Annotated in this window: 51 protein-coding genes (1 of these 51 cut by a window edge); 35 read left to right on the plus strand and 16 right to left on the minus strand. The window is 61.5% G+C overall.

Going from position 1 to position 56,272, the window contains the following annotated elements; genetic code table 11:
* The first annotated feature begins 280 nt into the window (after positions 1-280).
* Complete coding sequence (locus ACVW0R_RS06720) at positions 281-538, plus strand: hypothetical protein (protein WP_049749773.1); 258 nt, start codon at positions 281-283, stop codon at positions 536-538.
* 210 nt (positions 539-748) lie between these two features.
* Here ACVW0R_RS06720 and ACVW0R_RS06725 read toward each other — a convergent pair whose 3' ends face one another.
* Positions 749-2,917 (minus strand): tetratricopeptide repeat protein, encoded by a 2,169-nt coding sequence (locus ACVW0R_RS06725; RefSeq protein WP_457501839.1) that lies wholly within the window; start codon positions 2,915-2,917, stop codon positions 749-751.
* Between the two features lie 196 nt (positions 2,918-3,113).
* Here ACVW0R_RS06725 and ACVW0R_RS06730 point away from each other — a divergent pair, with 196 nt between their 5' ends.
* The 3 genes from ACVW0R_RS06730 to ACVW0R_RS06740 are packed head-to-tail and all read left to right on the plus strand — an operon-like array spanning position 3,114 to position 5,580.
* A complete protein-coding gene (locus ACVW0R_RS06730) occupies positions 3,114-4,622 on the plus strand; it encodes a hypothetical protein (protein WP_457501840.1) in 1,509 nt (502 codons plus the stop codon).
* A 33-nt stretch (positions 4,623-4,655) separates the two neighbouring features.
* Positions 4,656-5,042, plus strand: coding sequence for a thioesterase family protein (locus tag ACVW0R_RS06735; protein WP_099813344.1), 387 nt, complete (start codon positions 4,656-4,658; stop codon positions 5,040-5,042).
* The gene (locus tag ACVW0R_RS06740) at positions 5,029-5,580 is read left to right on the plus strand and encodes a hypothetical protein (RefSeq protein WP_011430890.1); all 552 of its coding nucleotides are present in this window, start codon (positions 5,029-5,031) and stop codon (positions 5,578-5,580) included. The genes ACVW0R_RS06735 and ACVW0R_RS06740 overlap by 14 nt, the downstream gene beginning before the upstream one ends.
* A 39-nt stretch (positions 5,581-5,619) precedes the next feature.
* Here ACVW0R_RS06740 and ACVW0R_RS06745 read toward each other — a convergent pair whose 3' ends face one another.
* On the minus strand, positions 5,620-5,775 hold the full coding sequence (locus ACVW0R_RS06745) for a PepSY domain-containing protein (RefSeq protein ID WP_346426067.1): 156 nt from the start codon (positions 5,773-5,775) through the stop codon (positions 5,620-5,622).
* A 532-nt stretch (positions 5,776-6,307) separates the two neighbouring features.
* Here ACVW0R_RS06745 and ilvB point away from each other — a divergent pair.
* Complete coding sequence (ilvB, locus tag ACVW0R_RS06750) at positions 6,308-8,104, plus strand: biosynthetic-type acetolactate synthase large subunit (RefSeq protein ID WP_457501841.1); 1,797 nt, start codon at positions 6,308-6,310, stop codon at positions 8,102-8,104.
* Between the two features lie 282 nt (positions 8,105-8,386).
* Here the strand turns inward: ilvB and ACVW0R_RS06755 are convergent, their stop codons facing one another.
* From ACVW0R_RS06755 to tatA, 7 genes are all read right to left on the minus strand, one after another.
* Positions 8,387-9,994: a glycoside hydrolase family 57 protein gene (locus ACVW0R_RS06755; protein ID WP_011430886.1), complete on the minus strand. Its 1,608-nt coding sequence runs from the start codon at positions 9,992-9,994 to the stop codon at positions 8,387-8,389.
* Between the two features lie 152 nt (positions 9,995-10,146).
* Positions 10,147-11,622 carry a glycogen synthase GlgA gene (gene glgA / locus ACVW0R_RS06760; protein WP_011430885.1) on the minus strand — a complete coding sequence of 492 codons (1,476 nt, stop codon included), beginning with the start codon at positions 11,620-11,622 and terminating at the stop codon, positions 10,147-10,149.
* Between the two features lie 197 nt (positions 11,623-11,819).
* Entirely contained in the window at positions 11,820-12,272 is a 453-nt protein-coding gene (locus ACVW0R_RS06765) for a DUF2996 domain-containing protein (RefSeq protein ID WP_099813003.1), read from the minus strand.
* A 74-nt stretch (positions 12,273-12,346) separates the two neighbouring features.
* Positions 12,347-12,712, minus strand: coding sequence for an NAD(P)H-quinone oxidoreductase subunit M (locus ACVW0R_RS06770; RefSeq protein ID WP_011430883.1), 366 nt, complete (start codon positions 12,710-12,712; stop codon positions 12,347-12,349).
* A gap of 270 nt (positions 12,713-12,982) precedes the next feature.
* Positions 12,983-13,843, minus strand: coding sequence for a bestrophin family protein (locus ACVW0R_RS06775; RefSeq protein WP_457501842.1), 861 nt, complete (start codon positions 13,841-13,843; stop codon positions 12,983-12,985).
* A 193-nt stretch (positions 13,844-14,036) separates the two neighbouring features.
* Positions 14,037-14,870 (minus strand): anti-sigma factor domain-containing protein, encoded by an 834-nt coding sequence (locus ACVW0R_RS06780; protein WP_011430880.1) that lies wholly within the window; start codon positions 14,868-14,870, stop codon positions 14,037-14,039.
* A 238-nt stretch (positions 14,871-15,108) separates the two neighbouring features.
* Positions 15,109-15,387, minus strand: coding sequence for a twin-arginine translocase TatA/TatE family subunit (gene tatA / locus ACVW0R_RS06785; RefSeq protein WP_011430879.1), 279 nt, complete (start codon positions 15,385-15,387; stop codon positions 15,109-15,111).
* A 200-nt stretch (positions 15,388-15,587) separates the two neighbouring features.
* Here tatA and glgB point away from each other — a divergent pair, with 200 nt between their 5' ends.
* Positions 15,588-17,900: a 1,4-alpha-glucan branching protein GlgB gene (gene glgB, locus ACVW0R_RS06790; RefSeq protein ID WP_099813004.1), complete on the plus strand. Its 2,313-nt coding sequence runs from the start codon at positions 15,588-15,590 to the stop codon at positions 17,898-17,900.
* A 24-nt stretch (positions 17,901-17,924) separates the two neighbouring features.
* Positions 17,925-19,316 carry a TldD/PmbA family protein gene (locus ACVW0R_RS06795; protein WP_457391510.1) on the plus strand — a complete coding sequence of 464 codons (1,392 nt, stop codon included), beginning with the start codon at positions 17,925-17,927 and terminating at the stop codon, positions 19,314-19,316.
* Between the two features lie 38 nt (positions 19,317-19,354).
* Here the strand turns inward: ACVW0R_RS06795 and ACVW0R_RS06800 are convergent, their stop codons facing one another.
* Both ACVW0R_RS06800 and lpdA read right to left on the minus strand, forming a co-directional pair.
* Positions 19,355-20,662 carry a class I SAM-dependent methyltransferase gene (locus ACVW0R_RS06800; protein WP_240527345.1) on the minus strand — a complete coding sequence of 436 codons (1,308 nt, stop codon included), beginning with the start codon at positions 20,660-20,662 and terminating at the stop codon, positions 19,355-19,357.
* A gap of 99 nt (positions 20,663-20,761) precedes the next feature.
* Positions 20,762-22,144, minus strand: a complete 1,383-nt coding sequence (lpdA, locus tag ACVW0R_RS06805; RefSeq protein ID WP_457501843.1) for a dihydrolipoyl dehydrogenase — start codon at positions 22,142-22,144, stop codon at positions 20,762-20,764.
* Between the two features lie 144 nt (positions 22,145-22,288).
* On the opposite strand from lpdA, the gene ACVW0R_RS06810 reads away from it, so the two are divergent.
* The 13 genes from ACVW0R_RS06810 to ACVW0R_RS06870 all read left to right on the plus strand — a co-directional run bounded on the left by ACVW0R_RS06810 (position 22,289) and on the right by ACVW0R_RS06870 (position 33,557).
* A complete protein-coding gene (locus tag ACVW0R_RS06810) occupies positions 22,289-23,065 on the plus strand; it encodes an HAD family hydrolase (protein ID WP_011430872.1) in 777 nt (258 codons plus the stop codon).
* The gene (locus tag ACVW0R_RS06815) at positions 23,062-23,910 is read left to right on the plus strand and encodes a M28 family peptidase (protein ID WP_457501844.1); all 849 of its coding nucleotides are present in this window, start codon (positions 23,062-23,064) and stop codon (positions 23,908-23,910) included. The genes ACVW0R_RS06810 and ACVW0R_RS06815 overlap by 4 nt, the downstream gene beginning before the upstream one ends.
* A gap of 246 nt (positions 23,911-24,156) precedes the next feature.
* Positions 24,157-24,918, plus strand: coding sequence for a ChaB family protein (locus ACVW0R_RS06820; protein WP_457501845.1), 762 nt, complete (start codon positions 24,157-24,159; stop codon positions 24,916-24,918).
* A gap of 121 nt (positions 24,919-25,039) precedes the next feature.
* Positions 25,040-25,972: a DnaJ C-terminal domain-containing protein gene (locus tag ACVW0R_RS06825; RefSeq protein WP_011430869.1), complete on the plus strand. Its 933-nt coding sequence runs from the start codon at positions 25,040-25,042 to the stop codon at positions 25,970-25,972.
* On the plus strand, positions 25,969-26,250 hold the full coding sequence (locus ACVW0R_RS06830) for a chaperone modulator CbpM (protein WP_011430868.1): 282 nt from the start codon (positions 25,969-25,971) through the stop codon (positions 26,248-26,250). The genes ACVW0R_RS06825 and ACVW0R_RS06830 overlap by 4 nt, the downstream gene beginning before the upstream one ends.
* Positions 26,251-26,302: 52 nt before the next feature.
* Positions 26,303-27,052 carry a PRC-barrel domain-containing protein gene (locus ACVW0R_RS06835; protein ID WP_011430867.1) on the plus strand — a complete coding sequence of 250 codons (750 nt, stop codon included), beginning with the start codon at positions 26,303-26,305 and terminating at the stop codon, positions 27,050-27,052.
* 157 nt (positions 27,053-27,209) lie between these two features.
* Complete coding sequence (rplU, locus tag ACVW0R_RS06840; RefSeq protein WP_011430866.1) at positions 27,210-27,617, plus strand: 50S ribosomal protein L21; 408 nt, start codon at positions 27,210-27,212, stop codon at positions 27,615-27,617.
* Between the two features lie 59 nt (positions 27,618-27,676).
* Positions 27,677-27,946 (plus strand): 50S ribosomal protein L27, encoded by a 270-nt coding sequence (gene rpmA, locus ACVW0R_RS06845; protein WP_011430865.1) that lies wholly within the window; start codon positions 27,677-27,679, stop codon positions 27,944-27,946.
* A 126-nt stretch (positions 27,947-28,072) separates the two neighbouring features.
* Positions 28,073-29,566: a cellulose synthase gene (locus ACVW0R_RS06850; RefSeq protein WP_099813010.1), complete on the plus strand. Its 1,494-nt coding sequence runs from the start codon at positions 28,073-28,075 to the stop codon at positions 29,564-29,566.
* A gap of 258 nt (positions 29,567-29,824) precedes the next feature.
* Complete coding sequence (locus tag ACVW0R_RS06855) at positions 29,825-31,591, plus strand: MBL fold metallo-hydrolase (protein WP_099834821.1); 1,767 nt, start codon at positions 29,825-29,827, stop codon at positions 31,589-31,591.
* A 59-nt stretch (positions 31,592-31,650) separates the two neighbouring features.
* Positions 31,651-32,394, plus strand: coding sequence for an ABC transporter ATP-binding protein (locus ACVW0R_RS06860; RefSeq protein WP_011430862.1), 744 nt, complete (start codon positions 31,651-31,653; stop codon positions 32,392-32,394).
* Positions 32,395-32,481: 87 nt separating this feature from the next.
* A complete protein-coding gene (locus ACVW0R_RS06865; protein WP_011430861.1) occupies positions 32,482-33,066 on the plus strand; it encodes a TIGR04376 family protein in 585 nt (194 codons plus the stop codon).
* A 197-nt stretch (positions 33,067-33,263) separates the two neighbouring features.
* Positions 33,264-33,557 carry a PipX family protein gene (locus ACVW0R_RS06870; protein WP_457501847.1) on the plus strand — a complete coding sequence of 98 codons (294 nt, stop codon included), beginning with the start codon at positions 33,264-33,266 and terminating at the stop codon, positions 33,555-33,557.
* Position 33,558: 1 nt separating this feature from the next.
* Here ACVW0R_RS06870 and pheS read toward each other — a convergent pair whose 3' ends face one another.
* Together pheS and ACVW0R_RS06880 are read right to left on the minus strand one after the other, a co-directional pair.
* Positions 33,559-34,560: a phenylalanine--tRNA ligase subunit alpha gene (gene pheS, locus ACVW0R_RS06875; RefSeq protein ID WP_011430859.1), complete on the minus strand. Its 1,002-nt coding sequence runs from the start codon at positions 34,558-34,560 to the stop codon at positions 33,559-33,561.
* A gap of 151 nt (positions 34,561-34,711) precedes the next feature.
* Entirely contained in the window at positions 34,712-35,323 is a 612-nt protein-coding gene (locus tag ACVW0R_RS06880; protein ID WP_041438454.1) for a chromophore lyase CpcT/CpeT, read from the minus strand.
* Between the two features lie 719 nt (positions 35,324-36,042).
* On the opposite strand from ACVW0R_RS06880, the gene ACVW0R_RS06885 reads away from it, so the two are divergent.
* The 6 genes from ACVW0R_RS06885 (at position 36,043) to murJ (ending at position 41,602) form a co-directional block, all read left to right on the plus strand.
* Complete coding sequence (locus ACVW0R_RS06885; protein WP_011430857.1) at positions 36,043-36,561, plus strand: globin family protein; 519 nt, start codon at positions 36,043-36,045, stop codon at positions 36,559-36,561.
* Between the two features lie 187 nt (positions 36,562-36,748).
* A complete protein-coding gene (locus ACVW0R_RS06890) occupies positions 36,749-37,231 on the plus strand; it encodes a globin family protein (RefSeq protein ID WP_011430856.1) in 483 nt (160 codons plus the stop codon).
* A 274-nt stretch (positions 37,232-37,505) separates the two neighbouring features.
* Positions 37,506-38,363, plus strand: a complete 858-nt coding sequence (locus ACVW0R_RS06895) for a phycobilisome rod-core linker polypeptide (protein ID WP_011430855.1) — start codon at positions 37,506-37,508, stop codon at positions 38,361-38,363.
* A 32-nt stretch (positions 38,364-38,395) separates the two neighbouring features.
* Positions 38,396-39,223 carry a HEAT repeat domain-containing protein gene (locus tag ACVW0R_RS06900; RefSeq protein WP_011430854.1) on the plus strand — a complete coding sequence of 276 codons (828 nt, stop codon included), beginning with the start codon at positions 38,396-38,398 and terminating at the stop codon, positions 39,221-39,223.
* Positions 39,224-39,436: 213 nt separating this feature from the next.
* A complete protein-coding gene (locus tag ACVW0R_RS06905) occupies positions 39,437-39,802 on the plus strand; it encodes a DUF4278 domain-containing protein (RefSeq protein ID WP_011430853.1) in 366 nt (121 codons plus the stop codon).
* Positions 39,803-39,967: 165 nt separating this feature from the next.
* On the plus strand, positions 39,968-41,602 hold the full coding sequence (gene murJ / locus ACVW0R_RS06910; protein WP_011430852.1) for a murein biosynthesis integral membrane protein MurJ: 1,635 nt from the start codon (positions 39,968-39,970) through the stop codon (positions 41,600-41,602).
* A gap of 10 nt (positions 41,603-41,612) precedes the next feature.
* On the opposite strand, the gene sigC is transcribed toward murJ, so the two are convergent.
* On the minus strand, positions 41,613-42,707 hold the full coding sequence (sigC, locus tag ACVW0R_RS06915) for an RNA polymerase sigma factor SigC (RefSeq protein ID WP_011430851.1): 1,095 nt from the start codon (positions 42,705-42,707) through the stop codon (positions 41,613-41,615).
* A 465-nt stretch (positions 42,708-43,172) separates the two neighbouring features.
* On the opposite strand from sigC, the gene ACVW0R_RS06920 reads away from it, so the two are divergent.
* The gene (locus tag ACVW0R_RS06920; RefSeq protein WP_099813015.1) at positions 43,173-43,829 is read left to right on the plus strand and encodes a cofactor assembly of complex C subunit B; all 657 of its coding nucleotides are present in this window, start codon (positions 43,173-43,175) and stop codon (positions 43,827-43,829) included.
* A gap of 2 nt (positions 43,830-43,831) precedes the next feature.
* On the opposite strand, the gene mutS is transcribed toward ACVW0R_RS06920, so the two are convergent.
* A complete protein-coding gene (gene mutS, locus ACVW0R_RS06925) occupies positions 43,832-46,519 on the minus strand; it encodes a DNA mismatch repair protein MutS (protein ID WP_457501848.1) in 2,688 nt (895 codons plus the stop codon).
* Positions 46,520-46,727: 208 nt separating this feature from the next.
* On the opposite strand from mutS, the gene ACVW0R_RS06930 reads away from it, so the two are divergent.
* The 6 genes from ACVW0R_RS06930 (at position 46,728) to ACVW0R_RS06955 (ending at position 55,005) form a co-directional block, all read left to right on the plus strand.
* Entirely contained in the window at positions 46,728-48,008 is a 1,281-nt protein-coding gene (locus tag ACVW0R_RS06930) for an RNA-guided endonuclease InsQ/TnpB family protein (protein ID WP_457501849.1), read from the plus strand.
* A 391-nt stretch (positions 48,009-48,399) separates the two neighbouring features.
* Positions 48,400-49,443 (plus strand): FecCD family ABC transporter permease, encoded by a 1,044-nt coding sequence (locus ACVW0R_RS06935; protein ID WP_457501850.1) that lies wholly within the window; start codon positions 48,400-48,402, stop codon positions 49,441-49,443.
* On the plus strand, positions 49,440-50,285 hold the full coding sequence (locus tag ACVW0R_RS06940; protein ID WP_011430846.1) for an ABC transporter ATP-binding protein: 846 nt from the start codon (positions 49,440-49,442) through the stop codon (positions 50,283-50,285). Before ACVW0R_RS06935 ends, ACVW0R_RS06940 begins: the two co-directional genes overlap by 4 nt.
* A 37-nt stretch (positions 50,286-50,322) precedes the next feature.
* Positions 50,323-52,743 (plus strand): TonB-dependent hemoglobin/transferrin/lactoferrin family receptor, encoded by a 2,421-nt coding sequence (locus ACVW0R_RS06945; protein ID WP_099813016.1) that lies wholly within the window; start codon positions 50,323-50,325, stop codon positions 52,741-52,743.
* Between the two features lie 40 nt (positions 52,744-52,783).
* Positions 52,784-54,103, plus strand: coding sequence for an energy transducer TonB (locus ACVW0R_RS06950; protein ID WP_011430844.1), 1,320 nt, complete (start codon positions 52,784-52,786; stop codon positions 54,101-54,103).
* Between the two features lie 29 nt (positions 54,104-54,132).
* Entirely contained in the window at positions 54,133-55,005 is an 873-nt protein-coding gene (locus tag ACVW0R_RS06955) for an ABC transporter substrate-binding protein (protein ID WP_099813017.1), read from the plus strand.
* Positions 55,006-55,059: 54 nt separating this feature from the next.
* Here ACVW0R_RS06955 and ACVW0R_RS06960 read toward each other — a convergent pair whose 3' ends face one another.
* Positions 55,060-55,443, minus strand: coding sequence for a hypothetical protein (locus tag ACVW0R_RS06960; protein ID WP_457501851.1), 384 nt, complete (start codon positions 55,441-55,443; stop codon positions 55,060-55,062).
* A 92-nt stretch (positions 55,444-55,535) separates the two neighbouring features.
* Between ACVW0R_RS06960 and rppA the strand changes: the two genes are divergently transcribed.
* Positions 55,536-56,225: a two-component system response regulator RppA gene (rppA, locus tag ACVW0R_RS06965; RefSeq protein WP_457501852.1), complete on the plus strand. Its 690-nt coding sequence runs from the start codon at positions 55,536-55,538 to the stop codon at positions 56,223-56,225.
* A gap of 21 nt (positions 56,226-56,246) precedes the next feature.
* Positions 56,247-56,272, plus strand: partial view of a sensor histidine kinase gene (locus ACVW0R_RS06970; protein WP_457501853.1) — the beginning only. It continues 1,429 nt past the right edge of the window; the window shows 26 of its 1,455 coding nt (coding positions 1-26); its start codon is at positions 56,247-56,249; its stop codon lies off the right edge, out of view.

Consider the following 56,272-nt stretch of genomic DNA (forward strand, 5'->3'; position numbering starts at 1 on the left):
GTGAAGACTTCTTTACTACTGATCAATCCATCCTCCTTCCGAAGTTGGTTTGCTAAGTGCTGCTATTGTACCCCTTGAGTCCTTAACAGGCTGTAAGCTCAACCACTTTACGGTCATTTCGGCTGATGGAGTTTCTCTTTCCTGACAGAAGCCAAAACCAGTGGTACACTACCGCTACGGTGAGTTGGTCAGATTGATGGCAGGGATCCCTCATTTCTATTGGCGTTGGGCTAGGTGGGCTACACCGGCTCTGTGGGCGTTGCTGCTGTCGCCTGCTCCTATGGCTTGGGCTTCTGCTCTGGAGGTGCCTCAATTTGATCTGAGTGTTGTCCGCTCTCGTTCTTTGCCGTGGCGGCACCCGCTCCCTTGGCCAGAGATAGGGGATCCCAACCCATCTGAAGCTGAGGTCGAGGCGGCGGAGCATCTTTTCTTGGAGTTCACCCTCGAAGAGAGCAACGCCGCCATTGCCCTGTTCGGGTGTGATTGCCCAGCCCATATCAACCAACTGCGACGACTGCGCGGCCTGCCCTTGCTGTGAACGGGGGAGAGCTGACGGCCCCTCTGAACAGCACAGTTTGTATATTGCTAAGGCTGAGGTTCTCCCCCTGCTCAGTAGCCTGCTTCCGCGCTTCAGTTCGCGGATGGTCTACATAGCCCTGAGCCGGTGGAGTTTTGTCAGGCAGGGAGGCAAGCTGTCCCTGGGCATAAATCCAGTCAGGGCGTTGTGGGGATTGGCACAAGACAAGGGCTAAGCGGAGGGATCCGGTAGGGGCCTACGGTCTACCGGTTGCGGCTCCTCTTGAGGGGTGAGGGTTTTCAGTTCTGGCAGCGCCGTTCCTGCCGGCGCGTCAGCAGCAGGGCTCTCGGCAAAGTTGCCCGGCAACGGTGTCGGCGAGCTGGAGCCGGCGCGGTTCAGCTCCTGCAGAGCAGCTTGGGCCGGCTGAAACTGGGGATCCAGTTCCAGGCAGCGCTGCAAACTGGCCTGGGCCGCCTCCCGCTGGCCGGCCTGTAGTTGGATTAGCGCCAAGGTATGCCAGAAGGCGGGCCGCTGCGGCTCCAGTTCTGTGGCCCGTCGGGCGTCGGCTAGAGCCAGCTCCAATTTCCCCAGCTTCAGGGCCTCCCAGGCGCGGTTGTTGAGGGCCACCGCGTCTTCTGGGGTGAGCTGCAAAACCCGCGAGTAGGCCTCCACCGCTTTTTCTGCCTCTTTCAGGTCGCCATACACTAGCCCTAAGGCAAACCAGCCCCAGGGATCCCGTTCGTTGAGGCGGGTCATCTGTTGGGCGGCAGCAAGGGCTTCTTCCAACCGGCCCAAGCGCCGCAGGCTGGTGATCTGGCCAAACCAGCAGGCAAAGCTGCCGGGACGCTGTTGCACCAGGCGCCGGAACTGCTCCAGGCTGGCTTCGTATTGCCCCAGCTCCTGCTGGGCCACCGCCAGGGCGTAGCGAGCTGGGAAGTCCTCTGGCCGGATTTTCAGGGCTTCCTCGAAGTGAATGCAAGCCTCCCTCAGGTAGCCCAATTTCTGGAAGGCCACGCCGCGGGCATACCAGCTTTTGGGGTTGTCGGCGTCGTAGCGCAGAGCACGTTCCAGGGCCTTGCTGGCCAGCCGATACTGCCCCAGGCGCAGCAGAGCCACCCCTAGGTTGTGGAGCGTAATGGGATCCCGGCGGCGCAGCCGCAGCGAGCGCTTGTAACACTCGATGGCCGAGCGCAGCCGCTGGCAGTGGAACAGGGCATTGCCTTGGTAGCGCCAGACCCGGCCACTTCTGGGGTTGAGCTTCAGGACGCGGGCAAAGCTGGCCGCCGCCGAGCTGGGCCGCCGCAGCCGCCGCAGCACGATCCCACGCGCCAGCCAGGTGCGGGGCTGTTGGGGGTTGTAGCGCAGCGCCTTGTTCAGGCTGTTGAGGGCCAGCTTGGGCCGCTTCAGTTGCATGAGGCGAATGCCGCGATTGTGCCAGGCCAAGGCATCTTCGGGGTTGCTCTCCAGCACCTTGTCGTAGTTGACCACCGCCGCTTTGTACTGGCCCAGGCGCCCCAAAATCAGGGCCAGGCGCAGCCGCGTCTCCTCGTCGTAGGGGTTGATGCTCAGGGATCCGTTGTAGCTGTCCACCGCCTCGCGGTAGCGGGCCAACTGCACCAGCACATCGCCGCGCCGGCTCCAGGCCAGGGCAAAGTTGGGATCCATGTTCAAGGCACGGTCGTAGGCGGCCAGCGCCTCGCTCAGGTTGCCCCGCTTGCGCCACTCCTCGGCCCGCTCAAATTGAATGTCGGCGCTGTTCCACTGAAACAGCCGCTGAATAAATTGCAAAATGGCAATCTTGCGTGCTCCTTCCTCCGGCGTGGCAGAGGGCATTTCGCCGGTGGCAATGCGCAGGATGGCCATTTGAATGGCCCGCAAAAAGGCCTGGAACCCCCGCACCTCCTCATCTTCAGGGAGTTCCTCGCGGCGACGGTATTGCAGCCGAAATCGCTGCAGATCCCCGGGGGCGGGAAAGCTGGGATCCAAAAAGTGCATCAGCTCCCGGGCCCGGTACTCGAACAGCACCGGATCCTCATCGGAGCCGCTAAAGTCCAGCAGCGGCGCTTCTGCCAGGGGGCGGGGCAGCTCGGCGGGCGTGTGCAGCAGCGTCAGCAGGCGCTGGTTCTGCCGGGGCGGGGCGTGGGAGAAGCCGCTGTAGAGCTCATCTCTGGGCCAGGGATTGGCGACAAACTCCGGCGAGGCCACCACCCCGACCCAGCGGCACTGTTCGATGGCCAGTTGCAGCTCCAGCCGGCGGTCGTCTCCTGGCTGTAGCATCCAGCGGTCAAACCAGACCTTGAAGCCCTCCCGATCCAGCCGCTCCGCCAACTGCCGCGCCCAACGGGCCTGGGCCCGGTGGTAACGCAAGAAGAGGTCGAACTTGTAATGCTCGGAAGACATGAACGCCCGCTCGCTGCTCTTTTCCAGCTTATCTTTGCCACCGCCTCGGCGGCTTGGGGCATTGCCCTTCCCCGGCTGGGGGATAAGGCACCAAGTTTCTGTCAACCCTTTTGCCGTTTGCGCCAGCGGGACGGAGTCCTTCGATGGCCAGACCAAGATCGGCGATAGTTGAGGAAGGGTTGGTCAGGAGGGGGAGATGGTAAGCGGAGCGCTGGCGATTGGGGCTGCAATTGGCTTGGTGGTTTTGCTGTTGGAAGCGATTCGCTATCGCCGCTGGGGATCCCTTCGCCGTTGGCAGCCGGCAGTGGGGCTGGGCTTGGCAGCCTTGGCGGCGCTGGGGGCAGGGCTGGGACAGTTGTCGGAGCCGATCCCGCTAGCGGTGTTGCTGGGGGGACTGGTGGGGTTGGGTCTGCTGGGCTTGAGCGGCTGCGGGCGGGCCGGGCAGGGGCTGGCGGTGCTGCTGTTCAGCTTGGCCAGCGTGTGGGGCCTAGCCCGCGGTGCTTTCGAGGAATCTGAGGCGGGAGCTGCTTTTTCTCTGCTGCTGTGGGGCTGCGGCCTGGGGATGGGCTTGGTGGGGATCCCGTTGCTGGGCTGCTTGGCCGAGGCGGAGATGCTGTCTGTGCTGATGGGTCTGGGCCAGGGCTGGAGCGGCATCGCCGCCTTGACCTGGGGATCCCGCCTGCTGGAGATGGGCTCCCCCCAAGATCTCCCTTGGTCGGTGCTGCTGCCGGTGGGGCTGGCTGCCCTCAGCCTGCTGGCGGGCACGCTGCCCCTGCTGATCCTCCCCGTTCCCGCCAGCGGGACGGAGTCCTCGCGCGACAGCGAGGTGGGCTCCAACCGGCTGCTGTCGGCCCTGGGGCACGGTGTGGGATGGCTGGTGGCGACGGCGCTGGCTTTGGCCCTGGTGCGCAACGGGCTGTACCAGGATCCCTTTTGGGCGCTGCTGTACGGGGCGGGGGTGCTGCTCTCGTGGGCTCTGCTGGCTTTGGAGGGCGGGATCCCGGCACCCGAGGGGAAAGAGGCCTTGCTCTGGCGGGCCTGTGTGAGCCTGACGCTGGTAGGCGGTGGGGCGCTGCTGGCGCTGCGGCTGGGGGGATCCTACGGGGCGGCGCTGCTGGGGCTGGGGTGTCTGGCTTTTCCCAGCCGCTGGGGGGCAATGGCCGCCCTGTTTTTGTCGGCCCAACCCCTGCTGCAAAACCTGCTGCACCAGTTCAACCTGCAGGTGGCCGGGATCGACCTCACCCAGCCCTATGTGGCGGCGGCGCTGTACCTGGGCATGGCGAGCATGGGGCTGGCAGCGCTTGTCCACTGGGTGTACGGGCAAGACAGGCCGCTGCCGACGGGGATCGGCCTGACGCTGGCCAGCCTGCTCCTGCCGCTGGGGGTGGGCTATTTCGTCCACGCCCAGCCGCAGGCGGCCTTCTTGCTGGCAGCCTTGATCACCGCCTTGATCTTGGCAGCGCTGCAGCCCATAGCCCTAAACCAAGAAAGGGGAAGGGCACCTTGGACAGGGACCCAAGCTTTGGGCCTGGCTATGCTTGCCATTTTGGGCTCCAACCTCAGCCGCAACTGGACGGTGACGGGGTTCTATGCCACCCGCCTGGAGCGGGCCCTGGTGCTGGTGGTTCTCGTCGGGATCCTGGTTCTCTGCCTCTTGCTTGGGCAGGGCTGGCGCCTGTGGCAGTCCAGGACTGCATCCCGCTAAATGCCCACCCTCGCCTGTTGGGGCTCCCAGACCGTGAAACCTGTTCCTCTCGGCACCCGCGGCACCTGGCAAGGGATCCCCGGCCCCGAGCAAACGGCAGAGGCCCTGGGCAACCCCGGCGTGAGGGTGATCGGATCCCCGGCGCTGTTGGCGCTGATCGAGCGGTGCGGCCACAACACCTTGCAGCCCTTCTACGAGGGGGAAGAAGCCGTCGTCGGGATCCGCTTTGCCCTGGAACACTGCTCGGCAGCCGTGGTCGGGGATCCTCTACACGTTCAGGTTGAGGTTGTGCAAGCGGTGGGAAGGCGCATTGAATTTCAGGTGAAGATCACGCAGCAGGGGCGCTTGGTCATGCAGGGATCCTATACCTGTCAGGTGGTCGATTTGCCCCGTTTTCTGGCTCGCTATGGGCTGGCCTGAGGTCATCCAGCGCCTGGCAGGGCTGTTGCTGGTCACGGGGTTGGGGCTGTTTTTGTTCTGGCCACAACAGCTCCTGCTGCGCTACCGCAAGCCTTGGCAGGGCCCCCTCGCCTGGGTTGGGGAATGGCGCGGGTGGAGGGGCTTGGCTCTGCGGGGCAGCCGTCGGGGTTGGGAATGGCGCTGCGGGTCCCTATACGTTCGCGGGCATTGGCCAGCCTGGGTGGGCTGCCGTCTCTCCTTTGCCGACTGGCCTCGCTTCTGGCCCCTTCTGAGGCGGTTGGCCGAGGGGATCCAGATCCAGTCCTGGCGAGGCGGCCTGGAAATCGGCTTTGCCGACCCGGCCTTGACGGGGCAGTGCCTAGGGCTTTTGGCAACCCTCCCCCCCTCGCTGGCTTGCCACCTGCGCTTGACCTTCGCCCACACCGGCTGGCACGGACAGGGATCCCTGCTGCTTTGCTTTCGCGCCTGGCGAGTGCTGGGGCCGGCCTTGGAATTGGCATGGCTCATCCTGCGCAGCAGCCGCTCGAGGATCCGATAGAACTCGTCAGCCCTCTCTTGGGCTCTTGCAGCAGCCCAACTACCAGTCATCATCGATGTCTAGAATTTTCCCGGCTCTGCCATCGATTTTGACCTCAATGTCGTTGGCAAACCCCACCTTCCAAACCCAGCGCCCATTCTCCCGCTCCAGTTCGACTTCTTCAACGGAAGCAGCGGGAACAACTAAGCGAGCAATCCAATAGTTTCTTCATCGATTGCTGAGACAGAAGACTGGGCAAAAACCGGCTCTGGGCCGGTCTTGAGGCCAGCCAGCGGGTTGCCGACCAGCATCGCAATCATCAAACCTAGATAGATAACAGCAGGTTTTAGAGAAGTAGGGGAGCTCGAGGGGCAATAATCCCCTCAATAAATATTGAGGGGAGGATGCCATCAATTTCAGGTTCAACCCTCTGAGAACCGGATGGTCTCACGTCGGCCTGGGCAGGTTTTGCAGCGCAGGATCCCCAGGGCAGCGGATCCCTTCTCATCTAGAGCCACCTCTGCTGGGGATGCGACAGCTCAGCCTTAAAGGGCTCTCCAAGGCAAAAGCAGGGTGAAGGAAAAAACCGGTTGCCACCCCCCAGGCAAATCTCAACCCTGCGGAGCAAACCCCTGCTAGACTGTTGAATTAAATACACAACCTAAAAAGCCGGCCAATAGCTGGCTGGTCTTCTAGCTCAAACCCTTCAGGTTGAGCGCTCGGTCGTCTTCAGTGGGGAGAAGATATCGTGGCAACAGGGGCCTATGCACTGGTGGATAGCCTGCATCGACATGGGGTGCAGCACATTTTCGGCTATCCAGGAGGAGCGATCTTGCCCATCTACGACGAGCTGTACAAGGCCGAATCCCAAGGGCTACTCAAACATTTCCTAGTCCGCCACGAACAGGCCGCCGCCCATGCTGCCGATGGCTACGCCCGCGCCACCGGCAAGGTGGGGGTGTGCTTCGCCACCTCGGGGCCAGGAGCAACCAACCTGGTGACGGGCATTGCCAATGCCATGATGGACTCTGTGCCCATGGTGGTGATCACCGGCCAGGTGCCCCGCCATTTGATCGGCACCGACGGCTTTCAGGAGACCGACATCTTTGGCATCACCCTGCCCATCGTCAAGCACTCCTACGTGGTGCGGGATCCGCGCCAAATGGCTCGGATCGTGGCCGAGGCTTTTCACATTGCTGGCACCGGGCGACCGGGGCCGGTGCTGATCGACATTCCCAAAGATGTGGGGCTGGAAGAGTTCGACTACCAGCCGGTTAGCGAAGTCAACATCCCCGGCTACCGGCCCACGGTGCGGGGGAACCCGCGCCAGATCCACGCGGCGGCCAAGCTGATCCTGCAGGCCAAGCGGCCCCTGCTCTACGTGGGGGGCGGGGCCATCATCTCGGGTGCCCATGCCGAGATTGCCGAGCTGGCCCACACCTATCAGATCCCGGTGACCACCACCCTCATGGGCAAAGGGGCCTTCGATGAGAACGATCCCCTCTCGGTGGGGATGCTGGGCATGCACGGCACCGCCTACGCCAACTTCGCCGTTACCGAGTGCGACCTGCTGATTGCCGTGGGGGCCCGCTTTGACGACCGCGTAACCGGCAAGCTGGACGAATTTGCCAAGCACGCCAAGGTTATCCACATTGATATCGACCCGGCAGAAGTGGGCAAAAACCGCACTCCGGACGTGCCGATTGTGGGAGATGTGCGCACCGTCCTGGTGGAGCTGTTGGCGCAACTGAGCAAAATGCCCCACACCCCTGGCCAGACGCAGGCTTGGCTGGAGCGGATCGAGCGCTGGAAACGGGACTACCCCCTGCAGGTGCCCCGCTATGAGGGCGTGATCGCCCCGCAGCAGGTGATCGATGCCTTTCGTCGCCATGCTCCCCACGCCTACTACACCACCGATGTCGGTCAGCACCAAATGTGGGCGGCGCAGTTTCTGCGTAACGGGCCGCGCCAGTGGATCTCCAGTTCTGGCCTGGGCACCATGGGCTACGGTTTCCCGGCGGCCATGGGGGTCAAAGTGGCCCTGCCCCACGCCGAGGTGATCTGCATCAGCGGCGACGCCAGCTTCCAGATGAACATGCAGGAGCTGGGCACGGTGGCCCAGTACGGCATTGCCACCAAGGTGGCCATCATCAACAACGGCTGGCAGGGCATGGTGCGGCAGTGGCAACAGGCTTTCCACGGCGAGCGCTATTCTCACTCCGATATGGCGGCGGGCATGCCAGATTTTGTCAAGCTGGCCGAAGCCTTTGGTATCAAGGGCATGCGCGTCGATCACCCCGATCAAGTGGACGACGCTATCCAGGAGATGCTGCGCCATGAGGGGCCAGTAGTGGCTGATTTTGTGGTCAAGCGGGACGAGAACTGCTACCCGATGGTGCCCGCCGGCAAAGCCAACTACCAGATGATCGGCCTGCCGGAAAAGCGGCAACTGGAGCAAGCCGCCGAGCTGATTTACTGCCCCAATTGCGGCACCAAAAACCCCAGCCTGCACAAGTTCTGCGCCGAGTGCGGCACCAAGCTCTAGAACCGGCAGGGCTGGCCATCAGGGCAGGGAAGTTGGGATCCCTTCGCAACAAGGCCCGCCCTCGGCAGCGGAAAGTCCGCAGGGATGCCGATGATGGCTATTTCAAACTGCAGTCGTTTCAAACCCGATTGAAGAAAACACTTCCCGAGCGCGCCTCTGCTGCGACCAACCCCAGCCCATCGTCCAAGAGGAAGGGGGGGAGTGAGGCTCAAGTAGTCGGAAATTCTTTTTTCCACGCGGTGCGGGTGGAAGTTGCCAAAAGGTTCCGGCCTTACCCAATGGTCAGAGGGGCCGGTAGACACGGTAGTTGAGGTTGGGGAAGATGTTGTCCATGTATTCCACCTTGGCCAGCCACTGCTCGTCTTCAGGGGTGGCTTTTTCTCGCCGAAACTGGCCGGCTTGGATCTTCTCGTAGAGGTGATTGAAGCGCAGCAGGTGGGATTTGGTGCGGCGTACCGCATAGGGAACCATCGTCCCCGTGCGCATGATGAAGGCCCAGTCGGAAGATTGGGCCAGGAGCAATTCCCGCGCCGCCTGGTTCAGGGCCCGCCACTCCAGGTCATCGGCAGGCTCGCGGCGGCTCAGCTCGATCATCCGCTCGGTAGCCTTGTGCAGGTGGGGGTAGATCCAGGCGTTGGTGGGGTTGAGCCAGTACTCGTGGAAGCCGCGCGCCCCCCAACTGGACTGGGCAGGTTTGCACACCTGGTGGGTGGGGTTCTCCCGCAAGTACTCCGCCAGGTGAGTCATGCGATAGGTATTTTGGTCGAAGTAGCTCTTGCGAATGAGGAAATCCAAAAACCAGGGGCCCTCATACCACCAATGGCCGAACAGCTCGGCATCATAAGGGGCCACCACCAGCGGCGGACGCCCCATGACGCTGTACAAATACTCGATCTGCCGCTGGCGGTTGAACATGAAGTTGCCCGCATGTTCTGCCGCCTTCTCCCTGGCCCAGTAGGGATCGTAAAGTTGCTTCTGTCCCAGATCGAGGTTGCGCCCCGTGATGCGGTGGTACTTGATGCCGGTGTTTTTCCGCTGGCCGTTGGGCATGATGTAGGGCTTGATGTACTCGTAGTCGGCCTCGTACCCCAGGTCTTTGTAGAACTCGCGATAGACGGGATCCCCAGGGTAGCCCACCTCCGCTGACCACACCTGCTGCGAAGACTCGTGATCCCGACCGAAGACGGCAACGCCAGTCTCGGTGAAGATGGGGGCGTACATGCCGTAGCGGGGCCGCGGCTTGGCATAGAGCAAACCGTGGGCGTCGGTGATCATGTAGCGCAGGCCGGCATCGGCGATCATCCGCTCCAGCCCCTGGTAGTAGGCGCACTCCGGCAGCCAGATCCCTCTTGGCCATTGGCCAAAGTGTTCGTTGTAGTGCTCGCAGGCCACGATAAGTTGGGCCCATACCGCCTGCGGGTACATCTGCATCAAGGGCAGGTAGCCGTGGGTAGCCGCGCAGGTAATGATCTCCAGGTTGCCGCTGTCTTGAAACTGTTTGAAGGCCCGCACCAGATCCCGGTCGTAGCGCTCCCAGAGATCGCGCACCATGGCAAATTGCTTGATGTAGTGCTCGGCCAGGTAGCGAATGTGGCCGTTGGTGGCGTTCTTGTCGTATTCCAGTTGGGCCAGCTCTTCCAACTTGGTTAGGTAGTGGTCGTAGCGCTCCTGCAGCAAGGGATCCCGCAGCATCGACACCAAGGGTGGCGTCAGGGACATGGTGAAGCGAAAGTCGATGCCATCTCGCCGCAGCCCCTCGAACATGTGCAGCAGCGGGACATAGGTCTCGGTGATGGCTTCGTAGAGCCATTCTTCTTCCAGCACGAAGTCCTGCTCAGGGTGGCGCACAAAGGGCAGGTGTGCGTGGAGTACCAAGGCGAGATAGCCCATCATAGCGGCCAGGGATCCTCAGGTAGGAGAAGATAACCGAGCAAGCTCCCCTTCCCCGGCAATAAATCTGTAGGGAAGGTTAAGAGCGGCATTGCTACCTATCGTCCAGCATTTCCCCCTTGTGGTCAAGGGCTGGGATCGCTGGGGATCGCTCAGCGGTGGCGAATGAACTCGTAGATCTCCAGGTATTCTTTGCCGGGGTAGTTCCAGGAGTAGTCGTAGCTCATGCCCTGGACTTGCAGTTGGCGAAACTGGTCGGGAGCGGTGTACCACAGGTCGATGGCCCGATCCAGCGCCGACTCCAGAGCCGCGCGATCCGTGTGGTAGAACACGTAGCCATTGCGCTGCTCCGGCAATTTGCGAGTGTCGTAATCGCGGTCGAAAACGGTATCCACCAGGCCGCCCACGCCCCTCACCACCGGAACCGTGCCGTACTTGAGGCCGATCATCTGGGTAAGGCCGCAGGGCTCGTAGTGGCTGGGCACCACAAGGATGTCTGCCCCCGCATAGATGAGGTGGGAAAGTTCTTCGTTGAAGCCCAGCTCGATGTGAACATCGGGGTTGTCGTTGAGGTAGCGTTTCTCATGGGCAAACCAGGCGCCGATCCCCGGCTCCGTGGCGGATCCCAGCAGCACGAATTGGGCATTTTTAAACAGGGAGCGGTAGATGGCATGATGCACCAGATGCACGCCTTTTTGCTCGTCCAGCCGCCCAATATAGGCCACAATGGGCTTATCAACATCTTGTAGCCATAGCTGATCCCGCAGTGCTTTTTTGTTTTTGGCCTTGTTTTCCAAAGTTTGCGCCGTGTAGTGAAAAGGAATAAAGCGATCGATCTCAGGGTTCCAAATATCGTAGTCGATGCCATTCAAGACGCCGCGAAACTTGTGCTGGTGCAAGTAAAGAGTGTGTCCCAGTCCATAGTTGTAATTACCAAATCGCGCTTCCAGGGCATGGGTGGGGGAAACGGTGGTCACGAAGTTGGAAAAGACGATCCCGCCCTTCATAAAGTTGAGGGCAAAGGGGTTAAAGTTATCTCGCAGGCGGTCGTAATGAAAGTAATAGGGCTCCCGGTTGAGGCCGGTGGCCCAGAGGATTTCCGGGCCGCCAAAGCCTTGGTGTTTAAAGTTGTGGATGGTGTAGCATACCCGCTGGTTTTCCATGCCGTGGTACTTGTAAATCTCAAAGAGCAGCACCGGCACCAATCCTGTCTGCCAATCGTGACAATGAATGATATCGGGGCGCTTATTGCTTTTGAGAAGAAACTCCAGAGCCGCCTTGCTGAAAAAAGCAAAGCGCATGTTGTCGTCCGGGCAGCCGTAGTAGCAGCCACGATTAAAAAAGTTGTCGCCGGAGTGGGGCTCAATAAAAAAGCAAAGGCGGCCATGTACCCAGCCGCAGTACACCGAGCAGTGAATAGCTCCCCCATACCAGGGCACCCAGAGGTCGCGATAGGCGTCGTGCAAGCCCCAGATCTGGTCGTAGCGCATCGTGTCGTACTTGGGCAAAACCAGCTCGACACAGTGGCCCCGCACCTCCAGCTCGCGGCTGAGGCCGTACACCACATCCCCCAGCCCCCCCGCCTTGATAACCGGGGCGCATTCAGACGCAATCTGCACGATGTACATTTCGCGCTCTCCCGTAGCACCGCCTTACTTTTCTTCACAAAAGATAATCTCTTTTGGCTTCTACAGCCCATCCCCCGCCTCAGCGAAAAGGGATCCCTGTCCGGGGATCCCTTCCTTGCCTAACAGGTGGCTAGCTCAATCTCTGGCTGCGCTGCCTACGGGTTTGGCTGGCGGCTCAGGCATCTGCCTGGGATCGCTCAATACCACTGCTGGGCATAGAGGCGCTGCACCAGATAGAACACGAACAGGGGCACATCGACGCGACGCTCGTCGATCATAAAAGACTCAATGGTGCTGGCCGGGGATCCTTCAATAGCGCAGCGGAAGAACTTGGGCCCATTGAGGGATCCCTCGGCAAAGAGGACGCTAAACTGCTTTTTGCCGCCGGCAAACGAACCAATCAGCGTCTTGCCCTCCAGCCGCAGTTGCAGATCGGTGACGCCGCGTTTCTGAAAAGCGGCGATGGTTGCCGGGATCACATCTTCTGCAATGAGTTGCTCGAAAGGCTTCTCTTCCTTGGCTGGTTTTTTTGCTGCGGCTTTGGGCGAGGCTTGGGCAGTGTCAGTCTCCTTGGGAGCAGGGTTGGCGGCCTCAACCCGGGCCGGCTTTTCGACAGCGGTTTCCTGGGCGGGGGTAGGTTCTCCAGACATGGGCTGATACTCCGATAACAGGTCAACGATTGGCGTGCGGGCTGGCAGGCCCAGAGTCAGGGATGGAAGAGAGGCTAACCTTTGGGGATGTACTGGCCGACAATTTCTTCAGCAGGGATCTGGGGGAAGCCCATGCTGTAGTTGGGGGTACGCCCCTGCAGGTTGTAGGCAATTTCCCCTTGCTTGAGGAGAGAGCGAATGAAGTGTTCCAGGTCAGAGCCGATGCGCCGCAGGTTGTACTCAGTCAGATCCCGGCCCCTGTACTCTTCTACCAATTCCTCAAAACGAGCATAGACCTTCTGCAAGGCGGCATCGTTCCAGACCAGCTCGTTGTCGGGATCCACATCGAGGGTGAGCAGATCGTCGCGAGGCACAAAGTGGTTATCGGCGGTCACCTCGCCAGCAAAGATGTGAACGTGGCGGGTGGTGCATTTCAGCATGGCTGTCTCTCCGGTCGAGATCCTACGCCTTTCTTCAAGGTATCATTCCTGGCGCCGAGGTGGGATCCCTTGTCGTCCAGATCCCAGAAAGTTGCCCAGGCCAATCTCCCCACCCAACAATTCTGGGGAGAAGCGGGATCCCTCTGGCACAGAAGAAGCCTAAAAGTACGGCTGTCGGCTGCGTAGCCGGTGTTACTGGAAAAATTTAAAAAGCCGGACTACCTTCCCCAGGGAAACCTAAGCTTGTTTATGAGATAACCCATGGTTGTTCTAGGCAGACTGGATCAAATCAGCGATATTCTGCTTCATCCTACTGCAAATCACATCAAGGGGCAGGTCGTTCGGATCCCGTCCAAAGGGGTTCTCAATTTCAATGCCGATCTCCTCGACGCCAAACAGCATAAAGGCCAGCAGCCCGACAATGGGGCCGGTCATCCAGCCCAATCCCTCCACCATCTGAAAAGGCAAAGACAAACAATACAGCAGCAACAACTGCTTCAAATGTAAGGCGTAGGCCATGGGCGTTGGGGTCATGAGAATGCGCTCGCAGGCGCCCAGGACATCGACCATGTTATTGAGCCGCTCCACCATGATCGTTAGCTGATAGACTTCAACGCGGCCTTTTTGGTATTGGCGCTGTAGGTAGTCTCCAATCCAAAAGGCAATTTGCAAGGAGGGATGGTTGAGGTTTTTAAGACGTTGCAACTGCTCTGGGCTGAGGAGGGTCTGAAGCTCATCTGGCAAAAATTCTTGGCGCAGATGTTGCTTCATGGCGATGGCAAAAGCAGGCAGGAGATAGAGGATTTTGATTTTTTCTTCCCGATCGTCTGGCTGCTTCTCTTCAATGGCTACCCAAATCAAGCGGGCTAAGTTGCGCACGTTGCTCACCACGCATCCCCAAGCTTTTCGCTCCTCCCAAAACCGCTCGTAGGCAGTGTTTGTCCGAAACACCAGCATCAAGCCAAAAACGATGTTGGGCACGAACGCCACCAACGAGGACAGCGCTATGGGCAACCCCAGCTTGTAGAGAACGGAAACCAGCACTCCCAGGAGACCACAGATGAGGGTGCGAGGCAGCACTGCCGGCACAACCGATCCGTGCAACTGCAGGGCCAAGCGAAACCAACGCAACCCATTTCCCGATAGATACTGGCGAATCCTGGTGTGGCGTCGGCAAGCCTGCCCCCTGATCCTACTACCGTCATGGCAACGGTTGTTGACCGAAACCTTGGCGGCGCAGGCCCCCCTCTTCCCCGCCGTATACGGGGGGATGAATCCCTTGACCTGACGGGGCAACTTCCAGGGTCTCAGGAGTCATTTCAAGCTAGTTTAAGAGGTTCTCTTTGCTCTCCTCAGGTTGAGAGGCAGGGATCCAGAAGTTGCTCTGCAGCAGAGGGGCGCCAGTGGGGGATTCGCTCCCGCCTGCCGGTTCGAGGGTAATCCAAAGGCGGGTCGGCTGCTGTGAATGGGTGGGCTGGCTGAGCCATTGCAGGGATCCCTCGGCGTTGACGGTGAAGGTGCCGGCGCTTTCCAGGCGCTGCCCAGCCGACTCCAGCCACAGTTGGTAGGTGGTTCCCGGGGGGGCAGGGGGCATTTCTGAAGCCAAGAGCAACACCTGCTTGGCGCGGGGCGACCAGAGAGCTTGTACCAACAGGGGGTTGCGGAAGCTGGGGTCGCGCAGAAGGGTTCGCCGTACCTGCGGTTGTCGTTGCCACTCCTGATAGAGCCGTTGAATGGCTACCGACTCCCCCTGCCAGCGCAGCCGCCAGTAGGCCGCTGTTATGGCCACTGCGTAGATCCCTAACCCTACTAAGCTGCCCCAGAGAAGGCGCCGCGGCCACCAAGGAGGTGCGACCCGGATGGAGGCAGGGGCGGGCAACCAGCTCCAGCGCCGCAAGCGTTCTTGGGCTTGAAAGGCCGTCAACTCGTAAAGCCACAGGGCCACCGAGCGATCCCGCTGCAGGTCAAAGGCCTCCGCATGTTTCCAGCAGAACTCAAACACCTGGCGCACCACCTCTTCGGCCTGGTGAGGCTGCTTGAGAGTGGACAGCGCGATCTCCAGCAGGCGCTTTTGGTAGCGATCCTTAAGTAAAAAGTGGCTGCGGCGATCCCGCAGTTGGATCTGGCGCATCAGCTCGAAATCGGTCGGCTCCGCCATAGCCCCCCATCTGCTGCGCCTGTCCAGCCCGGCTTTGGGTCAAGCGGTAGCGCCAGGCCGGTAGCTTTTTCAAAAATATACATCAGCCCTGGATCCAGCTCACCGGCAAGCCGACTTCATTTTGTTGCGGCTGGTGCAGATGCCGGCCGTGCAACTTGCGGTATCCGCTTTTACTCGCACCTATCTCCTACAAAACGAGGAGCCGACCCAAGACACCATTTTTTCAGTGCAGATGCCCTCAGGCGGCATCTTTCTCGACCACCTTCTCCGCTTCTACCTTCAGGGACTCCGTCCCGCTGACGCGATCGGCACCGGCGGTGGGCTCGTCATCGCTGCTGGGGTTGTTCATCTCTTGCTTGAAGCTGCGCAACGCTTTGCCGAAGGCGCTGCCCAACTCCGGCAGCTTCTTGGGGCCGAACACGACCACTGCAATTATCCCAATCACGGCCAGCTCTGGCAGGCCCATGCCGAAGATGCTCACGGCCAGGATAGGTTCGCTCGACAGCAGGATAGCCATAAGTCCCCAAAACCCCAAAAATAGAACAAGCCAACCAACCTCGCTGGCAAGGAGGGGAATTATCCCCTCCCAACTCTAGCAGGTTTTCCCGGGGGCAGAAAGGTTTGGCTGCTACTGCCATGGCTCTGGAATCCATGAGCTGCCAAAAGCGGCAGCCGACGACCGCTAGACTGAGATTGTTGCTTTGTTGAAGCTTGCCGATGGGCTTTCTCCTGTCTGCCGAACAAGTGCTTCAGTTCGTCACCAACCAGTGGCAGGATCCCTATGCTGTTTTGGGGCCGCAGCAGATAGAGCAGGGGGAGACGTCCTTCTGGCTGGTGCGGGCCCTGGTGCCCAATGCCAAACAGGTTTGGTTGGTAGAACGCGCCACTGGGCAGGCCTACCCCATGCAGCCGCTGCATCCAGAAACGTTGTTTGAGCTGTGCTTTGCGCCTGGCACGCCGGTTCCAGACTACTTTCTGCGGGCGCAGCGGGTCTGGGATCCGGAGGGCCAGCACTTGGAAGAGTGGGAGGATCCCTATCGCTTTCCCCTGGAGAAGGTCAACCACATCGGTGAGCTGGATCGCTACCTCTTCAACGAGGGCAACCACCACCGCATCTACGAGAAGTTGGGCGCTCATCCCATCAGCGTAGATGGGGTTCAGGGAGTCCACTTTGCCGTCTGGGCTCCCAACGCCCGCAATGTCAGTGTCATTGGCGACTTCAACCACTGGGATGGCCGCCAACACCAGATGAAGCGGCTGGGCGAAAGCGGCATCTGGGCGGTGTTCATCCCTGGTGTTGGGCCAGGAGCCGTCTACAAGTACGAGGTGAAAACTGCCTGGGGGGATATCTACGAAAAGTCAGATCCCTATGGCTTTCAGCAGGAGGTGCGACCCAAAACCGGCTCAATTGTAGCCGACCTCCACACCTATACCTGGCACGACCAGGAGTGGCTGGAAAAGCGGGCTGCCACCGACCCCCTGCGCTCGCCCATCTCGGTGTACGAGGTGCATTTGGGATCCTGGATGCACGCTTCCACGGAAGACCCCCCCGCTGATGGGCACCTGGTGCCGGTGGAGCAAAAGCCCAACACCCGCTTTCTTACCTACCGGGAGCTGGCGGACAAATTGATCCCCTATGTCAAGGAGCTGGGCTTTACCCACATCGAGCTCTTACCCGTGGCCGAGCACCCCTTCGACGGCTCCTGGGGCTACCAGGTTATTGGCTACTACGCGGTAACCTCCCGCTACGGCTCGCCCCAAGACTTCATGTACTTTGTCGATCGCGCCCACCAGGAAGGGATCGGCGTCATTGTCGATTGGGTGCCGGGGCATTTCCCCAAAGATGGGCATGGGCTGGCCTTTTTTGACGGTACCCACCTCTACGAATATGCCGACCCCCGCAAGGGCGAGCACAAGGGCTGGGGCACTTTGGTTTTCAACTACGGCCGCAACGAGGTGCGCAACTATCTAATAGCCAATGCCCTCTTTTGGTTTGACAAATACCACATCGACGGCCTTCGGGTGGATGCGGTGGCCTCAATGCTCTATCTGGACTACGACCGCAAAGAATGGATCCCCAACTGCTACGGCGGGCGAGAACACCTGGAGGCCATCGACTTTTTTCGCCAGCTCAACACCCTTATTTTCAAGTACTACCCTGGCGTTCTTTCCATTGCCGAGGAATCCACTGCCTGGCCAATGGTAACCTGGCCAACCCATGTGGGTGGTCTGGGCTTTAACCTCAAGTGGAACATGGGCTGGATGCACGACATGCTGAATTATTTTCGCATGGATCCCTGGTTCCGCCAGTTCCATCACAACCTAGTGACTTTCAGCCTCATGTATGCCTTCAGTGAAAATTACATGCTGGCTTTTTCCCACGATGAGGTAGTGCACGGCAAAAGCCACATGTTGGGCAAAATGCCAGGGGATATGTGGCACAAGTTTGCCAGTTTGCGGGCCCTCTACGGCTACATGTTCACCCACCCCGGCAAGAAAACTTTGTTCATGAGCATGGAGTTTGGCCAGTGGAACGAGTGGAATGTTTGGGCAGATCTAGACTGGGAGCTGCTGCAGTATGAGCCCCACGCCAAGCTGCGCCACTACGTAGCCACTCTCAACCAGCTGCTGCGCTCGCAACCGGCTCTCTACACCCAAGACACCAAGCCGGAAGGATTCCGCTGGATCGACTGCAGCGACCATCGGGGCATTATCTCTTTCATCCGCTATGGGGAGGATCCCAAGGAGTGGCTGGTGGTGGTCTGCAACTTCACCCCCGTGGTCTGGCCAAACTACCGCATTGGGGTGCCGGAGCGGGGGTTTTACCGGGAACTGCTCAACAGCGACGCGGTAGAGTTCTGGGGCAGCGGGGTTGGCAACCTAGGGGGCAAGTGGACGGATGACTGGCCCTACCACAACCTGCCCTACTCGCTTGAGCTCTGCCTGCCCCCTCTTTCAACCTTGGTGCTGAAGTGGCAGCCGCCCCAGCTGGCGGAGGATTCAGGCGAAAACAAAGCTATGCTGGAGTGAGTACGGCCTTCCCTGCTCATTGCCATGCGAGATCTGCTGCGCGACATCCTTCGAGACTATTCTGGCTTTGTGGAACTGCGCTACCACAGCAAAGTCTTTCGCAGTGTCACGGCGGAAAAGGGCCGCATTGAGCGCACAGCGGTTCGACGGCGCTCAGGTGTGGGGGTGCGGGTGCTAGAAGCCGGCACCTGGGGCTTTGCCGCCACCGGGGATCCCTCGCCAGCAGCCATTCGCAAGGCCATTGCCGAAGCTCAGCAAGCGGCCCGCGCCAGCGCCGACTGCCGCAGGCAGAAGCTGAAGGCTTTGCCCAGCGTATCCCTGGCCCAGGGGGAGTTCTGCGAGCCCGGCGTGGAGGAGGTGGTCAACAAACCCCTGGAGGCCAAGATCCAGTTGGCTCTGGAAACAGAAGCCCAGGCGCGCAAGTCTTCCGCCCGCATCACCTCCGCCAGTTGCACTTACAACGAGATCTACGAGGAAAAAGCCATTGTTACTACGGATGGGGCGGATGTGGCCTTCCGGCTGGTGCGCCCTGAGCTGCGGATCCAGGCGGTGGCCGAGGCGGATGGCCAACTAAGCAGCGGTACTGAGTCCATTGGCGTGACGGGGGGGTGGGATTGCCTTTTTCGGACGGATCCCTTGCAGATGGCGGAGAAGGCCGCTGCCACAGCCGTCGATCTCCTCTCTGCAGGCTATGCTGAGGGGGGATGGGCCACGGTCATCTTGTCCCCTTCCATCGTGGGGCTGCTGGTGCACGAGGCCATTGGCCACACGGTCGAGGCGGATTTTGTCTTGGCCGGCTCGGTGGCAGCCGGCAAGCTGGGGCAGCGGGTGGCCAGCGAGCTGGTTACTCTCAAGGACTCTGGCCGTTCTGAATTGATGCCGGGGGCAGGGGGAACGCTGCCTGTGGACGATGAGGGCGTCCCCACCCAAACCACCACCATCATCCAGAACGGCATCCTGGTGAGCTACCTGCACAACCGCGAAACGGCTGCCCACTTCGGCGTCGAGCCCACCGGCAATGCCCGCGCCTGGGAGTACGCCGATGAGCCGCTCATCCGCATGCGCAACACCTATCTCGAGCCGGGATCCCAGACATTGGAGGAGATCATCGCCAGCACTCCCGACGGCTACTTCCTGGATGGGGCCAGAAACGGGCAAGCCGACTCCACCGGTGAGTTCATGTTTGGCGTGGAGCGGGCCTACCGCATTCGCAACGGCAAGCTGGCGGAGCTGCTGAGGGGAGTTACCATCACGGGCAATGCCTTTGAGGTGTTGCAGTCGGTGGATGCCGTGTCGCGGGATTTCCGGTGGGACTTGGGATCCGGCCACTGCGGCAAGGGTCAGCCGGCCAAGGTAGACGCCGGAGGGCCCTACATTCGCTGCCGTGCCATTGTGGGGGGCCGACAGCCTGCTTAGCCCTCACCCCCAGCCCCTCTCCCAAAGGGAGAGGGGAGTTAGGGAGCAACTCTTAGAACCAGCCGGTCGGCTTCCCACTGCTGGAAGAGGCGGAGGACGTGGCCGGCTCTCTCGCGATGGTCGGCCAAGATCTCGGCGCCGGAACGAGCTTGCTTGGCCAATGGCAGCAGCAGCTCCACCACCTGGTAGCGGCTAGAAGCGATCATCTTGCCCGGGATGCGGGCGATGGGCCAGAAGATGTCCATCTTTTGGGTCACGATCTGGGCCGGATCCACTTTGCCCAGCAGATCCGAAAAGGGGATCTTTTGATCCCAGTAGCGCACCTTGCCGTACTGGAGAAAGAGGGGGTTGAGCTGCCAACGGGAGCTTTGGAAAAACTCGGGAGTAAAGGGATCCCAATGGGCCAACTTTTTGCCCTGGTGGCAGCACCAAAAGAGATTTTGCGTGTGGTAGAGGGGCTCCAGGTACTCGATGACCCGCAGTTGGTCAATGCGGGCAAGGGCCTCGTAGCGGCGGTGGAACTCCGGGTGGGTGGCGGCAATCAAGGGCCTGGCGTTCCAATAGTCCAAGTAGGGGGCGACATCGATAAACTCCAGTCCCGCCTGGGCCACCAGGTCGGGGATCTCGCCAATGTCAAAGGGGATGTCGTTGGCGTGGAAGAAGTTATCGACGATGTTTTCATCTGGTAAGTAGTACTCTTCGTGGGCCTTGGCGTGCCGGGCCAGCAGGGAATTGGGATGGGCTGCCTTTAATAATTGCCGCACAAATTCGATCTTTTCCGGCGTGGCCGGTGGGGTAATCCCCAGCAGCTCCAGAGCGCGGCGAATGCGGTAGAGGTGCCAACGACCAGAACGGTTGTAGAGCATCAGGGCCATTACCCCGTCAGGGGCCAGGCGCGAGGCCAGGTTCTGCAAAGCCTTGACCGGATCGGCGGTGTGGTGAATTACCCCATAGGAGCTGATCATGTCGAAGCTCCCCTCCGGCCAGGTGGAGGGATCCATGAGATCGCCGTAGTGCACCGAGCAGTTGCGCAGGCCGTGGTACTTGATCCGCTTCTGGGCAATCTCTAGGGCCGGGCGACTGAGGTCGATCCCGACCACGGCGCCATAGCCGGGGTTGCTGGCGGCAATGCCGTGCACCTCCCAGCCGGTGCCACACCCGGCCACCAAAAACCTGGCGCCCGTCGGCTCTTGTAAGGTGCGGGTGCGGGCATATTGGGCCAACGTATAGCTGCCCAGGCTGGAGAAGCCCTCAAAGGGTTGGTCGTAAGGCACAGGCGGGTAGGGAAACGCCTCGTACTGGGCCTGCACTGCCTGGGTGATCTCCGCTTCGCTTGCCAAAGGCACGTCCTCCCACCTCTTCCCCCCTATCCTAAGAGTCTTTGTAGATTCTTAGACCGGTTTTGGCCGTCAAGTCGGCCCGTGTCGGTCGGCAGCAGGGCAGGGCTAGGCCGCCGTCAAACTGTGGGCAGCTCGCCGGTAGGCCTCCTCCAGCGTCTCTGCCAAGGTGGGGTGAACATGCACCAGGCGGGCCAGCTCTTGCACCGTGGCGCGGCGGGCGATGGCCTGGGCTGCCTCGTGGATGAGATCGGCGGCATGCGGCCCAAAAATGTGGGATCCCAGCAAGAGGCCCGTCTCTTTATCAAAGACCAGCTTCACCATGCCCTCAGTCTCGCCAGCAGCAATGGCCTTGGAGTTGCCGCCAAAGTAGGTGCGCACCGTGCCTACGCTATAGCCCTCGGCTTTGGCCTGCGGCTCGGTTAGCCCCACAAAGCCCATCTCCGGATGGGTGAACACCGCCGCCGGGATGCTCAGGTAATCCATGTAGGCAGGGCGGCCACAGATGTTTTCCACCGCCACCCGCCCCTGCGCTGCCGCCGCGTGGGCCAGCATCATCTTGCCCGTCACATCCCCAATGGCCCACAGGTGGGGCAATTCGGTGGCCATGCGGCTATCCACCGGCACAAAGCCGCGCTTGTCCGTAACAACCCCCAGCTCCGCCAGGCCCAGCCCTTCTGAGACCGGGATCCGCCCAGCGGCCACCAGGCAGCCATCCACCTGCAGCGTCTCCCCGTTGGAGAGGTGGATCGTCACCGGCTGGCCGGGGATCACCTGCTTGGCCAGCACGCCCACATAGGTCTGGATCTGGCGGGGTTTAATCAGCACCCGCTGGGCCAGGCGGGCAATGTCGGGGTCAAAGGCCGGCATCAGGGTCTCCAGCGCCTCGATGAGAATAACTTGGGATCCCAGCGCCGTGTAGACGTCGGCAAATTCCTGGCCGATGTAGCCGCTGCCGATGATGGCCAGCCGCTCCGGGATCCACTCCAACCGCACCGCCTCGTCGCTGGTAAACACGGTGCGGCCATCCACCTGGATCCCCGGCGGCACAAAGGGTCGAGAACCCGTGGCCAGGATCACATCCCGCGCCGTGTAGGTCTGGGATCCCTTCTCTTCCTGGACTTCGACCGTTTGTGGCCCCGCCAGCCTGCCCCGCCCCCGCAGGATTGTTACCCCCAGCTTCTCTAGGGAGCGGGTCATGTCGGTGCGGATCTTCTCCACCACCTGGGCAGCATGGGCAGCAATGGCTCCTCGGTCGGCCTGGACGGATCCCACTTGGATGCCCAGCTCAGAGCTGTGTTGCAGTTCCCGCAGACGTCCGGAGGCGGCCAGGAGAGCTTTGGAGGGGATGCAGCCGCGGTTGATACAGGTGCCGCCCATTTCCGCACCTTCGACGATGGCGGTTTTGAGGCCGGATTCGACGGCATGCAGCGCCGCGCCATGGCCGCCGACGCCAGCACCGATGATGATCAAGTCAAAATCAAAGCTCATGGCGAGACTTGGATAACCGGTGCCTCATTTTCTCATCTTGTTGGCCTTCCCAGGAACCTGGCTGAGAGCATCCAAACCATGAGGTAGCATAGGGTCGCTTGCCCAGTTGACAAGAGGCTGGCGGGGTGGGAACGGGGGATGCGCATGGAACTGCAGGCGTTCATTTTTGATGTGGATGGCACGCTGGCGGATACGGAGCGGGATGGGCACCGCGTGGCTTTCAACGCCGCCTTTGCCGAGGCAGGGTTGGACTGGCACTGGTCGGTGGAGCTCTACGGCCAGCTCCTGGCCATCACCGGCGGCAAAGAGCGCATTCGCCACTTCGTCCAGACCTGCCAGCCGCCCCTGCCTGCCGGCGAAGACCTGACCAGTCTAATAGCCCGGCTGCACCAGGCCAAGACCCGCCACTACACAGCTCTGTTGGCCCAAGGAGGGATCCCTTTGCGCCCCGGCGTCAAGCGCCTCTTACAGGAAGCCAGAGCCGCCGGGATCCGCCTGGCCATCGCCACCACCACCACGCCCGAAAACGTGACGGCCCTTCTGGAGCACACCCTGCCAGAAAGCCTGAGCTGGTTTGAGGTGATCGCTGCCGGCGATATTGTCCCCGCCAAAAAGCCAGCCCCCGACATCTACTGCTACACGCTGGAACAGATGGGGCTGCGCCCCCAGGAGTGCCTGGCCTTTGAGGACTCGGAGAACGGGCTGCGCTCGGCCCAGCAGGCGGGCGTCCCGGCCGTGGTGACAGTAAACAACTATACGCGGGAGCAAGACTTTTCGGGAGCGGCTTTGGTGTTGGATCACCTAGGGGAGCCTGGGCTGCCGTTTCAGGTGTTGGCGGGAAGGGCGGGATCCCACAGCCACTTTACTCTGGAGCTGGCTCGCCAAGTCCACGCTCAAGCCCTCGCCGGACAAGAAAAGTGACCCGAGAGCCCAATCTGCAACAGCGCCTCCGGGAGCACCTGCAGCAAGTAGCTCAGCCCCGCGATCCCGACTGGTCGCCTTTGGGCCATCGGCAGGTGGAGCAGTATGTCCAAAAACAGCTTTCCGAGTGCGGCCCGGTGGAGCCCTTCCCCTTTGAGGCCAATGGCTGCCAGCACCGCAACTGGATCTTGAAGTTGCCCGGATCCCGCCCGGGTCGGCCGCCTATCCTGGTGGGAGCCCACTTTGACGCTGCCCCGGCCACCCCTGGAGCAGACGACAACGCCAGCGGCGTGGCGGTACTGCTGGAATTGGCCCGCCATTTTGCTGCTGACCCTGCCCCTTCTCCTCTGTGGCTGGTGGCCTTCGACCTAGAAGAGCGGGGCCTGCTAGGGAGCAAAGCCTACGCCCGCTTTCTCAGACAACAGCGCCAACCCCTGCGGCTGATGCTCTCTCTGGAGATGCTGGGCTACCGGGATCCCACGCCCGGATCCCAGCGCTACCCCGCCGGCCTGGAGCGGCTCTACCCCGACCGGGGAGATTACATCGGTCTCATTGGCAACTGGCCCGCCCTGGGGGATCTGCTTAGGCTGCAGCGCGGTTTTCAGCAGGTGGGGATCCCGTGTTGCTGGCTGCCAGCCGGCCAGCGGGGTTTGTTCCTGCCGGTTACCCGCCTCAGCGACCACTCCCCCTTTTGGGATGCGGGCTACCCTGCGGCTATGGTGACCGACACCGCCTTTTTGCGCAACCCCCACTACCACAAGCTGAGCGACACCCTCGAGACCCTAGATCTTGCCTTTTTGAGTGGGGTCTGCCGCGGCTTGAGGCAGGGTCTTGGATCCCTCTAAGCCGTGAGATCCCTCGATTCCCAACTCCCCTCTCCCTCTGGGAGAGGGGCTGGGGGTGAAGGCCAGCGGCGCGGGGCGCTTGGGCAGGCCTCCTCAGTACGGAGATCGCTCCAGGAGTTTCGCGATCCCTCGACTCCCGCTTGGGCGACAGAGGGAGATAATAGGCGGCATAGGCAAAGAGGGGAAAAGTTTGCCAAAAAACCTCCCTTAGCCTTTTGGGTCAAAACTTTCACAGGAGCCTTTTTCATGAATACCTTCGCCCAAGCCCCCAAAAAGTGCGTCTCTGCCGTTTTCAAAGAAGAAGCCAAAGTCCAAGAGTGCATCCAGCGCCTGCTCAACCGCGGTATCCCCAACGACCGCATCTCCATCATTGGCCGCAACTTTCAAACGGAAGCCAAAATTACCGGGTTTATCACCCGCAAAGATGTGGTTCTCGATGGCTTGACCAGCGGCGCCATCTACGGATCCCTGTTTGGATCGCTGCTGGGGCTCCTCACGGGGGTAGGGGTGCTGTTTATTCCCTTTTTGGGGGCGGTGGTGGCCGCCGGGCCACTAGGAGCGGCGCTGCTGGGGGCAACCGGTGGCGCTCTCTACGGGGCGCTGGGAGCGGGGCTGGGATCCGCCCTCATTGCCCTGGGCATGCCACAGGAGAAGGCCGCCATCTACCAGACGCGGGTGCAGGCGGGCGAATTCCTGTTGGTGGTGCAGGTGCCGGAGGAAAAAGCGGGCGAAATCTACTTGCTGCTGCAAAGTGCCGGCGGCGAAGAGGTGGCCACTGCCGACTTGAACTTGCCCAGCGAGCCAGAGGGATCCCTGACTCCCGAAACCATCTCCCCCGAGATCCGCGCCGATCTCTCAGAAGAAGCCCAGCAAACCTTTGTGGAAGCCTATAACCAGGCCAAGGCAGAGGGCAGCCCGGTCACCCAGGCGCTGCTCAAGGCTTGGGAAAAGGTCAAACAAGTTTTCACAAGAGACGACAAGGGGATTTTCTCCAGGCGCAAACCCTAGGGGAGTGCTCTCAGGGGCAAGGACAGAGCTAAGTGTTTCTCCCTCGCTCTGGGTTTTCCGATTGCACCTCTAGCCTGAAGGTATCCTAAAAGCCTTAACCTGATTTCGTAGGGGTGAGCTTATGGCTGCGAGCGATTTCAAGGACTACTACCAGATCCTGGGCGTCAGCCGAGATGCCTCTTTAGAGGAGATCAAGCGCGCCTATCGCAAGCTGGCTCGCCAGTATCACCCCGACGTCAACCCCGGCAACAAGGCGGCCGAGGAGCGCTTCAAGCAGATCAACGAAGCCTACGAGGTGCTCTCGGATCCCGACAAGCGGCGGCGCTACGACCAGTTTGGCCAGTACTGGCAACGGGTGGGCAGCGGCGCGGCGGCGGGGCCGGGCATGGAGGGATTTGCCCAGTACGCCAGCTTCGAGGACTTCATCAACGAGCTGCTGGGCCGCATGGGATCCCGCCGCGGCGGCTTCCAGGGCTTCACCACGGGGTTTGGGCCGTTTGTCTCGGTGGATCTGCCAGGGCAAGACGTAGAAGCCACGCTGGGCCTCACCTGGGCAGAGGCCTTCCACGGCACCCAAAAGCGGCTGAGCGTGGATGGCGAAACCCTCACCATCCGCATTCCTCCCGGCGCCAAACCGGGCAGCCGCATCCGCGTCAAGGGTAAAGGCCAATATAGCCCCTTTGGCGGGCCGAGGGGGGATCTCTACCTCACCCTGGAGCTGCCCCCGCACCCCTTCTTCCGCTTCGACGGCGACAACCTGCTCTGCGAGCTGCCCATCACCCCTGACGAGGCGGTTTTGGGCGGCACAGCGGAAGTCCCCACCCCCACCGGTCGGGTGCAACTGAAGATCCCCGCCGGCGTCGATAGCGGCCAGACCCTGCGGCTGCGCGGCCAGGGCTGGCGGGATCCCCAAGGGCAGCGGGGCGACCTGCTGGTGCGGCTGAAGGTTGTCACGCCCAAATCCCTCTCCCCCACTGAGCGGGATCTCTACGAGAAGCTGCGGCAAAATCGGAGCTGGGATCCCCGCGCCTACTTGCAGGAGGTGAGGCTATGAGCTTGGCCATTGTGCGGGTAGAAGAACGGCTCTACACCTTTGAGCAGGCCAGTGAAGTAGCCGGGATCCCGACCCACCTGCTGGAGTGGCTGCTGTTGCAGGGGCTGGTGGAAGCGCAAAGCAGCTACCTCACCCCCCAACAACTGCGGCGCCTGCTGCAGATGATCCGCCTGCATCGGGACTTGGGCCTCAACTGGGTTGGGGCGGCCATGGTTTTGGATATGGCCCAGGAAATTGCCCGCCTCAGGGCGCAGCTACACTACTACCGCGGAGGCTAAGCAGCCCAAGCCTCCATCTCCCTTAAATCCCGCAAGTCAGGAGAACTTCTCTATGGAACAAGTCGTCCGACGCAGCCAAGTGGTGGGCCTGCTGGCCCTGGATAGCAGCACTGCCACGGCCCTGGGCACTGTCGAAGAAATCTGGGTCGATGGACAAGGGCGGGTCTGCTACTTCACCAGCCAGCAGGGCTACACCCCCCTGGAGCAAATCTCTCTCATCGGGCCGGACGCGCTGCTGACCTACTCCACCGTCTTCGCCACTCCGGCAACGCCGCTTAGCTCCCTCTACCGGCGAACCGTGCGTATTGGGGATCAGCCGGTGGGCTGGATCGAGGATTTTCTCTTCGATTGGGAAACCGGAACGATTGCCGCCTACATCCTGGGGGGCAGCATCGCCGAGCCCTGGGGAGGACGCGCCGTCCTGTTGCCGGAGGATGTAGAGGCCATCGACGTAGATGCCGTGGTGGTCAAGGAAGATGCGCCGCAGCGCCTCAAATCAGAAACTGAGGGCCTAAAGAACTTTTGGAGCGAAAAGTCTCGCCAAGTCAAGCAGCTCATCCAGCGCATGGGGGATCGCCTCAAATCCCTGGTCGGCCCCCAGGATCCGCCGGAGGTGGTGCGCGTCAAGGTCAAGCAAGTGCGGGACGAGCTGGCCAAAGGGGGCAAGTTCGACCTCTCCCTGCTCGATGAGGCGGCAGAGTTTTTGCAGCAAAAATGGACAACCTGGCAGCAGCGCCTTAGCCGCGCCGCCCAGCGCATGCAAGCTGCCCTCCAGGCCGCCTGGGAAAAGCTGACCGAATGATGCTCCAACTCCCCTCTCCCAAAGGGAGAGGGGATGGGGGTGAGGGAATAGCCCTAGCTGACAGAGGGCAGGTTTTTCCGCTAGGATTAAAAATCGCTGTCAATGCTCGGATCAGGTTGCAAGACCCCTAGGGGCACCTGTACGGCAAGGAAAAGGCATGACCTACGCAATTGTGGAAACCAGTGGCAAGCAGCTTTGGGTAGAGCCAGGGCGCTTTTACGACGTCGATCGCCTGCCCGGCACAGAGGAAAACAGCCCCTTGGCCCTGTCCCAGGTGTTGTTAATCAACCACGAGGGACAGGTGACGCTAGGGCATCCGTATGTTCCCGAGGCAGTGGTCAGGGCACGGGTCTTGCAGCACCGCCGCGGCAACAAAATCATCGTCTACAAGATGAGGCCGAAGAAGGGAACCCGCAAAAAGAGAGGACACCGGCAGCCGCTCACCCGCGTGCTGATCGAGTCCATCGAACTCAACGGCACAACCCTGGCCACGGCCCAGTCTGCTCCGCCATCCACTTCTGAGGCGACCACTGACACCACAGGGATCCCAGCGGCGGAGGAATAGATCCTAAACTCAGGATCCCAACTTATCTTTGGCGACGACACAGTTGCAGAGGAGGCGTTATGGCTCACAAGAAAGGAACCGGCAGTACCCGCAACGGTCGCGACTCCAATGCCAAGCGGCTGGGGGTGAAGTGCTTTGGCGGCGAGCTGGTGCACCCTGGCTACATTTTGGTGAGACAGCGGGGCACCAAGTTTCATCCAGGGGTGAACGTGCGCCGCGGCGGCGACGACACCTTGTTTGCGGTGGCCACCGGCATTGTTACCTTTGAGCGCTACGGCAAGTGGCGGAAAAAGGTGAGCGTCTACCCGGTTGAGGCGGCTGCCCAATAGGCAGTGAGCTTCCCGTTCTGGCTGGGCAACTGGGCAAGACAGCTCAACTGGTTCCATTCCTCAGCCTGCAGCTGGGCAAAGGGGGGATCCTGGCTTGGCCCAATCCCAATCCTGTGTGGAGCGCCTGTGAGATCCAGGGCTGTGCGGGTGTACTTGTTTCGGGGAGTGGGGTTGCTCCACCTTATCGCTGGGGTGGCGTACCTCTACTGGCGCATCAGCGAGGGGCTGACCGGTCTGGGATCCCTTCTGTTTTGGGGGGCAGAGCTGTACGTTTGGCTGGCGGCGGTGGGCTTTATCCTCAGCCGCTATCCCCAGGTGCCGCAGGAGGGGGTGCCCGCGCCCGAGGTGCTGCGGCGGGCGTTTTTTCAACTGCCGCGGGTGGACGTGCTGGTGCTGCGCCAGCGGGATTCCGTGGAAGCGACCCGGCAGACGGTGCTCTCGGCCCTGCGCCTGGATTACCCCTGGGAGCGGCTGTTTGTCCATATTGTGGATCGGGTGGAAGATGCGGAGATGGCTAAAGTGGCGCGGGCCATCCCCTGCGAGTACTGGTCTTGCCCAAGCCCCACGACCGATCCCCTAGCCTACATGCTGGGATCCGGCCAGCTCCAGGGAGAATATCTGCTCCTGCTGCATCCCGGCCATTTTGTCGAGCCGGATTTTTTGTGGCAGACGTTGCCCCTGTTTTACGACTTTCCGGAGCGGGCCCCGATTGCCAATGCCACCGGCTTTGTGCAGGCAACGCTGCGCACCCTGGGCCAGCCCAGGGCGGTTCACCCGCTGCAGCAGCTTTTGGCGGTGGGATCCCAGGGCTACCAGGCGGCGCCGCTGCTGGGATCTGGCTGTCTCATTCGGCGGGCAGCTTTGGAGGGGATCCCGCAAATCGACATTCGCCGCCCTGTGCAGTTGGGGTGTCAGATGCACTGCCGCGGCTGGCAGTCCCACCTAGTGCGCCCAGCCCAGGTCACTGGCATTTTGTTGCCGTTGCGCAACCGCCGCGTCGCTCTGCTGGCGGTGTTTTCTGCCCTGCGGGAAAACCCCTTCTGGAGCAAGCCCACCACGCAGCAGCAGCGCTTTCAGTACCTGTGGCTGGCCCTCTGGGCTGCGGGCGGGGTGGCGGAGCTGGCCTATTTGGCGGTGCCCATCCTCTTTCTCTGCACAGGCTGGATGCCGGTGCCGGCCTTTGATAGAGTCTTCTTTGCCTGGTTTCTTCCCTACGCCCTGCTGGGGCGCCTCACCTGGCTGTTGGCTTTTCCCCCGTCGCTGTGGGGAGCGGCGTGGCAGTCGGAGCGGCAGACGGGCAGCCAGTTTTTCCAGTCCATCCAGGCGCTGGTGCAGGCGGTGCGGGGGGTGCCCCCCTACCCCGAACAGCCGTCCCAGCTTTCCCTCGGCCCGCAGGCGCTGGCTATTGTGCTGACGTTGTTGGCCATGGGGGTGGGATCCCTGCGCTTTGCCGGCAACTGGGATCCAACCTGGCCAGAGCTGCTGTTTGGCCTAGTCTGGGCCTTCTACAACCTGATGGTTCTAACGGTGCGCCCGGACGATCACGATTTTGCCGGCTTTGCCTTGCGTAGCCACAACCCGGCAGCGGAAGAAACAACAGATGCGCTCTCCAACTCCTAGGGCTGCCAAGCCAGGCACACGGCAAAGCCAAATCCCCCTATTATTCCGCTGTTGCATGGAGAGCATAGAGAAAATGGCCGGCTGCCCCGGCGGAAGTGGTCAACAGCTATGCTGGAAGAAGGATAGGATAGCTAGATCGGCAGAGGTTGCCCCTGCCTTTCCGGGAGGTGTACGGAGGGGGAGGGGCGATCCCTGGCCGAGCCGCCCTTGTGGTTTGCAGGATTGAGCGTGGTCTTCTAGCTTAAAAACAACACCTCTGTGGAGTCAGAAAGACCCCCCCTTCGACTGTTTCCCCTGGGCACGGATCCCCGCCGGCAGGGCTGTGCCTACTGGCTGGAGATGGGATCCCACCGCTTGCTCCTCGATTGCGGTTTGCCTGCTTCCTCCCTCTTCAAGGCCCTGCCAGGGATCCCGGATGCGGTGATCTGCAGCCATGCTCACTTTGACCACCTGCAGGGGCTGCCCGCCTTTTATCGTCGCTACCCGCAGGTGCCTATCTATGCCACTCCCCTGACCGCCCACTTGGCGGGCGGCCTGTGGGAGCGGGGCGTTTGGCCGGGCTACGACCGGGAAATTCGCTTTCCTCCCTTTCGGGCACTGCCCTTTGGCCAGGCACGAGAGATCCTGCCCCATCTGATGCTCACCTTTTTCACAGCCGGGCACCTGCCGGGAGCAGCGGCAACCCTGCTGCAAAATACCCAGACCACTCCGGCCCAAACCTGCGTCTACACCGGCGACTGTTCCCTGGCCTCAACCCGCTTTGCCCCCGGCTTGGATCTCACCGCTTTGCGCCATTGGCAGCCGGACGTGCTGCTCATCGAAGCCTCGCTGGGATCCACTCGCCATCCGCCCCGTCGCCATCTGGAAAACCGCCTGCTGGAGCGTCTGATCAGCGCCTTGGCAGCAGGGCAGACGGTGCTGTTTCCGCTGCCGGTGTTGGGGCTGGGGCAGGAGCTGCTCTTCCTCCTCAAAGCCCACCACCGCTTTACCCAGGCTTCCCAAGAGCTGACCGTGTGGGTGGCGCCGGGGCTGGCGGCAGGCTGCAACCTCTACGAACGCTTGCTCCCCTACCTGCCGGAGCCGGTGCGCAATTTCGCCACCTATCAGCCCTTGTTCTGGGAAGACCGCCTGCAGCCGCGGGTGCAGCCCCTCACGGAGGCGGATCCCCTGCCCCAGGGCCTGTTGCTGTGCGATGCCGATGCCGGGCCTGAAGCCTGGGATCCCATCTGGTCGCGCTTGCTGGCCCAGCCGCAGCGCTCCTGTCTGCTGGTGCGGCTGCCGGAAGTGGAGCTGGCCACCCCCTTTGACCAATGGCCAGCGCCGCTGCGCTCCCGCATCGGAGTGGAGTGGCTGGCTTGGCACAGCCACAACGACGTTGGGCATCTGACCCAGATCGTCCACACCTTTCGCCCCCAACATGTGGTCTTGGTGCACGCCAGCCCCCAGCAGGCGCAGGATCTGGCGGATCTGCCGGAGCTGTGCAACCGTTACCATGTCCACTGCCCCCAACCCGGCCATTGGTTGGAGCTGCCCGACGGCCGCCTGCAAACCCAAGTCAAGCCGTCAGAATTTCCCAGGGATCCCGCCTTGCGCTACGAGGGGGAGGTGGAAGAGATCTGGCAGGAACAGGGCTCGCCCCGCGCCTTGGCCGGCGTACAGGTACGGCTGCCCCCTCAGATTGCCCAGGATCCCCGCTGGGCCGCCTGGGCTGAGACTGGCTTGGTGGAGGCCCGCTGGCAGGGATCCGAACTGGTGTTGCGCGGCCTTTCGCCGCGGGAGCTGATCCGCCCGGCAGGGGCCGCCCCCGCACCAGCAGGAATCGTGCCGCGTCCAAAACAGCCTTCTGCCTCCACCGATAACGGTGGCAGAAAGTGCCAGAACTGCCGCTTTGCCCGCCAGATCTTAACCTCACAAGCCCAAGCCTTTCGCTGCGACCAAGAGCGCTCCCCCCTCTACCGCCTCCGGGTGGATCCGCAAGGAAGCTGTCCCTACCATCAGCCGCTGGAAATCCGCTCTTCCGGTTAGTCAGCCCCCGAAGCCCCAGCAGCCCAAAGGCTAGAATGGGGCCAGTCGCGGTACCCACCATGCTTGAGCAACAACCCTGGGCAGATCGTCGCCAGGGGCTGGTCGGATCCCTGGAGCGCCCTACCACACCCCACCTGCCCGTGGTGCAAATGGTCGGGGTGAACAAAGTCTACCCACTGCCGGAAGGCAGCTTTCAGGCCCTCTACGATATCGACTTGGCGATCGAGGCAGGGGAGTATTGCGCCATCATGGGGCCCTCTGGCTCCGGCAAGTCCACCCTGATGAACCTCATGGGCTGCCTGGATCGGCCCAGCTCAGGGCGCTACTGGCTGGACGGCGTGGAAGTCTCTACTCTGACGGATCGGGAGCTGGCCCGGATTCGCAACCAAAAGATTGGCTTTGTCTTCCAGCAGTTTCACCTCCTGCCCCTCTTGACGGCTCTGGAGAACGTGATGCTGCCCCTGGCCTACGCCGGGATCCCGGAGCCAGAGCAACGCCGGCGGGCCAAGCAAGCTTTAGAACAAGTGGGCTTGGGGAGCAAGCTGCACCAGCGCCCGGCTCAACTCTCCGGCGGCCAGCAGCAGCGGGTGGCCATCGCCCGTGCCATCGTCAACCGGCCACAACTGTTGTTGGCTGACGAGCCTACAGGAGCCCTGGACAGCCGCACCGGCCAGGAAGTGCTCAACCTCTTTGCCGAGCTGCACCGCCAGGGCATTACCCTTGTCGTGGTTACCCATGACCTGGAAGTGGCCCAGGCCGCCCAGCGCATCATCCGCGTTGCCGATGGGCATTTGCTGGTCTAGGCTGCGATCCAACGGGGGCCTATCGGGAACGAGCCGGCTTGCGCTAGCCTAAACGCAACTGAGCGCTCGGCCAGTGAGGATCGGCCCATGAAATTGATCGAAGATATCATCCGATTTTTGGAGACCCGCCTAGAGGAATTCCTCAAAGCCCACCCAGAGATCGAGTTGCAAGCCCTCGACGAGCAGTTGCGCCAGCAGGAAGAAGAAACTCGACGGCTGCGGCAGGAAAGCTTGGCCCAGAAGCAAGCCCTGAGCGAAGCTCTCGCCAAGCTGGGCGAGGAGATCAAGACCTGGCACTTTCGCATCGAAAAAGCCGAGCGGGCCAACCGCCCCGACCTGGCCGAAGGGGCGCGTCGACGGGAAGCCGAGCTTTTGGAGAAAGGAAGCCGGTTGTTCAACCAAGGGAAGGCTCTGGAGGAGAAAATCCAGCAACTGGAAGCTCTGCTGCCGCAAATTGCCCGGCGCCGCCAAGAGGTGAAAACCAAGCTGCAAGAAGTCAAGGCCGCCCAAGCCAAAACTGCCGCCGAGCCGGCTTGGGGCTTCAGCCCCTGGGGAAAACCGTTTGAGGAAGATAAGTTGGAGGAGGAATTTCGCCGGCTGGAGATGCGGCTAGAGGTAGAGAAGGAATTGCATGACATGAAGAAAAAGGTGGGGGAACAGCAGCGGCGGTAGCAGCCTGGCCTGTGTCTAAAAAAACTCTGTTAACCTCGAATCCAGTTGCAACAGCCGAACCAAAATCAAGCTGGGTGGAACCTACGATTTGCGCTCTCGGTCTCAAGAGCCGGAGCGAAATCGTTTCGGCAACTTTCTCGGCCACCGAACGAGAAGGAAAGCCCCTCTTCTCCACCAAGAGTGGTACGCTATTGGGCATGAATGAGCTCTATCTAAATCACCCTACATTTGGTTTGCTCTACGGCCTGTGTCGGGTTAACGAAGGGGAGGCCATCTTCACCACCCTTTATGCCCAAAGGCTGTTTTTTCGGGTCTACTTCAAGCCCCCCGCTGACGACGACCCCTCTGCTGTGGAAGAATTGGTCTTTGACCCGATTAGCCGCAACGAAGCCCGCCAGGTCATCGAAGAACAAATGCGCCTGTTGCGCCGCGCCAATCGCAAAGACGAGCTGGAGCACCTGCAGTTGGTTTACAAACGCACCTTCTCTTGACCTAAAATTGCGACAAAAAGCGCAGGTCGCTGCTGTAGAACAGGCGGATATCTTGAATGCCATGTAAGAGCATGGCCACCCGCTCAACGCCGATCCCTGCCGCAAAGCCGGTGTAGCGCTCCGGGTCATAGCCGACCGCCTGAAATACATTGGGATCCACCATGCCGCAGCCAAAAATTTCCAGCCACTTGGAGCCAAAACGCACATCCATCTCGGCAGAAGGCTCCGTGAACGGAAAATAGCTGGGCCGGAAGCGGGTTTCTCGCTGGCCCAACAGGCGAGTGACAAACTCCTTGAGGGTGCCCTTCAGGTCGCAAAAGGTGAGGTTCTGGCCCACCGCCAAGATTTCCATTTGGTGAAACACAGCCGAGTGGGTGGCATCGACACTGTCGCGGCGCATCACTCGCCCGGCATGCACAATGCGCAGGGGCGGCTGGTGTTGCTCCATATAACGCACCTGCACCGAAGAGGTTTGGGTGCGCATCAGATAGCCCTTTTCCAAATAGAGGGTATCCTGCATGTCCCGCGCCGGGTGGTCGGCGGGGGTGTTGAGGGCCTCGAAGTTGTAGTACTCTGTCTCGATCTCCGGGCCGTGGACCACCGTGTAGCCCATCCCCACAAAGATATCGAGCATGCGGTCGATGGTGGCCTGCAAAGGGTGAATTCGCCCTAGAGGCCGGCGCGGCCCCGGCATAGTGACGTCCAGCCGCTCCGCCTCCAGGCGAGCCTGGAGCTGAGCTTCGGCCAGGGCCCGTTTGCGCTCATCCAGCCTAGATTGCAGGGCCTCTTTGAAGGTGTTGGCCAAAGCGCCAATGGCAGGCCGTTCTTCCGGGGGCAGCTTCCCCATGCCCCCCAAGATCTTGGAGAGCTTCCCCTTCTTGCCCAGATAGTCGATGCGGATCTGCTCCAAGGCGTCCAGATCGGCGGCCTGCGCCACCTGGGCAAGCGCCTCACCTTGGAGGGTGAGAAGCTGTTGGCGAAGCGTGTCTCGTTCGTCTTGCATGGGGAAAGTTCATTCGCACATTCGCGTCAGCGTTGCCGAGCAGCCGGCAGACAAGGATCCCTATTGGACATGTAGCGGGCCGCAGTTGCTTTCTCCCAAAGTATCATCTTTCACCGACGGCGCCGAGATTGGCAAGGGATTCTCTTCCCACCTACTGCAGCAGCTCCGCCTGCCAATCGACAACCTTGCGAAAGCGAAAAGGGCCGGCCACAGCTCCCCACACCTGGCGGTGGGTAACCGGATCCATGCCGCGATCGTGGCTGCAAAACTCGTTCTCGCTCAGGTGCAAGGTGGTCTGCAAATAGGTGGTTTGACCGTTGCGCACCACGCAACAGCGGCAACCCGGCTCCGTCACGCCGACAAAAAGGGATCCCTGCCTCTTCACCTGCACATCACACCCCGGCAGGTAGGCCAGATCGGCAGCGCTCAGTTGGCTGAGTTGCTCCGCCCTCCCCCGAGCACACCCCCGCCACCGCTGCGGCTGCAGAGGACGGTAGTTGCGGATCACGATCCCGTCCCCCACTTGAGTGAGTTCCACCACTGCCTGACGATAGGGCTCCTCCAAATGGCCGCTGTAAGCCTGCTCCACATAAAAGCCGATTCCCCCCAGCACAGCAGTTGGCAAGGGGCGATAGGCCACCCGGATCGAGGCAAAAAAAGGTGGGTTCTCCCAGGCTTGCTCTTGGTTGCTGAAGTCTCCCGCCAGCCAACGTGCCATCTGCAACAGCTCAGGGGAAGAGGTGGACTCCAACCAGTTCGACATAACCACGCATCCAGAAATACCGTAGGGACTTATACCGAAAATCCCAGGCGGTCGATGAAAACCTGCTCAGATTTTCCCCTAACCTCTGCTCTGCCGAGGAGGCTCCACAAATGTTAAATTATGTATCCTTTATGAGAAGGTTTGCGTGGATACTGAAGCGGGCTTGCCTCTTGGCCGAAAGCCACAATCACGGTTTATATTTTTCTTCATGTCGTAAAGCTGTGTAAAGTAACATTTTTTTCTGTAAAAACTAAGGCCCTGAAGGATGGAGAGAAGAGGGCGGGATTGCCCGTCTGGATGAGGATCCAAGACTTTTTGCGGCAAGTAAAGTCCCTTTACATTTTTTGATTCAATTGCTCCCTGTCCTCGCGATAGAAAAAGACTGGAAACAAGGCGAGCCAGATTTTCCTCATCTGTCCAGTTCAGGTTGTCGGCAGTGGAGGATCTTTAAGAAGCGGGATCCGTTGACATGTGTCGGCAAGCGGCTTCGCCTGCGAGGCCGTTTGACTGGAGGTGGGTCGAGGATTAGCTTGCCCATCTTGTTTCTACGGGCTTTGATCCCGTGGGCAGGTCTGTTGGGACAAGGAGCTGTGCCAACGGTGCCGGTCGGCATCAGGGATCGGGGCATTGCTGCATTCCTGGCTGGCGGGAGCTTCCACTTCCGCGGCAGGGAGTGACGATTCATAACCTCTTTTGCTTTCGCTAGGAGATTTAAAGCCATGAACGATGTATTTGGCAAAGTTGTTGCGCAAGCTGATTCCAAAGGCGCTTTCTTGGGAGAAAACGAGTTTGCGGCTCTGCAGCAGGTGATTGCCGAGGGGAACAAGCGCTTGGACGCCGTGAACCGCCTCACCAGCAACGCTTCTAAAATTGTGACCGATGCCATCCGTCAGTTGTTTGCCGAGGAGCCCAATTTGAACGCTCCCGGCGGCCCTGCTTATCCCAGCCGCAACGTGGCCGCCTGTATGCGGGATATGGATATCATCCTCCGCTACATCACCTATGCGGTGGCAGCCGCTGACCCCAGCGTGCTGGACGAGCGCTGCTTGAACGGCTTGCGGGAAACCTATCAGGCGCTGGGCACCCCTGGCAGCTCTGTGGCCAACGGCATTCAAAAAATGAAAAAAGCTGCGGTGGCGGTGGTGAGCGATCCCAACGGCATCACCCGGGGTGATTGCAGCGCTTTGATCGCCGAAATCGAGTCCTACTTCGATCGCGCCGCTGCTGCCGTGGTCTGATAGGGCCGGAATCTCCATCGCTTTGCCTGGAACAGTCGGATCCTAGGGTGAAGGCCGCCGTGGAGTTCAACTCGGGTTGGCCTGGGATCCCTGAGAAGACAACCTTTTTTGCAGTCATTTTGCAGTTAAGCCGCTTTTGCAGTGTTGGATTTTTGCGTTGAGCTTAAGTAAAGGAGCGTTTTGAATCATGCAAACCCCTATTGTCGATGCCATTGCTACCGCGGATAGCCAGGGGCGCTATCTGAGCAACAGCGAGTTGCAGGCCATCAACGGCCGTTTTCAGCGGGCTGCCGCCAGCATGGAAGCTGCCCGTGTCCTGAGCAGCCGTGCCGAAGAGCTGGTGCGCGGCGCCACCGAGGCCGTCTATGCCAAGTTCCCCTATACCACTCAGCCTGGGGGACAATGCCACACCCAAGCGGGCAAAGACAAGTGCGCCCGCGACGTGCGCCACTACCTGCGCTACATCACCTACTGCTTGGTAGCCGGTGGCACCGGCCCGTTGGACGAGTATCAGTTGGCCGGGATCCGCGAGATCAACGCCGCTTTTGAACTCTCCCCCAGTTGGTTTATCGAAGCGCTACGCTACATCAAAGCCAACCATGGCCTGACGGGGCAAGCGGCCACCGAAGCCAACACCTACATCGACTACGCCATCAACGCGCTCAGCTAGGTTCTGCAGCTTGGGATCCCCCAAAAAGGTGGCCAGCCCGGCGCTTGAGGGGGATAGCGAAGAAAGGTTGTCGAGGGCAACGGTGGCGAGAAAGGGATCCCTTTGGCCGGTTGGGTCTGAGGATCTCTCCCCCAGAGGGAAAAGCGCCGCTGTTGCTCTCGCTTCAACCCCATATTTGTGCTGCTGAGGGTTGTTGAGTTGAGAGGTGAACCCAAGCAGCCTTTTCAAGCTTTTTTCAAAGTTAATCCAGCCAGTTTCATCATGAGGAATTAACATGAGTGGAATCACAGCGGCAAGCCGAATGGGGATCCGGGGCATTACAGAGACGACTCCCTTAGAATTGCGCCCTAATGCCAGCCAGGATCAGCTCAATGCGATCCTGCGGGCCATCTATCGCCAGGTGCTGGGCAACGATCACCTGTTTGGCGCAGACAGGAAGGAGCTGGCCAGTGCGGAATCGCTGCTACGGCGGGGCAGCCTGACGGTGCGGGAGTTTGTGCGCTTAATCGCCAAGTCCGAAGCCTACAAGAGGCGGTTTTTGTACCCTAACTCCCAGACCCGCGCCATCGAGCTCAACTTCAAGCACCTGCTGGGGCGAGCTCCCACCAGCCCTAAGGATATTGCCCGACACCTGGACATCTACCACGCTGGGGGCCACAGCGCGGAGATCGATTCCTACATCGACAGCCCAGAATACCTGGAAGCCTTTGGCGACAACATCGTCCCCTATCCGCGCGGGTTTGAATATCGCAAGGCCCATACCACCCGCGACTTCACCAACCTTTTTGCCCTCTACGGGGGCTACGCCAACAACGACCGTTCCCAGGGGCGCAGGCCGCGCTTGATGGTACCCCTCGCCACCGGCTTTACCCCGGCCATCCGCCGCATCGGGGTGCGGGGGCTGCTGCCCCCCAGCCCCATTACCAAACACTTGGGGCCGCCAACGGGCCAGTCCGATCGCATGTTCTGCATTGAGGTGACGCGGCTGCTTAACCCGCCCTCGGCCCTGGCCACCTCCAGCCGGGTGCGCAAATCCAACCAGCAGATCTTTGTCTCTGCCGATCAGCTCTCGGCGACGATGCAGCGGCTGCTCAAGTCGGGCGCCAAGATCGTCAGCGTCCGCAGCGCTTGAGGCCTCTGCAGGCGCTCTGGCCTGTTGATGCTATGACCACGGCTGTTCCTTCAGATCTCCCTCCGGCCGCCGACCTCACCCCCGCTGGCCAGATCGCCAAGCTGCGCCATGGGGATCCGGGGGAACGTTACTACGCGGCTTGGTGGCTGGGGCGCATGCGCATCCCCGAAGGGATCCCGGCCCTGATCGAAGCCTTGGCCGATGAGACAGATCGCACCACGCAGGGGGGATATCCGCTGCGGCGCAACGCCGCCCGTGCCCTGGGCAAGGTGGCCTCCCCTGCTGGGATCCCGGCTCTGAAAGAGGCTTTACGCTGCTCCGATGGCCAAGTGGTGGCAGCAGCAGCCCAGGCGCTGGTGGAGATCGCCCTAGCCAATAATCTGGATCGGGATCCCAGGCAAGCCGAAGAGCTGGGAGTGGCGTTGCTCGAAGGGCTGCGCTGGGTGGAGCAGGGTCTGCAGACAGAAGCGCCTGCCGCCTTGGAGGCTTTGATCGAGGCGCTTGGACAGTTGCAGGTGGCTGCCGCCCTGGGGCAGATCCGCCCTTACCTAGAGCACCCCTCAATTCGCCTCCAATGCGCGGCAGCGCGGGCCTGTTACCGGCTGACAGGGGATCCCAGTTTTGTCCAACCGCTACTGTCGGTGTTGAGCCACCCCAACATCCATCTGCGGCGGGCTGCCCTGCTGGATCTGGGGGCCAGCGGCTATCTGCCGGCGGCCCAAGCCATGGCAGCGGCAGCGGTGGAGGCCAATATCAAGCTGCTCGCCCTCAAGCAGTTGGTGGAGCTGAACCTCAGACGGGGAAAAGAGGCCGGCACCGACCTGCACCAGGTGCTACGGCTAATCGACGAGCTGCTCTAATTCTCTGGATAGGGAGACGACCTCGACCCAAAGTTGACACCCAACTGCTTATTTTGTTAATTTCGATACAGAATAAAATTGGGTTTTACCCTCTGAGCTGCGCCGAGGAAGCCGAAGCTGTTGTCTAACGGCTCTCAACAAGCTGGCTCAGGGGCGTCGCTTTCTTCCTCAGCTCTTTAAAGATCGCCGCAGTCTATTTGGGGGAGTCTTCCTATGCAACTGACCTACCGGGGCATTGCCCACGACTTTGTCCCTTCTGCCCCCGCAACCTGCCAGCGGCAGGAGGTGCCAACGCGCTACCGGGGCCTGGCGTGGAGCTGGCCAGCCCAATCGGCGGTTGTGTCGCTGCCACAGTTTTCTGCCTTGAGGTATCGAGGCCTTGTCCTCAATCCGGCGGCGAAGGCAGCGAGCAGGGTGCCGGCGGCTATTTCCCCGCGCAAGGACTTTATAACCTTGGTCGAAGAAACCCATCGGCAAAACCTGCTGCGGCGACTACAAGAGCGCATTCGCGCTGCCCAGGCCCGCGGCGACGAGCATCTGTTGCGGCAACTGGAGCAGGAGCGACAACTGCTGGCCTGAGCTCTGCCTTGCCCTCCCTCCAGAGGTCGGGAGAATCCGGGATAATGGTGCTGCCCTATGCCGAAGCGAGGGGGGTAGCGGCTGTGAGCCTGTGGGTGAATCCTGGGAAGATTAGGGCATCCCGACAGTTGCCCATTGCCAAGGCGGCGGTGGGGAGCTAGGGGTATGAAAGAGTCTGCCCCGCGAATCCCATCCGCCGCGTCTTCTCCACCCCGTTCCTTGCTCTCGGTAGCAGGGCTGGTGGCAGGGGCCACGCTGCTCAGCAAGGGCATGGGGTTTATCCGTCAGGCCCTAATCGCGGCAGTCTACGGCTCGGGGACAGAGTACAGCGCCTTTAGCATAGCCTATGTCCTGCCTGGCTTTTTGTTGATCTTGCTGGGCGGGATCAACGGCCCCTTTCACAGCGCCATCGTCAGCGTGCTCAAAAAGCAGCAGCCGGGAAGAGAGGATCCGGCCCGTTGGCTAGAGTCCATTTCTACCTTGGTGGGCTGCCTGCTCTTAGCGGTGACGTTGGGCCTCTGGTGGGGAGCCGACTGGGTGGTGCGCCTGAGCGCACCAGGGGCCAGCCCCGAAGTGCATGCTCTTGCCGCCGAGCAGTTGCGGATCATGGCGCCGCTGGCCTTGCTCTCGGGCTGGATTGGCATTGGCTTTGGGGCGCTGAATGCGGCCGAGCACTACCTCTTGCCCGCCCTTAGCCCGTTGATCTCCAGCTTGTCAGTCATTGGGATCCTGCTCGCGTTGGGATGGACGGGGATCCCGACGTTGCTGGCCTGGGGGGTGCTCATCGGGGCCATCGCCCAGTGGTTGGCGCAGGTGCCGCTGCAGCAGCGGCTGGGGCTGGGGCGGCTGCGGCTGCGCTTTGAGTGGGGATCCCCGCCGGTGCGGGCGGTGGGCCTGCTGCTGTTGCCGGCGGTGATCTCCTCCGGCATGATCCACATCAATGTCTATGTGGATCTCTTTTTTGCCTCCTTCGTGCCCGGGGATCGCACCATCGGCAACTTGGGCTATGCCCAGCTTTTGGTGCAAACCCCCCTGGGGATCCTCTCCAACATGGTGCTGGTGCCCCTGATGCCTCTCTACGCCCAGCTGGCGGGGGATGGATCCCGCTGGCCGGAGCTGCGCCAGCGTATCCGCCAAGGGCTGATGGTGACGGCCATCCTCACCCTGCCCCTGGCGATGGTGCTGGTGGCCCTGGCCGAACCTATCGTTCAAGTAGCCTACCAGCGCGGTCGCTTTACGCCGGAGGTGACCCAGGAGGTGGCGGCCCTGCTGATGGCTTATGGGCTGGGGATGACCTGTTACCTGCTGCGGGATGTGCTGGTGCGTATCTTCTACGCCCTGGAGGATGGGGCTACGCCCCTGCACATCAGCGGCCTGGCCATCGGCCTCAACGCCCTGCTGGACTTCCTGTTTTTGCCAACCTTTGGAGCACCGGGCATTGCCTTGGCCACGGCAGGCGTTAACCTGATGGCTCTGATTGGGCTGGGGATCCGCCTCCACCAGCGCTTGCCGGAGATCCCCTGGCAGGAGATGGGGCAGGCCCTGCTGCCGTTGCTGGGGATCACCGCCTTGGCCGGGGGCCTCAGCCATTGGCTGTGGACGCAACTGCGCTCCCACGAGATTCTCGGCTCTTCTCTAATCACCGCCGCCCTCTGGGCCGGTCTGGCCGCCGGCATCGGTCTCAGCTTGTTTGCGGCAGGGGCCCTGTATCTGCGGATCCCGGAAGTGAACTGGCTGGCAGCCCAGATCCAGACGCGCCTGAGCAAGATTGCCAGCCAGCGATCTCCATCCAGATCCTAGGCAGGCCCGACTAGCTGATGGCTTCGAGGTAGTCTCGCACTCGGTTGCGCCGCTTCGGCTGCCGCAGCTTTTGCAGGGCTTTGGCCTCGATTTGCCGTACCCGCTCCCGCGACAGATCCAAGGCGCGGCCAATTTCCGCCAGCGAGTAGGTGCGCCCATCCCCCAACCCAAAGCGCATGCGGATCACATCCCGCTCGCGGCTGGTGAGATCTGCCAGCAACTGCTGTAGATCGCGATGCAGGGCCTCCCGCATCATCGTCTCTTCGGGGGAGATGTCGTCGGTTTCCAGCAGATCCCCCAGCTCAGTGTCCTTGTCTTTGCCCACCTTGGTTTCCAGAGAAACCGAGCGCGGCACCCGCACCAGCAGCTCCCTGACCTGGGGCACCGTCATCTCCAGCTCGGAAGCAATATCCTCAATGGTGGGGGTACGGCCTTTCTCCTGGGAAAGCTTGCGCTGGGCTTTTTTGATCTTGTTCAGCTTCTCGGTGATGTGAACGGGCAAGCGGATAGTGCGGCTCTGGGTGGCGATGGCGCGGGTGATGCCCTGCCGGATCCACCAGTAGGCGTAGGTGCTGAAGCGATAGCCCTTCTTGGGATCGAACTTCTCCACCGCTCGCTCCAGGCCCAGCGTGCCCTCTTGGATCAAGTCCAGCAGCTCCAGGCCGCGATTTTGATATTTTTTCGCCACCGACACCACCAGGCGCAGGTTAGCTTTGATCATGTGCTCTTTGGCGCGCTTGCCAATTCGCTGGATCTGCTGTAGCTTCTCGGGGGTGAGGTTGGCCCATTCGGGGTACTGGTTGGCCCTAGCTGCCCACTCGGCCAGAGTTGGCTCCCGTCCCAACTCTTTCTGCAGGCGCAGGCGCACATCCAAAAGCTTCATGTAGTCTTGGACTCTTTGGGCCAGAGCCACCTCCTCATCGCGACCCAGGAGGGGAACACGACCGATCTCCTGCAAATAAAGGCGCACCAGATCGGTGGAGCGGCGAGCTGGCTCCTCTTCTGCAAACTCGCTCTCGGCCAGATCTACCTCTGCTTCCTCAGCGGGATCGAGGAGATCGCCATCCAACAAAATGTCGTTGAGCTCAGGTTCGTAGTTAGACATGTAAGGTATTGCTGAAACAGCGACAGAGGCAGGCAAACCAAAAGGGCAGGACTGGGAGGAAATCTCTAAGGCTGGTGTCTCCCTGGAGCGGTTGCTTTGCGCCGTCATCGCTCGAGTGGGGCAGGCACCCTCCTCCTCAACCCTCGCTGCAGAGCTCTGCCCTCTTAAAGGAGGCTACCCTGGAAAGGGAGAGAGACAAGAGTCAGTAAAGCAGAAGCCTCTTATCATAACTTAATTATTATTATAGTTGCACTTCCCAGCCGAGAGGCACGAGATCCGGCGTAGCCTCCCCTCCTCTTGAACTGCCACTGAGGTTGCTGAAAAGCGCACTGCCCTCCGAGGGGTTTTTTGCCCATGCGAGCTACAAAGCGATAGAGGTGGCAACTCGGTTTTTCTTTGGAGGAGGGGGCGGCCAGCTCCTCTGAGAAGTCTAAACTGGTCAGCAGGCGTGTAAACTAGCATTCCATGAACTGCTTTCTTGCCAAGTCTCCTTCTTTCTGGTCAGGAGAGAAAGCCCCGATCGCAGTTGCGCCGCCCATCAACTTTGGCTCTCTATCCGAGGCACGTGCGGCAGTAGCCGCCTCTTCTTCCTTGCAAGGGGAGACAATTTCAACGCTACTGCTTACGGTCTTGCTGGCCATCGGCCTGTTCTTTTTTCTGCGAGCCTCTGGCAAAGACCGCGTCGAAGCTCGTCTCTATTTTAGCAGTCGCAACCTGGAAGAAATGGGATCCCTTCTCCGAAAGCACCTGGAGGGGCGCGCCTATCGCTTGCAATCTGCTGACCCGGAGGGGATCGCCACCTTTGTGGGTCAGGCGCGGGCCAGTGTGGGGTTGGCTGTTTTTTTGACGGGGCTGGCGGGGGCAGGGCTGGCCTGTTTGGCCCTGGTGCTGCAGATGCTGCAGCCGGCTTGGGGAGCCTGGCCTTGGACGCTGCTGCTGGCCTCTCCTTGGGCGGGCTGGTACTACTGGCGGCGCAGCCACCGCCCGCAGCAGATCCGCCTGAAGCTGCAAGAGGCCGCTCCGCCCCCCGGATCCCACCTCTGGGTGGAGGGGCAGCGGGAGGAGCTGGAGGTGCTGGCCGCCACCTTGGGGCTGGAAGAACGGGATCCGGAGCGAGGATAGACCTAGAGCTCCTCGGGGTAGAGGGAGGTCGGGATCAGGGATAGTTGATCCCCAGCCTTGGCATCGCAGTCGGGTATCCCGCGGGAATTGGATTCTTGCTTGAACCGTTTCTTGGGGTTGTTTGAAGAAGGGCGGCTTTTCCCCTGGCTGCGCAGGCCGAGGCCGATGCGGCTGTGTTGTTCCACCAGGGCCAGCACCTGTTTGGCCCGCTCGATCACCGGCTGGGGCAGGCCGGCCATGCGCCCTACCTCGATGCCGTAGGAGCGGTCGGCCCCCCCGGGCTGCACCTGGTGCAGGAAGATGATGCGATCCGGCAGCTCTTTCACCACCACCTGGAAGTTGGCCACGTTGGGCAGCAGGGTTTCCAGTTGGTTGAGCTCGTGGTAGTGGGTGGCAAAGATCGTGCGGGCGCGCACCTGGGTGGCCAGGTACTCGGCTACGGCCCAGGCGATAGAAAGGCCGTCGAAGGTGGCGGTGCCGCGGCCAATCTCGTCCAGAAGCACCAGGGAGCGCTCGCCGGCGTGGTTGAGGATGTTGGCCGTCTCGTTCATCTCCACCATGAAGGTGGACTGTCCCGTGGCCAGGTCATCGACGGCGCCGATGCGGGTAAACACGCGGTCGCACAGGCCCAGCTCCGCCCGCCGCGCCGGGACAAAGCTGCCCATCTGGGCCAGGATCTGGATCAGCCCAATCTGCCGCAAGTAGGTGGACTTGCCGGACATGTTGGGGCCGGTGAGGACGATGAGATCCGGGCCGTGGGGGGATCCCAGGCGCACCGAGTTGGGGACAAATAGGCCCTGGGGCAACGATTTCTCCACCACGGGGTGGCGCCCCTCTTCGATGATCAGGCGGCGATCGGCGGTGATCACGGGACGGGTGTAGCCCTGCTGCACGGCCACCTCGGCCAGGCCAAAGAGAGCATCGACAGCAGCCAGGGTCTGGGCCACCTGGCGGATGGCGGCAGCTTGGGATCCCGCCTCCTGGCGCAGTTGTACAAACAGCTCGTACTCCCGCTGGTTGATCTCGGTTTGGGCGGTGAGGATGCGGGCCTCTTTTTCTTTGAGCTCAGGGGTGATGAAGCGCTCTTCGTTGGTTAGCGTCTGCTTGCGGATGTACTCCTTGGGCACCTGCTGGGCCTTGGCGCGGCTGATGCTGAGGTAATAGCCAAAGGCCTTGTTGAAGCCCACTTTGAGGGTGGGGATGCCGGTGCGCTCGCGCTCGGTTTTCTCCAACTGGGCAATCCAGTGGCGGTCTTGCTCCACCTGCTGCCGCAGCCTGTCCAGCTCGGCATCTACCCCAGGCCGGATCAACCCCCCTTCGGTGAGCACAGGGGGCGGCGAGGGCAGGAGGGTGTGCTCGATGCGGCGGCCCAGGTCAACCAGAGCGGGATCCACCTGTTGTAGGCTCTGCAGGAGGGGGGTTTGGGCTTCGGCCACCAGCTCGGCCAACTGGGGCAGTTTGCCCAAAGAGGATCCCAGGGCCACCAGCTCGCGCGGGTTGGCGGTGCCGGAGGCGACGCGGTTGGCCAGCCGCTCCAGGTCGTAGAGAGAGTCCAGCAGGGATCCCAGGCGGGTGCGCAGGGAGGGGCTTTCCAAGAGCTCCTGGATGGTGTCTTGGCGGAGGCGGATTTGCTCTGGATCTCGCAAAGGCTGCAACAGCCAGCGGCGTAGGGTGCGTCCCCCCATGGCGGTGCGGCTGCGATCCAGCACCCAGAGCAGGGATCCGACAAAGGCCCCCTCGCGGATGGTCTGGGTCAGCTCCAGGTTGCGACGGGTTTGGGTGTCCAATATCAGGTAGTCGGTGAGCTGGTAGGTGCGGGGCGGGCGCAGGAGCGGATGGCCCCCCTGAGGGGAAGGCTGCACCAGGTTTTTTTGAGTTTCTTCCAGGTAGTGGAGCAATCCTCCCGCCGCCCGAATGGCCAGGGGCAGCCCCTCGCAGCCCAAGCCTTCCAAGGAGCGCAGGCCGTAGGTCTGCAGCAGGTTTTCCCGCGCCGTGGCCAGCTCAAAGGGTTCGGCTGGCCGCAGGGTATAGGTGTACTGGCCGGGCAGGCCCAGGGGGGCTTGGGGATCCCCGGGCCGCATCAGGCCCAGGCCCAGCCCCTCTTCGGTGGGCAGCAGGATCTCCGCCGGCTGCAGCCGCGCCAGCTCCTGTTCTAGCTGCTCTTGCCCCTCGCCCTGGCAGACCCAGAACTCGCCGGTGGAAATGTCGGCATAGGCCAGGCCCCAGACCGTTTGCTTGGAGCCTCTCAGGCGGACAATGGCCGCCAGGTAGTTATTTTGCCGCGCCTGCAGCAGCTCCTCTTCGATGACGGTGCCGGGTGTGATCACCCGCGTCACTTCCCGCCGCACCAGGCCTTTGGCTTGATCCGCCGGCTCCATCTGGTCGCAGACGGCCAGGGCGTAGCCTTTGGCCACCAACTGGGCGGCATAGCGGTCGAAGGCGTGGTAAGGGATCCCGCACATGGGCACCCGGCCAATGGCCCCTGCCTCTCGCCCGGTGAGCACCAGCTCCAGCTCCCGCGACACCAGTTGCGCGTCCTGGAAAAACATCTCGTAGAAATCCCCCAGGCGGTAGAGCAGAATGGCGTGCGGGTATTGCCGCTTCAGCTCCACGTAGTGCTGCATCATGGGGGTGAGCAGGGCGGGATCCACCTGCAGGGCATCCCAAGTGGTCTCAGCAGAAGAAGCCATGGCACCAATGCTTGCAAGAGGGGGCCAAATTCAGGGTCCATCCAACCCAAGCTAACCGGCTTGGGCCATTCTATTTGATTTGAGATCTTCCCCCCTCTCCCTCCGGAAGAGAGGAGATTACCAAGCGGCGCCATAAAGCCCCGCCCTTTAGGTCAGGGATATAAGGCGCAGATTGTTTTATCTGATAAGACCCAGAATAAAATAATTCATGTTAGTCAGGGAAGCCAAACTCCTCAACGGGACGCCAAAGCAGTATCAAGCTTTGGACGAAGCCATGCGCACCGCACAGTTTGTGCGCAACAAATGCCTGCGCCATTGGATGGACAATCGGGGGGTAGGGAAGAAGCATCTGTATGCTTTCTGCAAAGACTTGGCGAAGGAGTTCCCATTTGCGAATAAGCTCAACTCTGCTGCTCGGCAGGCGAGTGCGGAGCGAGCATGGCTATCGATTTCCAACTTCTACAGACGGTGCAAGCAGGGCGAAAAGAAGAAAGGCTATCCCCAGTTCAAGAAGCATTGCCGGTCTGTGGAATACAAGCAATCGGGCTGGAAGTTATCTGATGATGGCCTGTCTATCACCTTCACGGACGGGTTTGGAGCAGGGACCTTTGCGCTGTACTGCAATGGAGAAGCAAGACAGGATATCCTGAGCTCCAAAATCAACCGTGTGCGGGTGATCCGAAGAGCAGATGGGTACTATGCCCAGTTCTGTCTGGATGTAGACCGCAAGGAGCAAGGACAATACACAGGCAATGTTATCGGTATTGATCTTGGGCTCAAGCATTTCTACACCGACCACAACGGCAATACCGTGAATTGCCCGAAGTTTTTGCGCCGCAGCGAGAAGCGGCTAAAAAGGCATCAACGCAAGTTGAGCAGGATGTTCGCAAAAGGGAGAAAACCGCAATCAAACAACTACCACAAACAGAAGAACCGAGTAGGTAGGATTGACCTCAAAGTCCAGCGCCAGCGTAGAGACTGGGCGATTAAGCTAGCCCGGTGCGTAGTGATGTCTAACGACATCGTGGTGTATGAGGACTTGCCGGTGAAGAACTTGGTCAAAAATCGTCATCTTGCCAAATCGATCCAAGATGCTAGCTGGTCGCTATTCACTCACTGGCTAGACTACTACGGCAAGGTGTGGGGCAAGGCAATCGTAGCAGTGCCGCCTCAATACACCACGCAGGATTGTAGTGGTTGTGGGCATAGAGTGGTTAAGACTCTGTCTACGCGAACTCATATTTGCCCCAAGTGTCTGCTTGTGCTGGATAGGGATCAGAATGCAGCTCTGAATATCCTGAAGAAGGGGCTAAGCCTTTTGGGGCTCAGCATCTTTAAGTTAAGCGTCTTAGGGTTGAAATGGCAAAACGGTACCTTAGGGCATAAGGGAACCGCTGCCCCCCGCCCCCCTGTGTCCCCCCGTATACGGGGGGATGTAGGGGGGCCTGGGGGTCGGGAACGCTTGGGGAGAGATGCACCGCTGCTGTAGAGGGGCAACCCGATACGGTAAGTGCGCCCGTAGAACCAAGAACAAGAATCCCCTGCCTTTAGGTAGGGGAGTATGTCAAGGACTTCCCATTCCACGGCTGCTGGGAATGACCCTACCCGGGGCAGTCGGATCCCTGGCAGGTTAGGCCTGAGTAGGTTGGGTGTTGCCCGATCTCACGCCAAAGGGTTGGCACTCAAGGGGGGGACGCGGGCAGAAGCTTATTAGAACTGACTTGCAATAACCCAGAAAGCCTGTTATTCTGGCAGCTACGTCTTTATTGAATCTAAGTCTCAACAAGCTGGAAAGCTTGGCGGGGTTGGGCTCGCTGCTCTGGCGAGCCGGTCGGAGCTGTCTTGCGGCTCTCCCCCTCTCAAAAGTCCTGAGGTTTGCGATGTTGGCCAATCAAGGGCGTCTGTCATCACGAGTTGACTCGGAGACACGCTGGGGGCAGGCCAGGCGGATCCTCTCGCCGGTCGGCTTGGCGGTTTTGCTACTGAGTGTCATCCTCTTGCTGCTTTGGATCTCGATTGCCTTGGGATCCGTTCCCATGACTTTTGCGGAGCTGTGGCAGGCCCTGTGGGGGCAAGGGGATCCAGTCCGGCAGACCATTGTCTGGCAGTTGCGGCTGCCGCGGGCACTTTTGGCCCAGTTGCTGGGGGCGGCCTTGGGGATGGCGGGGGCCCTGCTGCAGGGGATGTTGGGCAATGGGCTGGCGGATCCCTACCTGCTGGGCATCTCGGCGGGGGCGGGCCTGGCGGCGGTGGGGCTGCTCACCTGGGGGGAGTGGACGGCTTGGGTGCCCTTGGCGGCTTGGGTGGGCGGGGTGCTGACCACGGTGTTGGTGTATGGCCTGGCGCGCACCCGCTCCGGGCTGGCGGTGGAGCGGCTGATCTTGGCGGGGGTGGCCGTCAGCGCGCTCTTTGGGGCCATTAGCTCCACCTTGTTGTTGATGGCCGATGAGCGGGTGCAGGTGGCCCTGACGTGGTTGATCGGCAGCCTGAGCGGGCGGGGCTGGCCGGAGGTGCGGGTGGCCGGGGTGTACATCCTGGTCGGGCTGGGGCTGGGCTGGGCGCAGGCGCGGGCTTTGAACCTGCTGGGCCTGGGAGAAGAGATGGCGGTGAGCTTGGGGATCCCGTTGGCGCGGACGCGGGTGGCCATCGGCCTGGTGGCAGCTTTGTTGGCGGCGGCAGCCGTCAGCGTGGGGGGGTTGATCGGCTTTGTGGGGTTGGTGGTGCCCCACATGGTGCGCCAGGGGGTGGGATCGGATCACCGCTGGCTGTTGCCCCTTTCGGCCCTCGGGGGGGCAGCTCTGTTGAGCGGCGCCGATCTCCTCACCCGGCTGGGGGCTGTGGAGCTGCCGGTGGGGATCGTCACGGCGTTGATGGGGGCGCCGTTTTTCGGCTGGCTGCTGCGGCAGCAGGGGGCAGAGCGATGAGGGAGGGCCGGCCAATTTTGCAGGCCGAGGGGCTGAGCGGGGGCTATGGCTCGCGGCAGGTGATCCATCAGGTGAGCTTCAGCCTGCAGGCGGGGGAATGGCTGAGCATTGTCGGCCCCAATGGCTCCGGCAAATCGACGTTGCTGCGGCTGCTGAGCCGAGTGTTGATCCCGCAGGCGGGGCGTGTGTACCTGAACGGTTGGGATCTGCACACCCAGCTCAGCCCGCAACAGGTGGCCCGGCAGTTGGCCCTTTTGCCCCAGCAGCCGCGGATCCCGGCAGGGCTGACGGTGTGGCAATTGGTGAGCTTGGGGCGTTCTCCTCACCAGCCCTGGTGGGTGTGGCAGTTGCCGCGGGCAGATCGGCAGCGGGTGGAATGGGCGCTGGCGCAGACGGGACTGGGATCCCTGGCCCTGAGGCGGGTGGAGACGCTCTCCGGCGGCGAGCGGCAGCGGGCTTTCCTGGCGCTGGCCCTGGTGCAGGAGCCGCAGGTGCTGCTGTTGGACGAGCCCACCACGTTTTTGGATCTGCGCCACCAACTGGAGCTGCTGGAGCTGTTGCGACGGCTGCAGCAGGAGCAAGGGCTGACGGTGATTACCGTGCTGCACGACCTGAACCTGGCCATTCGCTACAGCCGGCGGGTGGCCCTGCTGGGATCCGGCCAGTTGCAGGCCCTGGGATCCCCGCAGGCGGTCTTGACCCCCAGCAGGGTGCAGGAGGTGTTTGGCCTGGAGGTGGAGTGGATGCCAACGCCGGTGGGGCCGCAGCTTTGCCCCCTGCGCAGCGCAGACCCAGCAAGGCCCCTCTGGCTGGGAGGAAAGGGTGTTGAGGCGAAGGTTTGACTTGGTTTTTTGTGGGTTTTTGGGAGAGTGAAACGTTATGCGAGTAACCGGTTGGGGCTGGAAGGCGGTGAGCTTGGGGCTGGGCCTGGGGCTGAGTTGGGGATCCCTGGCCCAGGCGCAACCCGCGGCTCGGATCCCTGAGACTCCTTTGCTGGCCCAGGCCACCCCTCGGGGAGCCACCACCATCCAGGAGCAGATTCGCGAGCTAGAAGCCCAGATCGAAGCTGCCCGCCGGCGGGGGGATCAGGCGGAGGTGGAGCGGCTGCAAGCGGATCTGCAAGTGCTGCGGCAGGGCACCCCCGTCTTCAACCTGCAGCAGGTTACGGTCACCGGCACCCGCACCGAGCGCACCCTGGCCGACTCCCCGGCCACCATCACCGTCATCGACCGGGAGCGCCTGCGGCAGGAGCTTATCCAGAACATCCAGGATCTGGTGCGCTACGAGCCGGGGGTGAGCGTGCGGCGAAATGTCCGCTATGGCCTGCAGGACTTCAACATCCGCGGCCTCGACGCCAACCGGGTGCTGATCCAGGTGGACGGGATCCGGCAGCCGGAGCGGTTTTCCTTCGGCCCCTTCAACATCGGGCGGGACACCTTTGAGCTGGAGACCCTGAAGACGGTGGAGATCATCCGCGGCCCCGCTTCCACCCTCTACGGCAGCGATGCCTTGGGGGGCGTGGTAACCTACACTACTCTAGACCCGGCGGATCTGCTGGGGGAACGGGACAGCCATGTGGGCCTCTCCAGCCAGTACGACAGCAAAAACCAAGGCTTTGTCAACACCCTCAGCTTGGCGGGCCGGCAGGGGAACTTGGAAGCCCTGCTCATCTACACCCGCCGCGACGCCAGGGAGCCGGATATCAAAGCGGATCCCAGCTTTAAAGATCGACAAACGGTGGATGGGGACAACGTTTTGGCCAAGCTGGTTTACCGCTTCAGCCCCTTGGAAAGCCTCACCCTGACCGGCGAGTACTTCAACAGCCGCACCACCACCACGTTCTCGCGGCGCAACCTGGATCCCGGCATCAGCTTATTTAGGGAAACCATCGACACCGAGCGCAGCCGCCTCAGTTTGGAGTATCGCTACGCCAACCCTGAGAATCCCGCTTTTGAGTTGGCCACCGCCCAGATTTACTACCAGCCCGCCCGCACCCGCGAGCCCAGCGTGGAAGAGCGCACCATCACCGTGCAGGGCCGACCCGTACCTGTGCGGCGAGATACCTTCAACGAGCTGGTCAGCAACATTTTAGGAGCCAGCCTGCAGGCCCAAAGCCGCTTCCAAACCGGGGATCTCTCCCACCGCCTGGTGTATGGCATGGAGATTTCCACCACCCGCAACGAACGACCCCGCAACCGTTTTCAGACCAACCTGCAAACCGGAGCGGTAACCCAAAACATTCCCCCAGACACCTTTCCCACCAAAGATTTTCCCGACTCGGACACCGTCCGTTTTGGGCTGTATGTGCAGGATGAGATCGATTTCGGCGGCGGCAACTTGACGTTGATCCCCGGCATCCGCTACGACACCTACAACCTCACCCCCAGTCCCGATGAAGCTTTCCTCAAAAGTGGGTCAGAAGCGGCCAGCCTCTTTGCCGATGCCGTTTCCCCCAAGCTGGGCCTGGTGTGGAGGATAAACCCCAACCTTACCTTTACGGCCCAGTACAACACCGGCTTTCGGGCCCCCCAATACAACGAGATCAACAGCGGCTTCACCAACTTGGTCAGCCCCTTCTTTCGCTATCGCACCCTCTCCAACCCCGACTTGCGCCCGGAAACCAGCCAGGGTTTTGAAGTGGGTTTGCGAGGGATCTACCCGCAGGCCAGCTTCAGTTTGGCCGCCTACTACAACACCTACAACGACTTTATCGAGGCGTTCCGGCGGGTGGGATCTGAGCCCTCGCCCCCCGGCCCCCCCGGCAGCCCGCCGCCCCCGCCGGTCATCCTCTTCCAGAGCCAAAACGTCAGCCGCGCCCGCATCTACGGCGTGGAAGCGACAGGGCAATATTTCTTCAGCCCCGACCTAACCGGCTGGAGCCTAAACGGCAGCTTTGCCTGGGCGGTGGGGGACAATCTTACAGAAAACAAGCCCCTGCTTTCGATTGAGCCGCTGACGGCGGTGCTGGGGCTGCACTACGACGATCCCAGCCAGGTGTGGGGGGCGAGGCTGGTGGCCACGCTGGTGGCGGATCCGCGGGATCCGCAGCGGGAGGTGGTGCAAACCAACCCCAACGCTCCCCCGCAGATTCCCTTTGTGCCCAGCGGCTATACGGTGGTGGATCTGCTGGGCTACTACAACCTGGACGACAACTGGCAGCTCAATTTCGGGGTGTTCAACCTCTTCGACGAGAAGTATTTTCTCTACTCCGAGACCCGCACCCTCTTTGTCGGCCCTGAGGTGGAGCGGCGGGCTCAGCCGGGGCGCCATGTGGCCCTCAGCTTCTCCAGCCGCTTCTAGGACTCCCCGCCAGCCGTGCCCATCGAGATAGCCCCGAGCCATGCTCGCCGAACCCCCCACTCACACCAACCGGGGATCCGCTTCTTCGGGGAGGGGATCCCACCCTCGGCTTTTGTGGCGCCTGCAGATGGGGTATTGGCAGCAGGCAGGCATGGCCTACGGGGTGGGTCTGGCCTGGCTGGAGCTGGGGCTGTGGGCAATGGGGCGGCGCCAAAGATCTGGAGGACTGCGTTGGATCGGCTGGGGGGAGAAGCTACTTAGGGAGGCGCTGCTGGCGGGCTATTGCTCCCTTGCCCTCTCAGTTGCCTGCGCCTCGCTGGAGGATCTCCCTGAGTTGCCTGGGCAAAGTCGGGAGCCCCGCCCGCTGCGCTGGGAGACTTTGCTCTCGCTGCTTCTGCATCTGCTGGGGCTGCTGGGATGGGTTGGGTGGGGATTTCGACCTCTGCTGGAGCCCGAAGTGCGGATCCCGGTCACGCTGTGGCTGGAGGATCCGCTGCCGCCGCAGCTTGCGGCAGAGGCAGATTCGGCCTTGCCCAAGCCGGCAGGGGAGCCGAGCGACCCGGCCCCGGAATCACCTCCCGCGGATAACCCACCCCCACCGGCTCCTGCGCCTCAGGAGAGAGTAGAGACCACGGCCGTTCCCAAGTCTGAGCTGGCTTTGCAAACGCCGCCCCCCACCCCTACGCCTGTTCCCACAGCAAAGCCGGAGCCGACCCCTCCACCCACGCCGATGGCCGCACCAACCCCTCCTCCGCCCTCCCCAACACCGACGGTCACCCCCTCACCACAGCAGCCCCCTCCAACTCCGGTGGCTACCCCCACGGCTGCACCTGTGGCCGACAGGCCGCCCCCCGTGGCTGCTACGAGCGCTCCCATTCCCCGCTTCACCCCCCTCATCCAAGGGATCCGTTCGGGTGGCGGGGGCACTGCTTCCCCCGGCGGGAGCGAGGGATCTGGATCCAGCGCTCCTGGGACGGGTGGCCTCGGTGGATCCCAAGCGCAGGGTTCTGCGCCGACAGCGGCAGAAGGGGCCGGGGAGGCATCCTCCCCCACCTCCTCGCCCGCAGCAGTGGCTGCCAGGCCGGACATCCTGGCCCGCCCCATCCCGGGGCGCAACCCGCCGCCGCAGTACCCTCCCCAAGCCCGCCGCCTCAACCAGCAGGGGCAAGTGCTGTTGCGGGTCAAGGTGGATGCCCAAGGGCAGGTGCAGCAGGTGGAAATTGTCTCTTCCAGCGGCTTCCCGGCCCTGGACAGGGCCGCACAAGAGGCGGTGCAACGCTGGCAATTTAGCCCCGCCTTGAGGAACAACACCCCGATTGAGTCGTGGGTAACGGTGCCGATTCAGTTCACCCTCAATTGACTGTTTTGGAACTGTTTTGGAGATCGTCCATGCCGTCTTGTCTTTCTCGCCGTCAACTCCTTGTCTTGGGCCTGGCCAGCCTGGGGGTTTGGGGAATGGGTCGCTTGGCCCGCGCCCAAAGCCAGATCCCGCCAGCTCCGGTTCGGCGAGTGGCCAGCCTCACCACCTTGACAGCCGATATTCTCTATCGCCTGGCTCCGGACAAGCTGGTGGGGATCCCGTCCGGGCGCTTGTTGGAGGCGGATCCCCGCTTTCAGGGCATAACTCGGCTGGGGCTGGGCAACCAACCTAACCTGGAGCAAATCGTGGCCCTGCAACCGGACTGGGTGGTGGGGGCCAGTGGCTTTCACACGGCTTTGGCAGAACGATTGCAGGCATTGGGGATCCCCACCTATCTCACGCAGGTGGACAGTTGGGCTGCCCTGGAAGCAACCATCGCCACTCTGGCTGCTGCCTTGGGGGCGGATCCGGATCCCTTGCTGCGGGAGTACGGATCGCTTTTGCCCCAGGAGCTGCCCCCAGTTCGCCCCAAAACCCTGCTTTTGGTGGGCACCCAGCCGATTCTCTCTCCCAACCGGCAAAGCTGGGCCGGGGATCTGCTGGAGCGCTTTGGCGCCGATAACCTGACGGCTGCCCTGCAAAGCCAAGGGCAATTTCGCGGCTATGTCACCCTTGCGGCAGAGCGCATCCTGGAAGCCAACCCCGAGGTTTTGTTGGTGGTCAACCCGGAGGCGGCGGATCCCTTGGCCTTTTTCCGTTCCCGCCCCTTTTGGAATCAACTGCAAGCTGTTCAAACCCAGAGGGTCTATGGATTTGACTACTACGGCTTGGTCAACCCCGGCACCCTGGAGAAGATTAGAGCGGCCTGCGAGCAGTTGGCCCGGATTTTTTCGGAGGGCTGACCCAAGGGAACGCGGGAGATAGCCTTCCTGTTTGAAATATCTTGAAATATCTTTCTAGTCCAAGCTGTAGCGGGTGAGGCGCTGCACCTGGTCGGGGGTGAGGCCCAGCTCTTGGGCAATCTGGGCGGCCACCCGATCCGGATCCAGCTCCGGAAATTCAAATTCCAGCTTGCGCAAATGGGGATTGGTGGTCGTCACCTCCACCTTGGTGTAGCCGCGGCGGCGGCGGATCTCCGCTTGGATGGAGAGAATATCCAGAGCCAAGGTGGCTTGTTGCTGGCTGCGAATCGCCAAAGGTTGCTCTAGCCGGCGAGGACGGCTCAGCGCTTGGCCCGTCACCCACTCTCCCCCCGCCACAAAAAGAAGCCCTGCCAAGGGCAGCACCAGCCAAAAATCAAACCCCAGATCTTGCCACCGATGGATTTTGGGCCACCCCACCGTTGTTCTCTCCCTTGCAGAGGGCTATTTCCGTGATCCATCCTAGCCTGGGCAGTGGGAACTGGCCGTCTTGGTCAACGGCGCACAGGACGATGCGAATTTTGCTGGTGGAGGACGACCCGGAACAGTTGGAGCCTTTACAGGCTGCCCTGTCCAAGTGCGGCCACGTGGTTGACTGTGCCAAGGAAGGGGAGATGGCTGCCTGGCTGATGGAGGAGAAAGCCTATGATCTCCTGATTTTGGATTGGATGCTGCCGGGGATCAGCGGGATCCAACTCTGTCAGCAGTACCGCCGCTCGGGGGGATGCGCACCGGTGCTGATGTTAACCGCCAAGGATGCCACGTCGGACATCGTACAGGGGTTGGATGCGGGGGCAGACGACTACCTGGTCAAGCCGGTGGATCTGATAGAGCTGCTGGCGCGGGTGCGGGCGTTGGGGCGCCGTTCCCCCCAATGGCAAGGCGACAGCCTCAGCCTCGGATCCCTGCAGTTGCACCTGGCCAGCCTCACCCTGGAGCGGCAGGGGCGGCAAGTGCAGCTTTCGGGCAAAGAGTTTCAGTTGATGGAGTACCTGATGCGCCACCCCCACCAGGTGCTCAGTCGGGGCCAGATCGAGCAGGCGGTGTGGGAGTGGGGCTGTGAGCCGGAAAGCAATGCCGTGGCGGCGCTGGTGCGGCGGTTGCGGTTACGGTTAAAGGAGGTGGAGGCCCAGGATTGGCTGGAGTCGGTGTACGGCCAGGGGTACCGGCTGCGCATCCCCTCCCCGGAAGCAGACCCATAGAAGCAGTTCCCTAGAGGTGGCATGGAGGCCAAAAGAGCCGGGCCAAA

Source organism: Thermostichus sp. MS-CIW-15 (assembly GCF_054060575.1).

What these genes read in the sequence shown, in the direction of transcription:
- rplU (WP_011430866.1), top strand. Translation starts at nt 27,210, where the DNA reads ATGACCTACGCAATTGTGGAAACCAGTGGCAAGCAGCTTTGGGTAGAG.
- ACVW0R_RS06810 (WP_011430872.1), top strand. Translation starts at nt 22,289, where the DNA reads ATGGAACTGCAGGCGTTCATTTTTGATGTGGATGGCACGCTGGCGGAT.
- ACVW0R_RS06730 (WP_457501840.1), top strand. Translation starts at nt 3,114, where the DNA reads ATGGTAAGCGGAGCGCTGGCGATTGGGGCTGCAATTGGCTTGGTGGTT.
- rpmA (WP_011430865.1), top strand. Translation starts at nt 27,677, where the DNA reads ATGGCTCACAAGAAAGGAACCGGCAGTACCCGCAACGGTCGCGACTCC.
- ACVW0R_RS06870 (WP_457501847.1), top strand. Translation starts at nt 33,264, where the DNA reads ATGAATGAGCTCTATCTAAATCACCCTACATTTGGTTTGCTCTACGGC.
- ACVW0R_RS06725 (WP_457501839.1), bottom strand. Translation starts at nt 2,917, where the DNA reads ATGTCTTCCGAGCATTACAAGTTCGACCTCTTCTTGCGTTACCACCGG.
- mutS (WP_457501848.1), bottom strand. Translation starts at nt 46,519, where the DNA reads ATGGCTTCTTCTGCTGAGACCACTTGGGATGCCCTGCAGGTGGATCCC.
- ACVW0R_RS06930 (WP_457501849.1), top strand. Translation starts at nt 46,728, where the DNA reads ATGTTAGTCAGGGAAGCCAAACTCCTCAACGGGACGCCAAAGCAGTAT.
- murJ (WP_011430852.1), top strand. Translation starts at nt 39,968, where the DNA reads ATGAAAGAGTCTGCCCCGCGAATCCCATCCGCCGCGTCTTCTCCACCC.
- pheS (WP_011430859.1), bottom strand. Translation starts at nt 34,560, where the DNA reads ATGCAAGACGAACGAGACACGCTTCGCCAACAGCTTCTCACCCTCCAA.
- ACVW0R_RS06940 (WP_011430846.1), top strand. Translation starts at nt 49,440, where the DNA reads ATGAGGGAGGGCCGGCCAATTTTGCAGGCCGAGGGGCTGAGCGGGGGC.
- ACVW0R_RS06720 (WP_049749773.1), top strand. Translation starts at nt 281, where the DNA reads ATGGCTTGGGCTTCTGCTCTGGAGGTGCCTCAATTTGATCTGAGTGTT.
- ACVW0R_RS06830 (WP_011430868.1), top strand. Translation starts at nt 25,969, where the DNA reads ATGAGCTTGGCCATTGTGCGGGTAGAAGAACGGCTCTACACCTTTGAG.
- rppA (WP_457501852.1), top strand. Translation starts at nt 55,536, where the DNA reads ATGCGAATTTTGCTGGTGGAGGACGACCCGGAACAGTTGGAGCCTTTA.
- ACVW0R_RS06820 (WP_457501845.1), top strand. Translation starts at nt 24,157, where the DNA reads ATGAATACCTTCGCCCAAGCCCCCAAAAAGTGCGTCTCTGCCGTTTTC.
- ACVW0R_RS06880 (WP_041438454.1), bottom strand. Translation starts at nt 35,323, where the DNA reads ATGTCGAACTGGTTGGAGTCCACCTCTTCCCCTGAGCTGTTGCAGATG.
- ACVW0R_RS06755 (WP_011430886.1), bottom strand. Translation starts at nt 9,994, where the DNA reads ATGGGCTATCTCGCCTTGGTACTCCACGCACACCTGCCCTTTGTGCGC.
- ACVW0R_RS06935 (WP_457501850.1), top strand. Translation starts at nt 48,400, where the DNA reads ATGTTGGCCAATCAAGGGCGTCTGTCATCACGAGTTGACTCGGAGACA.
- ACVW0R_RS06795 (WP_457391510.1), top strand. Translation starts at nt 17,925, where the DNA reads ATGCGAGATCTGCTGCGCGACATCCTTCGAGACTATTCTGGCTTTGTG.
- tatA (WP_011430879.1), bottom strand. Translation starts at nt 15,387, where the DNA reads ATGGCTATCCTGCTGTCGAGCGAACCTATCCTGGCCGTGAGCATCTTC.
- glgB (WP_099813004.1), top strand. Translation starts at nt 15,588, where the DNA reads ATGGGCTTTCTCCTGTCTGCCGAACAAGTGCTTCAGTTCGTCACCAAC.
- lpdA (WP_457501843.1), bottom strand. Translation starts at nt 22,144, where the DNA reads ATGAGCTTTGATTTTGACTTGATCATCATCGGTGCTGGCGTCGGCGGC.
- ACVW0R_RS06860 (WP_011430862.1), top strand. Translation starts at nt 31,651, where the DNA reads ATGCTTGAGCAACAACCCTGGGCAGATCGTCGCCAGGGGCTGGTCGGA.
- ACVW0R_RS06955 (WP_099813017.1), top strand. Translation starts at nt 54,133, where the DNA reads ATGCCGTCTTGTCTTTCTCGCCGTCAACTCCTTGTCTTGGGCCTGGCC.
- ACVW0R_RS06885 (WP_011430857.1), top strand. Translation starts at nt 36,043, where the DNA reads ATGAACGATGTATTTGGCAAAGTTGTTGCGCAAGCTGATTCCAAAGGC.
- ACVW0R_RS06835 (WP_011430867.1), top strand. Translation starts at nt 26,303, where the DNA reads ATGGAACAAGTCGTCCGACGCAGCCAAGTGGTGGGCCTGCTGGCCCTG.
- ACVW0R_RS06890 (WP_011430856.1), top strand. Translation starts at nt 36,749, where the DNA reads ATGCAAACCCCTATTGTCGATGCCATTGCTACCGCGGATAGCCAGGGG.
- ACVW0R_RS06950 (WP_011430844.1), top strand. Translation starts at nt 52,784, where the DNA reads ATGCTCGCCGAACCCCCCACTCACACCAACCGGGGATCCGCTTCTTCG.
- ACVW0R_RS06780 (WP_011430880.1), bottom strand. Translation starts at nt 14,870, where the DNA reads ATGGCGGAGCCGACCGATTTCGAGCTGATGCGCCAGATCCAACTGCGG.
- ACVW0R_RS06905 (WP_011430853.1), top strand. Translation starts at nt 39,437, where the DNA reads ATGCAACTGACCTACCGGGGCATTGCCCACGACTTTGTCCCTTCTGCC.
- ACVW0R_RS06895 (WP_011430855.1), top strand. Translation starts at nt 37,506, where the DNA reads ATGAGTGGAATCACAGCGGCAAGCCGAATGGGGATCCGGGGCATTACA.
- ACVW0R_RS06865 (WP_011430861.1), top strand. Translation starts at nt 32,482, where the DNA reads ATGAAATTGATCGAAGATATCATCCGATTTTTGGAGACCCGCCTAGAG.
- ACVW0R_RS06765 (WP_099813003.1), bottom strand. Translation starts at nt 12,272, where the DNA reads ATGTCTGGAGAACCTACCCCCGCCCAGGAAACCGCTGTCGAAAAGCCG.
- glgA (WP_011430885.1), bottom strand. Translation starts at nt 11,622, where the DNA reads ATGTACATCGTGCAGATTGCGTCTGAATGCGCCCCGGTTATCAAGGCG.
- sigC (WP_011430851.1), bottom strand. Translation starts at nt 42,707, where the DNA reads ATGTCTAACTACGAACCTGAGCTCAACGACATTTTGTTGGATGGCGAT.
- ACVW0R_RS06825 (WP_011430869.1), top strand. Translation starts at nt 25,040, where the DNA reads ATGGCTGCGAGCGATTTCAAGGACTACTACCAGATCCTGGGCGTCAGC.
- ACVW0R_RS06740 (WP_011430890.1), top strand. Translation starts at nt 5,029, where the DNA reads ATGGGCTGGCCTGAGGTCATCCAGCGCCTGGCAGGGCTGTTGCTGGTC.
- ACVW0R_RS06900 (WP_011430854.1), top strand. Translation starts at nt 38,396, where the DNA reads ATGACCACGGCTGTTCCTTCAGATCTCCCTCCGGCCGCCGACCTCACC.
- ACVW0R_RS06945 (WP_099813016.1), top strand. Translation starts at nt 50,323, where the DNA reads ATGCGAGTAACCGGTTGGGGCTGGAAGGCGGTGAGCTTGGGGCTGGGC.
- ACVW0R_RS06770 (WP_011430883.1), bottom strand. Translation starts at nt 12,712, where the DNA reads ATGCTGAAATGCACCACCCGCCACGTTCACATCTTTGCTGGCGAGGTG.
- ACVW0R_RS06920 (WP_099813015.1), top strand. Translation starts at nt 43,173, where the DNA reads ATGAACTGCTTTCTTGCCAAGTCTCCTTCTTTCTGGTCAGGAGAGAAA.